Annotated in this window: 64 protein-coding genes, 2 tRNA genes and 1 pseudogene (1 of these 67 running past the window's edge); 25 read left to right on the top strand and 42 right to left on the bottom strand. The window is 58.4% G+C overall.

What is annotated here, in order from left to right; all coding sequences use genetic code 11:
• Window positions 1–92 precede the first annotated feature (92 nt).
• Together ACR0LL_RS10290 and ACR0LL_RS10285 are read left to right on the top strand one after the other, a co-directional pair.
• A pseudogene (locus ACR0LL_RS10290) lies at window positions 93–1,032 on the top strand (transposase); the annotation flags it as partial.
• A gap of 84 nt (window positions 1,033–1,116) precedes the next feature.
• The gene (locus ACR0LL_RS10285) at window positions 1,117–1,524 is read left to right on the top strand and encodes a c-type cytochrome (RefSeq protein ID WP_480586356.1); all 408 of its coding nucleotides are present in this window, start codon (window positions 1,117–1,119) and stop codon (window positions 1,522–1,524) included.
• On the opposite strand, the gene ACR0LL_RS10280 is transcribed toward ACR0LL_RS10285, so the two are convergent.
• Window positions 1,525–2,697, bottom strand: coding sequence for a cation:proton antiporter (locus tag ACR0LL_RS10280; protein ID WP_480586353.1), 1,173 nt, complete (start codon window positions 2,695–2,697; stop codon window positions 1,525–1,527).
• Window positions 2,698–2,897: 200 nt separating this feature from the next.
• Here ACR0LL_RS10280 and ACR0LL_RS10275 point away from each other — a divergent pair, with 200 nt between their 5' ends.
• The gene (locus ACR0LL_RS10275; protein ID WP_480586351.1) at window positions 2,898–3,347 is read left to right on the top strand and encodes a phasin family protein; all 450 of its coding nucleotides are present in this window, start codon (window positions 2,898–2,900) and stop codon (window positions 3,345–3,347) included.
• 57 nt (window positions 3,348–3,404) lie between these two features.
• Window positions 3,405–3,812: a universal stress protein gene (locus ACR0LL_RS10270; protein ID WP_209508050.1), complete on the top strand. Its 408-nt coding sequence runs from the start codon at window positions 3,405–3,407 to the stop codon at window positions 3,810–3,812.
• 556 nt (window positions 3,813–4,368) lie between these two features.
• Here ACR0LL_RS10270 and ACR0LL_RS10265 read toward each other — a convergent pair.
• The 8 genes from ACR0LL_RS10265 to ACR0LL_RS10230 form a co-directional block, all read right to left on the bottom strand.
• Complete coding sequence (locus tag ACR0LL_RS10265; protein ID WP_480586348.1) at window positions 4,369–4,785, bottom strand: tyrosine-type recombinase/integrase; 417 nt, start codon at window positions 4,783–4,785, stop codon at window positions 4,369–4,371.
• A gap of 9 nt (window positions 4,786–4,794) precedes the next feature.
• Window positions 4,795–5,547 carry a DUF6538 domain-containing protein gene (locus ACR0LL_RS10260; RefSeq protein ID WP_480586346.1) on the bottom strand — a complete coding sequence of 251 codons (753 nt, stop codon included), beginning with the start codon at window positions 5,545–5,547 and terminating at the stop codon, window positions 4,795–4,797.
• A 61-nt stretch (window positions 5,548–5,608) separates the two neighbouring features.
• Window positions 5,609–5,683, bottom strand: a tRNA-Phe gene (locus ACR0LL_RS10255).
• 79 nt (window positions 5,684–5,762) lie between these two features.
• Window positions 5,763–5,945, bottom strand: a complete 183-nt coding sequence (locus tag ACR0LL_RS10250; protein WP_480488370.1) for a DNA gyrase inhibitor YacG — start codon at window positions 5,943–5,945, stop codon at window positions 5,763–5,765.
• The gene (locus tag ACR0LL_RS10245; protein WP_480488372.1) at window positions 5,942–6,964 is read right to left on the bottom strand and encodes a ribonuclease E/G; all 1,023 of its coding nucleotides are present in this window, start codon (window positions 6,962–6,964) and stop codon (window positions 5,942–5,944) included. The genes ACR0LL_RS10250 and ACR0LL_RS10245 overlap by 4 nt, the downstream gene beginning before the upstream one ends.
• The gene (locus ACR0LL_RS10240) at window positions 6,961–7,539 is read right to left on the bottom strand and encodes a Maf family protein (protein WP_480586343.1); all 579 of its coding nucleotides are present in this window, start codon (window positions 7,537–7,539) and stop codon (window positions 6,961–6,963) included. Before ACR0LL_RS10240 ends, ACR0LL_RS10245 begins: the two co-directional genes overlap by 4 nt.
• An 11-nt stretch (window positions 7,540–7,550) precedes the next feature.
• Window positions 7,551–7,769 (bottom strand): translation initiation factor IF-1, encoded by a 219-nt coding sequence (gene infA / locus ACR0LL_RS10235; protein WP_005978431.1) that lies wholly within the window; start codon window positions 7,767–7,769, stop codon window positions 7,551–7,553.
• A gap of 91 nt (window positions 7,770–7,860) precedes the next feature.
• On the bottom strand, window positions 7,861–8,736 hold the full coding sequence (locus tag ACR0LL_RS10230; protein ID WP_480586340.1) for a carbon-nitrogen hydrolase family protein: 876 nt from the start codon (window positions 8,734–8,736) through the stop codon (window positions 7,861–7,863).
• A gap of 230 nt (window positions 8,737–8,966) precedes the next feature.
• On the opposite strand from ACR0LL_RS10230, the gene ACR0LL_RS10225 reads away from it, so the two are divergent.
• Window positions 8,967–9,746, top strand: coding sequence for a class I SAM-dependent methyltransferase (locus ACR0LL_RS10225; RefSeq protein ID WP_480586337.1), 780 nt, complete (start codon window positions 8,967–8,969; stop codon window positions 9,744–9,746).
• Window positions 9,747–9,900: 154 nt separating this feature from the next.
• Here the strand turns inward: ACR0LL_RS10225 and ACR0LL_RS10220 are convergent, their stop codons facing one another.
• The 9 genes from ACR0LL_RS10220 to ACR0LL_RS10180 all read right to left on the bottom strand — a co-directional run bounded on the left by ACR0LL_RS10220 (window position 9,901) and on the right by ACR0LL_RS10180 (window position 15,710).
• Window positions 9,901–10,494 carry a GNAT family N-acetyltransferase gene (locus tag ACR0LL_RS10220; protein ID WP_480586336.1) on the bottom strand — a complete coding sequence of 198 codons (594 nt, stop codon included), beginning with the start codon at window positions 10,492–10,494 and terminating at the stop codon, window positions 9,901–9,903.
• Window positions 10,487–10,885, bottom strand: coding sequence for a ketosteroid isomerase-related protein (locus tag ACR0LL_RS10215; protein WP_480488382.1), 399 nt, complete (start codon window positions 10,883–10,885; stop codon window positions 10,487–10,489). Before ACR0LL_RS10215 ends, ACR0LL_RS10220 begins: the two co-directional genes overlap by 8 nt.
• Complete coding sequence (locus tag ACR0LL_RS10210) at window positions 10,882–11,340, bottom strand: arsenate-mycothiol transferase ArsC (RefSeq protein ID WP_209505795.1); 459 nt, start codon at window positions 11,338–11,340, stop codon at window positions 10,882–10,884. The genes ACR0LL_RS10215 and ACR0LL_RS10210 overlap by 4 nt, the downstream gene beginning before the upstream one ends.
• A gap of 3 nt (window positions 11,341–11,343) precedes the next feature.
• On the bottom strand, window positions 11,344–11,823 hold the full coding sequence (locus ACR0LL_RS10205) for a UPF0262 family protein (protein ID WP_171722821.1): 480 nt from the start codon (window positions 11,821–11,823) through the stop codon (window positions 11,344–11,346).
• Between the two features lie 98 nt (window positions 11,824–11,921).
• Window positions 11,922–13,223 carry a histidinol dehydrogenase gene (hisD, locus tag ACR0LL_RS10200; protein ID WP_480586334.1) on the bottom strand — a complete coding sequence of 434 codons (1,302 nt, stop codon included), beginning with the start codon at window positions 13,221–13,223 and terminating at the stop codon, window positions 11,922–11,924.
• Window positions 13,224–13,284: 61 nt separating this feature from the next.
• Window positions 13,285–13,806: a GNAT family N-acetyltransferase gene (locus tag ACR0LL_RS10195; protein ID WP_480586331.1), complete on the bottom strand. Its 522-nt coding sequence runs from the start codon at window positions 13,804–13,806 to the stop codon at window positions 13,285–13,287.
• Complete coding sequence (locus tag ACR0LL_RS10190; RefSeq protein WP_480586328.1) at window positions 13,807–14,283, bottom strand: DUF2948 family protein; 477 nt, start codon at window positions 14,281–14,283, stop codon at window positions 13,807–13,809.
• The gene (murA, locus tag ACR0LL_RS10185; RefSeq protein WP_480586325.1) at window positions 14,280–15,548 is read right to left on the bottom strand and encodes a UDP-N-acetylglucosamine 1-carboxyvinyltransferase; all 1,269 of its coding nucleotides are present in this window, start codon (window positions 15,546–15,548) and stop codon (window positions 14,280–14,282) included. The genes ACR0LL_RS10190 and murA overlap by 4 nt, the downstream gene beginning before the upstream one ends.
• 6 nt (window positions 15,549–15,554) lie before the next feature.
• Window positions 15,555–15,710, bottom strand: coding sequence for a hypothetical protein (locus ACR0LL_RS10180; RefSeq protein WP_209505784.1), 156 nt, complete (start codon window positions 15,708–15,710; stop codon window positions 15,555–15,557).
• Between the two features lie 83 nt (window positions 15,711–15,793).
• Between ACR0LL_RS10180 and ACR0LL_RS10175 the strand changes: the two genes are divergently transcribed.
• The 3 genes from ACR0LL_RS10175 to ACR0LL_RS10165 all read left to right on the top strand — a co-directional run bounded on the left by ACR0LL_RS10175 (window position 15,794) and on the right by ACR0LL_RS10165 (window position 16,824).
• Window positions 15,794–15,868, top strand: a tRNA-Thr gene (locus ACR0LL_RS10175).
• Window positions 15,869–15,994: 126 nt separating this feature from the next.
• The gene (locus ACR0LL_RS10170) at window positions 15,995–16,183 is read left to right on the top strand and encodes a hypothetical protein (RefSeq protein WP_480586323.1); all 189 of its coding nucleotides are present in this window, start codon (window positions 15,995–15,997) and stop codon (window positions 16,181–16,183) included.
• An 80-nt stretch (window positions 16,184–16,263) separates the two neighbouring features.
• The gene (locus ACR0LL_RS10165) at window positions 16,264–16,824 is read left to right on the top strand and encodes an HNH endonuclease (RefSeq protein ID WP_480539495.1); all 561 of its coding nucleotides are present in this window, start codon (window positions 16,264–16,266) and stop codon (window positions 16,822–16,824) included.
• Window positions 16,825–16,867: 43 nt separating this feature from the next.
• Here ACR0LL_RS10165 and ACR0LL_RS10160 read toward each other — a convergent pair whose 3' ends face one another.
• From ACR0LL_RS10160 to ACR0LL_RS10150, 3 genes are all read right to left on the bottom strand, one after another.
• Window positions 16,868–18,211 (bottom strand): reverse transcriptase domain-containing protein, encoded by a 1,344-nt coding sequence (locus tag ACR0LL_RS10160; protein WP_480586320.1) that lies wholly within the window; start codon window positions 18,209–18,211, stop codon window positions 16,868–16,870.
• Between the two features lies 1 nt (window position 18,212).
• Complete coding sequence (locus tag ACR0LL_RS10155) at window positions 18,213–18,785, bottom strand: SLATT domain-containing protein (RefSeq protein ID WP_480539499.1); 573 nt, start codon at window positions 18,783–18,785, stop codon at window positions 18,213–18,215.
• Window positions 18,786–19,508: 723 nt separating this feature from the next.
• Window positions 19,509–19,772 carry a DUF2312 domain-containing protein gene (locus ACR0LL_RS10150; RefSeq protein ID WP_267366625.1) on the bottom strand — a complete coding sequence of 88 codons (264 nt, stop codon included), beginning with the start codon at window positions 19,770–19,772 and terminating at the stop codon, window positions 19,509–19,511.
• A 246-nt stretch (window positions 19,773–20,018) separates the two neighbouring features.
• On the opposite strand from ACR0LL_RS10150, the gene ACR0LL_RS10145 reads away from it, so the two are divergent.
• Window positions 20,019–20,237: a hypothetical protein gene (locus ACR0LL_RS10145; RefSeq protein WP_267366623.1), complete on the top strand. Its 219-nt coding sequence runs from the start codon at window positions 20,019–20,021 to the stop codon at window positions 20,235–20,237.
• Window positions 20,238–20,246: 9 nt separating this feature from the next.
• Here ACR0LL_RS10145 and ACR0LL_RS10140 read toward each other — a convergent pair whose 3' ends face one another.
• Window positions 20,247–20,462, bottom strand: coding sequence for a hypothetical protein (locus ACR0LL_RS10140; RefSeq protein ID WP_209505776.1), 216 nt, complete (start codon window positions 20,460–20,462; stop codon window positions 20,247–20,249).
• Window positions 20,463–20,706: 244 nt separating this feature from the next.
• Here ACR0LL_RS10140 and ACR0LL_RS10135 point away from each other — a divergent pair, with 244 nt between their 5' ends.
• The 4 genes from ACR0LL_RS10135 to ACR0LL_RS10120 are packed head-to-tail and all read left to right on the top strand — an operon-like array spanning window position 20,707 to window position 22,908.
• Window positions 20,707–21,570 carry an MBL fold metallo-hydrolase gene (locus tag ACR0LL_RS10135; RefSeq protein WP_480484504.1) on the top strand — a complete coding sequence of 288 codons (864 nt, stop codon included), beginning with the start codon at window positions 20,707–20,709 and terminating at the stop codon, window positions 21,568–21,570.
• A gap of 34 nt (window positions 21,571–21,604) precedes the next feature.
• Complete coding sequence (locus ACR0LL_RS10130) at window positions 21,605–22,033, top strand: YeeE/YedE family protein (protein ID WP_267366620.1); 429 nt, start codon at window positions 21,605–21,607, stop codon at window positions 22,031–22,033.
• Entirely contained in the window at window positions 22,033–22,467 is a 435-nt protein-coding gene (locus ACR0LL_RS10125; RefSeq protein WP_267366618.1) for a DUF6691 family protein, read from the top strand. Before ACR0LL_RS10130 ends, ACR0LL_RS10125 begins: the two co-directional genes overlap by 1 nt.
• Window positions 22,468–22,476: 9 nt before the next feature.
• The gene (locus tag ACR0LL_RS10120) at window positions 22,477–22,908 is read left to right on the top strand and encodes a protein tyrosine phosphatase family protein (protein ID WP_480586317.1); all 432 of its coding nucleotides are present in this window, start codon (window positions 22,477–22,479) and stop codon (window positions 22,906–22,908) included.
• A 12-nt stretch (window positions 22,909–22,920) separates the two neighbouring features.
• Here the strand turns inward: ACR0LL_RS10120 and ACR0LL_RS10115 are convergent, their stop codons facing one another.
• The 5 genes from ACR0LL_RS10115 to ACR0LL_RS10095 form a co-directional block, all read right to left on the bottom strand.
• Window positions 22,921–24,009 carry a FliM/FliN family flagellar motor C-terminal domain-containing protein gene (locus ACR0LL_RS10115; RefSeq protein ID WP_480586314.1) on the bottom strand — a complete coding sequence of 363 codons (1,089 nt, stop codon included), beginning with the start codon at window positions 24,007–24,009 and terminating at the stop codon, window positions 22,921–22,923.
• A 78-nt stretch (window positions 24,010–24,087) separates the two neighbouring features.
• Window positions 24,088–26,766, bottom strand: coding sequence for a sensor histidine kinase (locus ACR0LL_RS10110; protein ID WP_209505764.1), 2,679 nt, complete (start codon window positions 26,764–26,766; stop codon window positions 24,088–24,090).
• Window positions 26,766–27,074, bottom strand: coding sequence for a hypothetical protein (locus ACR0LL_RS10105; RefSeq protein WP_480495074.1), 309 nt, complete (start codon window positions 27,072–27,074; stop codon window positions 26,766–26,768). The genes ACR0LL_RS10110 and ACR0LL_RS10105 overlap by 1 nt, the downstream gene beginning before the upstream one ends.
• Window positions 27,071–27,451: a response regulator transcription factor gene (locus tag ACR0LL_RS10100; RefSeq protein ID WP_480586310.1), complete on the bottom strand. Its 381-nt coding sequence runs from the start codon at window positions 27,449–27,451 to the stop codon at window positions 27,071–27,073. The genes ACR0LL_RS10105 and ACR0LL_RS10100 overlap by 4 nt, the downstream gene beginning before the upstream one ends.
• A 77-nt stretch (window positions 27,452–27,528) precedes the next feature.
• Complete coding sequence (locus ACR0LL_RS10095) at window positions 27,529–28,821, bottom strand: helix-turn-helix domain-containing protein (protein WP_480586307.1); 1,293 nt, start codon at window positions 28,819–28,821, stop codon at window positions 27,529–27,531.
• A 209-nt stretch (window positions 28,822–29,030) separates the two neighbouring features.
• On the opposite strand from ACR0LL_RS10095, the gene ACR0LL_RS10090 reads away from it, so the two are divergent.
• The 4 genes from ACR0LL_RS10090 to aat all read left to right on the top strand — a co-directional run bounded on the left by ACR0LL_RS10090 (window position 29,031) and on the right by aat (window position 32,262).
• Window positions 29,031–29,567, top strand: coding sequence for a LuxR C-terminal-related transcriptional regulator (locus ACR0LL_RS10090; RefSeq protein ID WP_209505755.1), 537 nt, complete (start codon window positions 29,031–29,033; stop codon window positions 29,565–29,567).
• A 151-nt stretch (window positions 29,568–29,718) separates the two neighbouring features.
• On the top strand, window positions 29,719–30,213 hold the full coding sequence (accB, locus tag ACR0LL_RS10085) for an acetyl-CoA carboxylase biotin carboxyl carrier protein (protein WP_267364694.1): 495 nt from the start codon (window positions 29,719–29,721) through the stop codon (window positions 30,211–30,213).
• A 9-nt stretch (window positions 30,214–30,222) separates the two neighbouring features.
• Complete coding sequence (accC, locus tag ACR0LL_RS10080; RefSeq protein ID WP_480586303.1) at window positions 30,223–31,572, top strand: acetyl-CoA carboxylase biotin carboxylase subunit; 1,350 nt, start codon at window positions 30,223–30,225, stop codon at window positions 31,570–31,572.
• 48 nt (window positions 31,573–31,620) lie between these two features.
• The gene (gene aat / locus ACR0LL_RS10075) at window positions 31,621–32,262 is read left to right on the top strand and encodes a leucyl/phenylalanyl-tRNA--protein transferase (RefSeq protein WP_480586300.1); all 642 of its coding nucleotides are present in this window, start codon (window positions 31,621–31,623) and stop codon (window positions 32,260–32,262) included.
• Here aat and ACR0LL_RS10070 read toward each other — a convergent pair.
• The 6 genes from ACR0LL_RS10070 to ACR0LL_RS10045 form a co-directional block, all read right to left on the bottom strand.
• Window positions 32,208–32,576, bottom strand: coding sequence for a DUF2155 domain-containing protein (locus tag ACR0LL_RS10070; RefSeq protein ID WP_480488407.1), 369 nt, complete (start codon window positions 32,574–32,576; stop codon window positions 32,208–32,210). The genes aat and ACR0LL_RS10070 overlap by 55 nt on opposite strands.
• Complete coding sequence (gene mlaD, locus ACR0LL_RS10065; protein ID WP_267364689.1) at window positions 32,573–33,025, bottom strand: outer membrane lipid asymmetry maintenance protein MlaD; 453 nt, start codon at window positions 33,023–33,025, stop codon at window positions 32,573–32,575. The genes ACR0LL_RS10070 and mlaD overlap by 4 nt, the downstream gene beginning before the upstream one ends.
• A gap of 11 nt (window positions 33,026–33,036) precedes the next feature.
• On the bottom strand, window positions 33,037–33,420 hold the full coding sequence (locus tag ACR0LL_RS10060; protein ID WP_267364687.1) for an NADH:ubiquinone oxidoreductase subunit NDUFA12: 384 nt from the start codon (window positions 33,418–33,420) through the stop codon (window positions 33,037–33,039).
• An 80-nt stretch (window positions 33,421–33,500) separates the two neighbouring features.
• Entirely contained in the window at window positions 33,501–33,857 is a 357-nt protein-coding gene (locus ACR0LL_RS10055; RefSeq protein ID WP_480586297.1) for a RidA family protein, read from the bottom strand.
• Window positions 33,858–34,055: 198 nt separating this feature from the next.
• Entirely contained in the window at window positions 34,056–35,324 is a 1,269-nt protein-coding gene (gene clpX / locus ACR0LL_RS10050) for an ATP-dependent Clp protease ATP-binding subunit ClpX (protein WP_209505741.1), read from the bottom strand.
• Window positions 35,325–35,456: 132 nt separating this feature from the next.
• On the bottom strand, window positions 35,457–36,089 hold the full coding sequence (locus tag ACR0LL_RS10045) for an ATP-dependent Clp protease proteolytic subunit (RefSeq protein WP_209505739.1): 633 nt from the start codon (window positions 36,087–36,089) through the stop codon (window positions 35,457–35,459).
• Between the two features lie 359 nt (window positions 36,090–36,448).
• Between ACR0LL_RS10045 and ACR0LL_RS10040 the strand changes: the two genes are divergently transcribed.
• The 4 genes from ACR0LL_RS10040 to ACR0LL_RS10025 all read left to right on the top strand — a co-directional run bounded on the left by ACR0LL_RS10040 (window position 36,449) and on the right by ACR0LL_RS10025 (window position 39,438).
• Complete coding sequence (locus ACR0LL_RS10040; RefSeq protein ID WP_480473625.1) at window positions 36,449–36,790, top strand: ArsR/SmtB family transcription factor; 342 nt, start codon at window positions 36,449–36,451, stop codon at window positions 36,788–36,790.
• A 60-nt stretch (window positions 36,791–36,850) separates the two neighbouring features.
• Window positions 36,851–36,988 (top strand): entericidin A/B family lipoprotein, encoded by a 138-nt coding sequence (locus tag ACR0LL_RS10035; RefSeq protein ID WP_209505735.1) that lies wholly within the window; start codon window positions 36,851–36,853, stop codon window positions 36,986–36,988.
• A gap of 831 nt (window positions 36,989–37,819) precedes the next feature.
• Window positions 37,820–38,236, top strand: coding sequence for a type II toxin-antitoxin system Phd/YefM family antitoxin (locus ACR0LL_RS10030; RefSeq protein ID WP_480586294.1), 417 nt, complete (start codon window positions 37,820–37,822; stop codon window positions 38,234–38,236).
• 479 nt (window positions 38,237–38,715) lie between these two features.
• Window positions 38,716–39,438: a hypothetical protein gene (locus tag ACR0LL_RS10025; RefSeq protein ID WP_480586291.1), complete on the top strand. Its 723-nt coding sequence runs from the start codon at window positions 38,716–38,718 to the stop codon at window positions 39,436–39,438.
• 386 nt (window positions 39,439–39,824) lie between these two features.
• Here ACR0LL_RS10025 and ACR0LL_RS10020 read toward each other — a convergent pair whose 3' ends face one another.
• The 3 genes from ACR0LL_RS10020 to ACR0LL_RS10010 all read right to left on the bottom strand — a co-directional run bounded on the left by ACR0LL_RS10020 (window position 39,825) and on the right by ACR0LL_RS10010 (window position 43,601).
• Window positions 39,825–40,445 (bottom strand): hypothetical protein, encoded by a 621-nt coding sequence (locus tag ACR0LL_RS10020; protein ID WP_480586288.1) that lies wholly within the window; start codon window positions 40,443–40,445, stop codon window positions 39,825–39,827.
• A gap of 182 nt (window positions 40,446–40,627) precedes the next feature.
• Window positions 40,628–42,427: a translation elongation factor 4 gene (gene lepA / locus ACR0LL_RS10015; RefSeq protein WP_480586285.1), complete on the bottom strand. Its 1,800-nt coding sequence runs from the start codon at window positions 42,425–42,427 to the stop codon at window positions 40,628–40,630.
• Window positions 42,428–42,584: 157 nt separating this feature from the next.
• On the bottom strand, window positions 42,585–43,601 hold the full coding sequence (locus tag ACR0LL_RS10010) for a hypothetical protein (protein ID WP_480586282.1): 1,017 nt from the start codon (window positions 43,599–43,601) through the stop codon (window positions 42,585–42,587).
• 190 nt (window positions 43,602–43,791) lie between these two features.
• Here ACR0LL_RS10010 and ACR0LL_RS10005 point away from each other — a divergent pair, with 190 nt between their 5' ends.
• Together ACR0LL_RS10005 and ACR0LL_RS10000 are read left to right on the top strand one after the other, a co-directional pair.
• Window positions 43,792–44,100, top strand: coding sequence for a hypothetical protein (locus ACR0LL_RS10005; RefSeq protein ID WP_480473632.1), 309 nt, complete (start codon window positions 43,792–43,794; stop codon window positions 44,098–44,100).
• Window positions 44,101–44,165: 65 nt separating this feature from the next.
• Window positions 44,166–45,119 (top strand): LysR family transcriptional regulator, encoded by a 954-nt coding sequence (locus ACR0LL_RS10000; protein WP_480586279.1) that lies wholly within the window; start codon window positions 44,166–44,168, stop codon window positions 45,117–45,119.
• Here the strand turns inward: ACR0LL_RS10000 and ACR0LL_RS09995 are convergent.
• A complete protein-coding gene (locus ACR0LL_RS09995) occupies window positions 45,116–45,559 on the bottom strand; it encodes a low molecular weight protein-tyrosine-phosphatase (protein WP_480586276.1) in 444 nt (147 codons plus the stop codon). The genes ACR0LL_RS10000 and ACR0LL_RS09995 overlap by 4 nt on opposite strands.
• A 28-nt stretch (window positions 45,560–45,587) precedes the next feature.
• Between ACR0LL_RS09995 and ACR0LL_RS09990 the strand changes: the two genes are divergently transcribed.
• A complete protein-coding gene (locus tag ACR0LL_RS09990) occupies window positions 45,588–46,286 on the top strand; it encodes an NAD-dependent deacylase (RefSeq protein WP_480586273.1) in 699 nt (232 codons plus the stop codon).
• A gap of 60 nt (window positions 46,287–46,346) precedes the next feature.
• Window positions 46,347–46,955: an HdeD family acid-resistance protein gene (locus ACR0LL_RS09985; RefSeq protein ID WP_480586270.1), complete on the top strand. Its 609-nt coding sequence runs from the start codon at window positions 46,347–46,349 to the stop codon at window positions 46,953–46,955.
• A gap of 92 nt (window positions 46,956–47,047) precedes the next feature.
• Here ACR0LL_RS09985 and ACR0LL_RS09980 read toward each other — a convergent pair whose 3' ends face one another.
• The 5 genes from ACR0LL_RS09980 to meaB form a co-directional block, all read right to left on the bottom strand.
• Window positions 47,048–47,521: a copper chaperone PCu(A)C gene (locus ACR0LL_RS09980; RefSeq protein ID WP_480586266.1), complete on the bottom strand. Its 474-nt coding sequence runs from the start codon at window positions 47,519–47,521 to the stop codon at window positions 47,048–47,050.
• 38 nt (window positions 47,522–47,559) lie between these two features.
• Window positions 47,560–47,949: a hypothetical protein gene (locus ACR0LL_RS09975; protein ID WP_480586263.1), complete on the bottom strand. Its 390-nt coding sequence runs from the start codon at window positions 47,947–47,949 to the stop codon at window positions 47,560–47,562.
• A gap of 30 nt (window positions 47,950–47,979) precedes the next feature.
• The gene (locus ACR0LL_RS09970) at window positions 47,980–48,129 is read right to left on the bottom strand and encodes a hypothetical protein (protein WP_480484525.1); all 150 of its coding nucleotides are present in this window, start codon (window positions 48,127–48,129) and stop codon (window positions 47,980–47,982) included.
• Between the two features lie 189 nt (window positions 48,130–48,318).
• Window positions 48,319–48,606 (bottom strand): 50S ribosomal protein L28, encoded by a 288-nt coding sequence (gene rpmB / locus ACR0LL_RS09965; RefSeq protein WP_008756960.1) that lies wholly within the window; start codon window positions 48,604–48,606, stop codon window positions 48,319–48,321.
• 232 nt (window positions 48,607–48,838) lie between these two features.
• Window positions 48,839–49,588 carry the 3' portion of a methylmalonyl Co-A mutase-associated GTPase MeaB gene (meaB, locus tag ACR0LL_RS09960; RefSeq protein WP_209598140.1) on the bottom strand. Its footprint extends 222 nt past the window's final position, so the window shows 750 of its 972 coding nt (coding positions 223–972); its start codon lies beyond the right edge, outside the window; it ends in the stop codon at window positions 48,839–48,841.

Below are 49,588 nucleotides of genomic sequence, written 5' to 3'. Positions count from 1 at the left end.
ACAATCTCTTCGGGCTTCGGTCGCTTGTTTGCCATTCTTGGTCCTCCGTTTCCTAAACATAGCGGTGGACCAGTTCAGTTGGGGAGGCTCACCTCGTCGAAGGTTCGCATCTCCCGACCAAGCGCACTTTGGAAAAGCTGAGCATCCCGAAGACCACCTTTTATCTCTGGTATGACCGGTATCTGTCGGGTGGTCCTGAGGCGCTTGAGGATCGTAGTCCCAAGCCATCACGTGTCTGGAACCGCATTCCCACGCCAGTGCGCGAGAAGATCAAGGACCTGGCTCTTAAGGAAAGCGATCTGTTGCCGCGCGAACTGGCCGTGCAATTCACCGACACGGAAAAGTACTTTGTGTCAGAGGCTTCGGTCTATCGCATTCTCAAGTCTTACGACCTGATCACCAGCCCGGCCTATGTGGTTCCATCGGCGGCTGACGAGTTCCGGGACAAAACCACTCGGCCGAACCAACTCTGACAGACCGACTTCACTTACCTGAAGGTCATCGGCTGGGGCTGGTTCTATCTATCGACATCCTCGATGATTACTGCCGCTACATCATCGCCTGGAAGCTCTGCACGACGATGAAGGCCAGTGATGTCACCGATACGCTGATCCTAGCTTTGCAGGCTTCGGGCTGTGCCCAGGCGACCGTCTTCCACAAGCCACGGCTGCTCAGTGATAACGGATCCAGTTATATCTCTGGTGAACTTGCTGAATAGCTGGAAGATAAGGAAATGGATCATGTCCGAGGGGCGCCATACCATCCGCAAACTCAGGGAAAGATCGAGCGCTGCTCCAGACCTTGAAGAACCGCATCTTGCTGGAAAACTACTACCTGCCCGGTGATCTCAGGCAGCAGATCGATGCTTTCGTCGATCACTACAACCAACGGCGCTATCACGAGAGCCTGCAAAACCTCACCCCGGCTGATGTCTACTTCGAACGCGGCCACACCGTTCTGAAACAACGAGAAAGGATCAAACGGAAGACAATCGAAACCCGGCGATTGCTTCACCGCAAATCTGCCGCATAATCAAACCAAACAGATGCGCCAGATCCTCTCTTAGCTCAGGCGGCCATCTGTCCCAATATCCCTGACGACGGACAGGAGGAGAATATGCAGGTTTATCGAGGGATTTTACTGGCACTGTTAGTCACGGGGCCTGCACTAGCGCAGGAGGTCAGCGTCGGTGAGGGAAGTGATTTGTATCGGACGTATTGTTGGCAGTGTCACGGTTTCGAAGCGACCGGAGACGGACCAATGGCGGAAATGCTTGCTATTCGTACAACCGACCTTACCAAATTGGCAGGCGAAAACGACGGTGTGTTTCCGATAGTTCGCATAGCTGAACAGATTGATGGTCGTTCACAATTGCTCGCCCATGGGGGCGAAATGCCAATCTTTGGCGCGGTGTTTGAGACAGACCAACAAATCGCAGTGGCTCTACCTAATGGGCAACCTATGATGGTAGGCCTGCCGTTGGCGAATTTGCTCGCCTTTCTTGAATCGATCCAGTCTGAATAGTCACTGACCAATCTGCTCATCCGTGTCAGCCGTTCGTCTGATTGACATGAGAGTCAACGGCGGCCCCAACACCTCGAAGGCCACAGTACTGGCTAGAGTAAAGGCCATGATCAACGCGGCCCAATGTGGAAATTGCTCTCCGGCGACGAGGGCCATTCCTACCGCGACACCGGCCTGTGGTAACAAAGCTGGACCGTACCAGCCGGTCTGACGGCTAGGCAGGCCGCCAAGTCTCGCTCCGCAATAACCCCCGACGAGGCGGGCGACGGCGCGCAAGAATAGGAAAAGAGCACCAGCCCAGCCCATCAAGCCGAAGGCTTCAATTTCCAACGTGGCGCCAGCCAGTAGGAAGAACAAAATCATGAACGGCCACTGAATGTGCTCGATCTCATGAAAAGCACGGTCATGATGGCGGGCAAGATTTCCGATCACTGCGCCCGCAACCATGCCTGCGACAAGGAACGAAACTTCTAGCCACAACGAAAGGCCTGCTGTCAGAAAGACGATTCCCACCGCTTCGGCTTGCATCGGCTCTCCTGGGTTTAAGCGGCCAGTTAGGTAAGCGGATGGCACGCCTAGTGCGGAACCCAAAAAAATAGCCCCTCCGAAATCCCACATCGCTGTGGTCGTGATGGTGGCCCAACCGTCCGAATGACCGGCCAGAACCAATGCGACGCTGAAAACGATCAGACCCCAAGCGTCATCAATTGCGACTATGCCCTTTAATGTCTCGGTGAAGCTGTTGGACACCCCAGATTGTTTGATCACGTCCGTCATGGCGGCCGGAGCCGTAGCCGTAGCAATTGCCGCCAGCACCAACGCCAACCCGAAGGGTACGCCAATTGCGGTCAGTCCAGCAGACACAATAACAAGGGTTGCAACCACGATTGAAATCGAAATCGTCAGAATGGCTCGGCCATGCCGTACCAGGTTCTCGCATGTCAAAGATCCTCCAAGAAGGAACGCGACCATCGTCAAGGCCACAATGGATATCTCGTCGAACCACATTGCAACGCCGAGTGGGATCAACCCCATTCCGGCGTTCCCGGCGATCAGACCGAGGAAAAGTAAGGTTGTAACACGAGGAAGATGCGTGGCCCGGCCAAGTTGGTCGGCCGCGAATCCGGCAAGGAAGAGGACACCAAGGGTAATCAGAAAGCCGGCAATGTGCATAGAAAACCAAACGTTAAGTTCTTATCTAGACTACTCTAACTCCAACACTGTCCTCTAGGAACCGATGTCGGAGAGAATGTGAGTGTCCCGTTGCAGCCTATACCGAGGGTACTAAAAATAAGGGATATTGATCTGTATTAAGGCGAAAGCGCGCCGCAGGTAGCACAATAGCTCATTCAGTAGATGAGGAGGAGTTTTCGATGTCGACAAAGAAATCCAACACAAATAACCCGACCTCACTTTTGGATGTTTTCAAGCAAATGCAGCCGCCCATTTCTGGCAATCCGGCCTTCGGTGCCCAGATCGAACAATTTTGGGACGCGCAAGAGAAATTGCTCGAAGAAACAGAGGCCTTTGCGCAGCATTGGTTCGAACGGCGTCATGAGGCGGTCCGGACGGCTCTAAAAGCTGCACGCAATGTGTCTTCCGCGAACCCGTCCGATCCTTCTAAAGCCTTTCAGAGCATGGCGGAGTGGCAGCGCCATTCGGCGGAGCGGTTGGTTGCTGACGCTCAGGAATGGTTCGAAACCGTGTCCCGTTGTGCATCTTATGTCGCTGAAACCGAAGCTGAAGCTGTTGAGAAAACAGTTGATGATGTTGTAGCCGCTACAAAGGGCGCGGGGAAATCTTCAAAGTCTGAGCCTGTGTAGGTTTCCTGCTGCCGAGGAACCAAACTGGATTCATCGAAGCAGTAGATAGGAGGTCAAATGTACAAGAATATCCTGATCCCGGTTGCTCTGGACCAAGAATACGACACACAAGCGTCGTTTGAAGCCGCGCGCCAATTGGCTGATGCGGACGCTGTATTCACTGTGATACACGTCCAAGAGCCAATTCCGGCGTATGTAGGGTCTCAGATTCCCAGCGAAGTACTTGCCAATACGCGGCATGAAATCCTGGAAAACCTGCATCAAACTGCTTCTGAAATTCCAGGCGCGAAGGCTCGGCTCATCTCTGGGCACGCGGGTAGGGCTATTGTAGACTTCGCAAATGAGAGCGACGCGGATTGCATCGTCTTGGTTTCGCACAAGCCTGGTTTTGAGGACATATTTTTAGGTTCCACTGCGAACAGAGTCGTGCATCACGCCAGGTGCTCGGTTCACGTAATTCGCTGAACCAAACCTTGCGGTGCGAGATCTTGATCGAATGGCCTCTTTCTTCGTTAGTGTTGATTGTCACTGAGCGGCAATTCAGGAGACGAATTTCCGCTCCTGACGTAGAATTTTTCCTGTGGTGGTCCGCGCTTCGACGGCAGCATCAGCTAGACAGGTGTGTTTGTGGGCTTCACTGTACGCGCAGCCATCGGTGACGCGAAAGCTAACCTTGAACTTGCTAAGATCCGAAAACCACGTGCACCGTGGCAATGGGTCAAAGGTTCAAAAGCCAAGAGCGAGGCTAGAACAATCCTGACAAATTAGAACGTTCGCTTGCCACCTTACAGGTCGGCGCCAACTCCAATCGCATGAGCAGCCGTAGACCATTCCGTAGACCATATGGTGCCTGTTGACAGCGACACAGCCCGTCGCATACCCCTTGTTTTGCTGGAGAGACCGGCTGAAGAAGTGCCTGTAACGGGAGCAGAACTACCGCCCCCGGGCACCACTTCCTCAGGTAAACTATTGGTTTCACTCCAGCTTTTAACAGCAGGTTAGAGCCGTAGACCATGACAGCTCAGGTTACCTGTTTCATCCACTTTCTGAGAACCTCAAGCGGGTAACCTTTCCCGTAGGAATGGCCTACACCATCTGTACGCCAGCCTCCGATCTGATCGACCACGTCTGCCGGACACTCTACGGCTCTCAGACGATCCCGCATTGAGTGCCTGAAACCGTGCATGGTGTATCCCGCTGGGACAAGTTCCCTCATCCACTTGTTCAAGGCGGCACTAGCCGCATTGGCATTTGTGGTATCGGACCTGTTGTATCTTGGGAATGCGAACTGAGACGAGCCAGCTTCTTTGAGTATGCGCTGCGCTGCCCATCTAGCGTTTCCTTCAAGTGGTACATAACGCTCACTGTCTTGCGTCTTCAAACGACGCCATGGATGGTGGCGAACGCGAACTGAGAGAGAACCATCGTCCGCACACATGAAGTCCTCTTATCCCAGCCCAGCAGCCTCTGCAAGCCGCATGCCAATGTCTGAAACCAAAGCCACCAACCAACGCAAGTCGTCATCAAGTTCCCTGCATTTCGCCTGAACAGTCACTATCGCTTCTCTAGGCAATGGGTTGCGGCCAGAGACCCCAGCGGAGCGGTCGTAGTAAACTCCAGAGAAAGGGTTGTGCAGCGAAAGCCCCTGCTCACTCGCTGCGAAGTTGGTAACGGCTCTAACTGTCCCGAAAATCCTTGTGAGGCTGCTACCGGCGAGACCACGCGCGATGAGTGCGTCACGGAACTTGTTCGCGTCCGCTTTGGTATAGACTTCGAGGTGTTTGTCGCCACAGGCATCAATCACGTAGCCACACGCTCTCTCAGCGCCCCGGTGAAACGTCATGGGGCGTCCTTGGCCCTTCTGTGTAAGATAAATCTCGACTGCCTCAGACAACAGTACAGAGGCAGCAGAAGTCTCGTTCAGAACAACTGGTGTTGCGGCAGAGTTGGCTGCGCCAAGACGCAACATGTGCTTTCCAGGCAGTTCTGTATCCTGCGACCTCAGATGAAACCAATACTCATCCAGTTGATCAGCCGCTCTTCTTGCTCTCGTCGCTGCTACGTTTGCCGAGTGAGTACGCAAAGAAAATGCGATCCGAGAAGACGAGTAGTAGCGGCAAAGCTCCTTGGGGATGCGGCGACTGAAGTAAAAAACACCCTCTTTCACGAAGGTGTACTTGGGTGAAATGGTCTCTGTCATGGTCTACGGCTCCAACCTGCTGTTAAAAGCTGGAGTGAAACCAATAGTTTACCTGAGTAAATGGTGCCCGGGGGCGGAATCGAACCACCGACACGAGGATTTTCAATCCACTGCTCTACCCCTGAGCTACCCGGGCACGGGAACGACATTTGTCGTTGGGTGGAGGCGTTCTATGACTTGCTACCGGCAGTGTCCAGAGGCTTTTTTACATTTTTTCAGTGCGGTCGCATTGTATTGTGTTCGTCCGCCTCGGCCTCGGACTCAGGGTCGTCTTCGCGCTGAGACGGGACCGCGTAAGAGCCGTTCAGCCACTTGGCCAGATCAATGTCTGCGCAGCGTTTCGAACAGAACGGGCGGAACTTCTTTTGCGTTTCTTCTCCGCAGATCGGACAGCTCATTTCAGGATCTCTGCGACAGGTAACCGGCTGCGTTTGCGCTGCAACTCGAAATGCCCCAGAGGTGTCCATCCCGCCAGTATCGTCTCGTCCGGGTCCGACTTGAAGGCCGCACGCAGGGCGGATTCGAACCCTCGGCGGTCTTTCTTGGGCATCGGAGCCAGATCCAGTGTGATCTGCCCTGCCAGCCCGCGCACACGCAATGCACGTGGCAAAGCTTTGGCACAAGCGAAGTTGGCTTTTGTTCCGGCCGCCAGCGACGTATCCGCGCCTGTGTTCACGTCAACGGCCACCAATGCGCGGGTCGGTTCGATAAATAGATATCCGCCTCCGGGGAGAGGTTCGGAAATGCCACGGGCGACATCCAGCGCATCCAGCACACCATGAGTTCCAAAACTGCCGGTTTTCGTCACAACCTCGGCAGGATCGGTCCAGTCGCGCCATGCCAGGATATGCGGGCTGTCACCTTCGCTCAGCAATTCGACGTCGGAGCCCTCGTCCGTCATCACTTGTTCAGCTTGCGCAAGCATGGCCGAAATGTCGTCGGCAATGTCACCGGCATCCGCATCCATGCAGCAGGAGCGGAGAATCAACCCGTAGGGGCTGTCGCCCATTTGTTCATGCGCGATTTCAAGCAGTTGATCCCGCTTGTCTTCATCCTTGATGCTGCGCGAGATGTTCAGGCCCGGCGCGTCGGGTGTGACAATGGCAAAGCGGCTTTTGAACAGGATACGGTTGGTTACAGGAATGGCCTTGCCGGGCTCGGCATATCCGCCCACCTGCACCAAAAGCGTGGCACCCGGCGCCAACCCTTTGACTTGTCGCAGAAAAGCCGGGCCGTCGGGTGTGGTCAGGAACATACCGCCCTGCCCCTTGACCGGACGATCGGCGCGGGCGCGATAGATGGTGCCGGGTGCCGGCGCGTCGGCGGCGATCAGGAGATCATCAAGCTTTCCGTCGACCATCAATGCCGCGGCCTCGCGGCCTTGGATATGGTCCAGAACGATGGTGCGACCTTTCATGATGCCTCGCGATATAGGGGGTAGCCGATCCCTTGCAGCAAGGCGGCGGTCTCGGACAAAGGCAGCCCCACGATGCCAGTGAACGAGCCCGAAATCCATGGGATGAATGCGCCAGCAGGGCCTTGGATCGCGTAGGCCCCGGCTTTGCCCCGCCAATCACCAGTCGCCAGATAAGCGTTGATTTCAACGTCAGACAGGCGTTTGACCTTGACCTGCGAGACGACATCGCGCTGCAGGATGCGATCCCCGCGCCTAACGGCAATCGAAGTGATCACCCGGTGACGACGACCGGACAAAGCGTACAGGAACTCTGCGGCCTGACCTTCGTCCTCGGGCTTGCCCAGAATACGCCGCCCCAGTGCAACTGTCGTGTCCGCGCAAAGCGTGATGTCACCGCTATCCGATTGAACTGCCTTTACTTTTTCACGGGTAATGCGACTGCAATACGGAACCGGCAGCTCACCCTTCAGCGGTGTTTCGTCGATGTCAGGGGGGCGGATGGCGTCGGGCTGCACGCCAAGCTGCGCCAGCAGGTCCAGCCGCCTTGGGCTGCCCGATCCCAGGATAAACGCCATCTCGGCAGGCGTTATTTGAAGCGGTAGTTGATCCGACCCTTGGTCAGATCATAGGGGGTCATCTCGACCTGAACCTTGTCGCCGGCCAGAACACGGATGCGGTTCTTGCGCATCTTTCCTGCCGTATGTGCGATGATTTCATGGCCGTTTTCCAGCTCGACCCGAAACGTCGCATTAGGCAGGAGTTCCTTCACGACACCGGGAAATTCGAGCGTATCTTCCTTGGCCATGTTGTCTCCATCATTAGGTTGCGCCCGCAGAATCTGCGGGGATGTGCGCTTAAATGAGCCTATTTTTCCCTTATTTCAAGGGCGGATTCATCTAAAGGGCGGATAATGTGACCGTTTCGACTCGGGCGTCCTGCTCTGGCCAATGGGTCCGGTTCAGCACGTGGCCATCGGCGCGGACCTCGGCGATGGCGGACAGGTCGACATCCGCATAGGTCCATCCGGGCTGGTTCAGAGTGCCCTCGGCCAGCACCCCGGTGGCCGGAAACCCTTTGTCCGGCGGGCCGAAAACGCCGCCCATGCCGGTGTTCATGTCCACTGCCTCGGACCAGTCGTTGGCTCCGACCAGTGACGACATAACCGTAACGCATTGATTTTCCAAGGCTCTTGACATTGCCCCGATGCGAACACGCCAATACCCTGACAGCGCTTCGGTGCAGGACGGGACAAGGATCATATCCGCTTCGCTGAGTGCGCGGCCCAGCAGGGGAAACTCGCTGTCATAGCAGATCAGAACACCGATTTTGCCCAGCGCGGTGTCGAACAGCTTGAGTGGACCACCCGGAGCGATGTCCCAGTCCTCGCGTTCAAAGCGGGTCATGATCTGCTTGTCCTGATGGTCGCGGCCGCCGTCCGGGGCGTAGAACGCGGCGCGGTTCACCGGGCGGCCGGACCCATCCACAACCGGGGCCGATGCACCCAAAATGTACGTTTTGTACGCGCTTGCGAGGCGCGAATGCAAATTTTGTACATCCTCGAACCGGTCCGAAACCGCGCGGATCGAGCGTTCGAGATCACCCGCCACCTCGGCACCATCGAGCGTCGACACCTCCATCGCGCCGTATTCGGGGAACACCAGCAGCCCGGCCCCCTGCCCGGCAGCTTCGGCAACCCAACGGTCCAGCTTGTCCTCGTACTGCGCCCAGCTGTCGAGCCAGTCAAGATTATACGCTGCGGTTGCGACTTTCATTGATGGGATCCCCTGAGCCGATGTGTCGAGGCACTAAACCGTGAGAGCCGCCGCGTGTACAGATCAATCTGGTTCTGGGGGAGGGGTGGACGAGCTTTATTCCCCAATGCTGCAGAGAGCTCCAACGTCTGAATTGCCTTCGTATCGGTAACGCTCAGCGATGCCGCCCCACTTCCATACCGGCAGACGCAATGCTAGCGTGACTGCCAGGAATTGGGGGGGATTACTCTATGGGTATGGAATACGACGCCGCCGCAGCGGAGCGACTGGAGGCGGTTTACCTTGGACCGGACGTAGTTTCTCAAAGAGACGACACCCTTCGAAGGATTTCGGTTCAAAAGGGTGAGCGGGTCTTGGATATTGGAAGCGGCCCCGGCTTTCTCGCGGCTCAAATAGCGGATCAAACAGGACCCAATGGTGAAGTTGTAGGCATCGACATTTCGGAACAGATGGTGGAACGCGCAACGAAACGAAGTGAGCATGACTGGCTAAGCTATCGTTGCGCCGACGCGACCGAACTCCCGTTTGAAGACAGTTATTTCGATGTGGTCGTTAGCACCCAAGTAGCTGAATACGTGCCTGATGTAGCGAAGTTTTGCAGCGAGGTTTTTCGTGTTCTGAAGCCCGGAGGGCGTGGGCTGATCCTTGCGACGGACTGGGAGGGCGTCTGTTGGCATAGCGAGAATCCGGATCGAATGGAGAAGGTCCTCAAGGCTTTTGCACCGCATTGCGCCGACAGCAAACTTCCACGAACGCTTGTTGCTCGCCTTCGGAACGCGGGTTTGATCGTTAATGAGGTGAGCTATTTCTCCATCATAAATACGGACAGGTACGATGGTTGCTATGGCGAAATGGTGGTGCCCTTCATTGTGGCTTACGTGAAGGGACAAAAAACTGTTCCAGATGATGAACTGCAGGCGTGGGCAGAAGAACAATCGGCACTTAATGCAAGTGGGGAGCATTTCTTCTCGACTGGCCGATTTAGTTTCTCCGTCAGCAAACCATCCTGATCGGCAAGCAGACATTGGGGCAACGACAACAAACGGCAGCTATGTCCGCACTGCTGTCAATAAAAATGATCAACACTGCACCTGCAGCACATGGCAGCTCTTTGGCCACACTTCTTGCAACACACAGAAAAGCCCCGCTGCACCGCCCCCAACCCTACAAATCCCTGATCCAGAACTGCAACGGCTTCAGCGTTTCTCCCTCCTCCCCGATATCCTTCCACGAGAATTGGGCGATTGCGCCGGGTAAGGGCTTGTATCCGCGGGCGCGCCAGAAGGTATCCAGCGGGCGGTAGTGGTCGGGGCGCAGCGGGTGGTCGGTAGGGCGTTGCACGCTGCAAAAGGCGCATTTGGCAAAGCCCAGAGCGCGGGCGTGCCCCTCGCGCGTGTCGAAGAATTTGTGGCCGACGCCCTGCCCGCGATAGTCCGGCAGCAGGACGGATTCAGCGCAATAGAAGATCTGCGACAGGTCCAGCCCGGTGTCTGCGAAGGCCGCGGCGAAATCGTCGGCGTGGTCGGTCAGCGGCGCACCGGTCGAGGCGCCGATCAGGCGGTCGCCGTCGAAGGCGCCGACCACGATGGCCTTGTCACTGTCGCGGTAGGATTGCAGGTATTTGCGTTCGTATTCCAGATCGCCGTCATAGAGATAGGGCCAGGCGTGAAACACCCGGATCCGCAGGCGGGCGACATCATCCAAAGCGGCCCCGAGTGCCGCTCCGGTCAGGGGGCGGACGTCACTGACGTCAGCCATTCGAGACCTGTTTGGTCCAGTCTGCAAGGTTATAGAAAGTGGTGACGCGGGTGATCTTGCCGTCCCTGAGGTCAAAGAACGATCCGGCAGGCAGGCGGTAGGTCTGGCCGTGGGCGTCGGGCAGGCCCTCGTCGGTTTCCAGATAGGTGCCGTTGACGATGAACTCGGCCGCGGCGCGGGTGCCGCCCTGAGCCTCGAACACAACGATGTCGGTCAGGTTTTCGCGGTAGCAGCGGTTCATATGGGCGCAGAAGGCGGCGAACTTGTCCTTGCCGACGCGAATCTGGCCTTCGTTCACGTGATGGGCCACGTCATCGGACAGGCAGGCCAGCATGCCATCGACGTCACCGGCGTTGAAGGCATCGAAATAGGTTTTGACGGTCTGGTTCATGTCCCCTCCGTTGGTTCGCCCCAGCGGTCTTTCAGATGCTGAATGATCTGGTCGCGGGTCTGTCGGTAGTGATGTAGCTTTTGTTCGCGGGTCTCGCCCATCCCGGTAGGGTCCATTATTGGCCAATAATCGACATCGAGGTGAAAAACACGGGTCAGTTCCAGCGCCTGCCGCTGGCTGGCGGGTGAAAGCGCCACGACCAGATCGAACGAGCTGAGGTCATCGCCCCATTCCTGCATCTCGTCGAAGGAGCGCGAGCGGTGGCGGGACAGTTCTACGCCGACCTCGTGGCAGACCGCGATGCTGAAGCCGTCAATTTCCAGATCGTTATGCACACCGGCGGACTGGACATAGGTGCCGGTGCCATAGAATTTCTTCATCAGCCCCTCGGCCATCGGAGACCGAACCGCGTTGTGGTCGCAACAGAACAAGACCGACTGCGGCAGAGGCTTCACGCGTCAGCCCCCAAAATGCAGAACGCAGATCAGCGTGAACAGGCGACGGGCAGTGTCGGTGTCGACATCTGCCTTGCCTTCCAGCCGTTCCTGCAACACGCGGCTGCCTTCGTTGTGGATACCCCGGCGGGCCATGTCGATGGTTTCGATCTGGCTGGGCGGCAGCGATTTCACCGCATCGAAATAGCTTTCACAGATCTGGAAGTAATCCTTGACCACCTGCCGGAAAGGCCCGAGCGACAGGTGAAACTCGGCCGCTTTTTCGTTGGCCTCGGTTTCAATGTCGAAGACAAGCCGTTTGTCGCGGATCGAAAGCTGGAGGCGATAGGGGCCCTCGGGCACAACGCGGTCGTCGCGTTTGGGCAGCGAGAAGCTGTTTTCTTCCAGCAGATCATAGATGGCGACCTTGCGCTCCTGCTCGATCTCGGGCGTGGGCGGCGGCAGATTTCTATCATCCAGTTCGATATGCGAGATGCGGGTCATCTTTACAGTCACATTCCTTGCGTCAGCACAGACCTATAGCAATGATATTCAACGGGCAACGCACAGAAACGCCATATGCGCCCGGTCTTTGCGTCATTTCAGCCATTCAGGCGGTTCAGGCGCGCGGTGACCGAGAGGCCATGCGCCTCGAGGCTTTCCGATTGCGCCAGCTGTTCGGCAGCAGGGCCGATGGCACGCAGGGCTTCGGGGGTCATCTGGCTGAGCGTGGTGCGTTTGAGGAAATCCATCACGCTGAGGCCAGACGAAAACCGCGCCGAACGCGCGGTGGGCAACACGTGGTTGGGGCCGCCGACGTAGTCACCGATGGCTTCGGGTGTGTACTGACCCAGAAAGATGGCCCCGGCGTGGATGGTTTTTTCGCTCAGCGCGCGCGGGTCGGCCACGCACAGTTCCAGATGTTCCGGGGCAATGCGGTTGGACAGGGCTGCGGCCTCGTCCAAGTTGCGAACGGTAATCACCGCGCCGTAGTCGCGCCAGCTGGCCCCGGCGATGGCACGGCGTTGCAGGGTTTCCAGCCGTTTTTCGACCGCCTGCGCGACGGATTGGCCGAATGCCGCGTCGTCAGTGATCAGGATCGATTGCGCGCTTTCGTCATGTTCGGCCTGGCTGAGCAGGTCCAGCGCGATCCAGTCAGGCTCATTGTCCTTGTCGGCGATGACCAGAATTTCCGAGGGGCCCGCGATCATGTCGATGCCGACCTTGCCAAAGACGCGCCGCTTGGCGGCGGCGACAAAGGCGTTGCCCGGCCCGGTGATCTTGTCGACCGGCGCGATGGTGTCGGTGCCATAGGCCAGCGCTGCCACGGCCTGCGCGCCGCCGATGCGATAAACCTCGTCCACACCCGACAGCTGTGCCGCCAGCAGCACCAGCGGGTTCACTTGCCCGTCGGGCGTGGGCACCACGATGGCCAGCCGTTCCACACCGGCCACCTTGGCCGGGATGGCGTTCATCAGCACCGATGACGGGTACGAGGCCAATCCACCCGGCACGTAAAGCCCTGCGGCCGAGACGGCAGACCAGCGCCAGCCGAGTGTTGCGCCCGTCGCATCCGTCCATTCCTGATCCTCGGGCATCTGCCTTTCGTGATAGGCCCGGATGCGGGAAGCCGCCAGTTCCAACGCCGTGCGATCTTCGTTCGAGACCTGCGCCACCGCATCCGCGATGTCCTGTGCGCTGAAGGCCAGCGTTTCGGGCGTCAGCGTCAGCCGGTCGAATTTGGCCGTCAGTTCGATCACCGCCGCATCGCCCCGGTTGCGCACATCGTCGATGATCTGCGCCACGACCGCATCCACATCCGGGCTGTCCTCGCGCTTGGCCGAGAGCAGGGTCCGGAAGGCGGGTTCGAAATCGGGCGATTTGGTATCAAGGAAAACGGGCATGATCTGGCACTCCGGGCGTTGCGCATTGGGACATATCCCCCGGAGCGCGCCGCCTCAACCCTCAGTCACCGGGGTGCAGCGATTTGCGCATCGGGTATTGCGGGATGCCGTGCCAGTCACCGGGCGGGCCTGCCGGTCGCCACCCCTGTTTCAGATAGAACGCGTGCGCCGTTTTGGTGGCATCCAGATGCGCCTCGGCACAGCCGCACACAGCCAGTTGCCGTTCCAGCCGGTTGAGCAGCGCTCGCCCCACCCCCTGCCCCGTATGATCCGGATCGACATAGAGCAAAATGACCGTCCCGGTTTCAAAAAGCCCCCCGGCAGCGGCCACATGCCCCCGGTGTTCGGCCAGCCAGATCTGCGATCCGGGCCTGAACCAGCCCCGGATCGTGGCTGGGTCCTTGTTATCGGTCCATTGCGCGATGGCCTGTGGGTCACCCTTATGATCGACCCCGCAGAGCTGCGTGATTGAGCGGATCAGAACCCGGCTGAGGTCGAACACGTCGAACACAGTGGCGGGGCGCAGTGCAATGCCTTCGGGCGTCGTTGAAAACGCCTGAGAAATCCCGCGCTTGTTCTGCATCTATTCGGGGTGATGCGGGGCCTGACCGGAGGGGGCCTGATAAGGGCGCGTCACGTCCTTGAGGGCGGCATCCAGCGCCTCGACCGTCAGGCGGATTGCGCCATCACCGGCCAGCGTCAGCAAGACATGGCCCGCGCCATCCTCGCCGGGTTCGAAAACGACCGACATCAGCGACATGATCATGTCGGTGTCACCGCGATCAATGCCCTGACTGGACACCGAGAGAACCGAACCGAAGACCAGCACCGATTGCACCCGTTCAAACGGGCGGTCGCGGCGGGCGGCGGCATCCTTGTCTTCCCAGCGAAAGCGGTTCAGCAGCAGGCCAAAGCGGCGCTGCGACGGTTGCCACTTCATCTCGGTCACCGGAAACACGGCATCCTGCGCGAGGGTCGAGATCACCTGAAGGTCATCTGCATCCTCGGCCCCCAGATTAAGCGGCGCCTCGCGCCCGTCTTCAAAACTTGCGTCTGTCATTGGCCCTTGATCCGTTCAATCTTTGCGCCCACACCTTCCAGCTTGCGCACCACATGTTCATATCCGCGGTCCAGATGATAGACCCGGCTGACCGTTGTTTCCCCTTCTGCCGCCAATCCGGCAAGGATCAGCGAGACCGAAGCCCGCAGGTCGGTCGCCATCACCGGCGCGCCTTTCAGACGTTCGACCCCGGTCACCGTGGCGGTGCCGCCATGCACCTCGATCTGCGCGCCCATGCGCACCAGTTCGGGGGCGTGCATGAAGCGGTTTTCGAAAATGCGTTCTTCGAGAACCGAGGTGCCCTCGGCCGTACACATCAGCGCCATCATCTGCGCTTGCAGGTCGGTTGGGAAGCCGGGGAAAGGTTCGGTCACCACATCCACCGCGCGCACGCGCCCGTTTTTGCGGGCCACTTTCAGACCGCCTTCGGTTTCTGAAACGCTGACGCCTGCCGCATCCAGCTTGGCCGCAAAGGAATCGACCAGCGACATGCGACCGCCCAGCAATTCCACCTCGCCACCGCAAATCGCCGGGGCCAGCATATAGGTGCCCAGCTCGATCCGGTCGGTGACAACCTGATGTGTGGCCCCGTGCAGCCGGTCGACGCCCTGAATTTCGATGGTCGGGGTGCCTTCGCCAGAGATCTGCGCCCCCATCTTGCGCAGGCATTCGACCAGATCGACGATCTCGGGCTCGCGCGCGGCGTTTTTCAGAACCGTGGTGCCCTTGGCCAGCGTCGCCGCCATGACGATGTTTTCGGTGGCCCCGACCGAGGCAAAGCGCATCTGGTGCACGGCCCCTTTCAGACCGCCCTGAGCCTTGGCGTGCAGATAGCCGTCCTTCAGCTCGATCTCGGCGCCCAGCGCCTCGAGCCCTTCGACATGCAGGTCCATCGGCCGTGCGCCGATCGCGCACCCGCCGGGCAGAGAGACAACCGCCTGCCCGAACCGCGCCAGCAAGGGGCCCAGAACAAGGTTGGACGCACGCATCTTGCGCACGATGTCATAATCGGCGGTCTGGCTGGTCAGGCTGTGGCTGGACATTGCAATCACCTGACCGTCTTGCAGCGACGACACCTCGGCCCCCAGCGATTGCAGCAGCGCGGTCATGGTCTTGATGTCGCTCAGCCGCGGCGCATTGGTCAGCGTCAGCGGTTCTTCGCTCAGCAATGTTGCGGGCATCAGTGTCAGGCACGCATTCTTGGCCCCCGCAATCGGTATCTGACCGTTCAGCGGGCCATTGCCCGTTACCAGAATCGAATCCATCTGCTCTTATCCCTCGTCCTTGTCAGGCTTGTCCCCTGCTGCCGCACGCGCCTTGGCCTGCGCCTTGCGACGCGCCATGTTGGCCTTCAGCGCCGCCTTCAGCCGCGCTTCGCGCGCATCGCCGGGTTTACCTTGTTTTTTGGGTGAATTTTTATCCGTCATGATCTTTCTCTACAGGAGGCGAAAAAAACCGTCCAGACACCCTTGCGCCGCGTTTCGTTTGAGTCTAATCACCCGCCCACAGCGCTGCTGTAGCTCAGAGGTAGAGCACTCCCTTGGTAAGGGAGAGGTCGAGAGTTCAATTCTCTCCAGCAGCACCATAAATCATTGAAAAATATAAATAAAACCTCCTCGTGCGATTGAACCAAATGTCCGGGAATGTCATCTAATGTCGACTATCTCGCATGAAATCTTGAAAAATCCGTGCAAAATCCGTGCACAGTTTCTTGGCTGAATCCGGACTGTTTCAGTCTGCGAATCAATCTTTTGCCGTCTCGACCCAAGCTTCGAAACCCTCTGATACAAAACCTTACATCACCGGCAGGCAAAAAATTACACCTTACCTCGTTGATGAAAGCAGTTACCAACTGCAGCAACCAGACTTAGAGGGTTTGTTTACCACAACGCCGGGCTAACTTCTTGAATTATCCTGAACAAAACTGCTCTAGTACATGTCAACAGAAGACTTCGTCGATGTAAAATTCAGAGTGAGTGCATGAAAGCGGACAAAATAAAAAAATACCTTCGCGCTTCAAGAATAATGTCACGCAAGAGTACTTTCTCTGGCGCATTTGCCTCGGCAATTGCTTCATACGACGACTATTCAGTCGAAGCCGTCGCGTCAGCACTCAAGGATCTTGGACAAGACCCAGAAGCAGATCTGGAATGCGTTTATTGCGGGTCCGATGCCGCTACATGGGACCACGTATTTAATCTGGTCGTCGATGGTGAATACTCGGGTCATGGCCACAGAATAAGAAACTTGGTCCCGAGTTGTCGGACTTGCAACGAGCGCAAAGGCAAGAAACACTGGAGGAACTTCTTGGAGCAGCTTGCACCAGAGCAAAAGAGTGAGCGAATTGCTCGCATAGAGAAGTTTCTAAGTACCGAGGAAGCAGCTCCTTTTACGATCGACGACATGAGGTCGTTAGCTGGATCAGAGTTGGAGCGGTTTCTGGAAATTCGGAAAGAAGTTTTTCTGCTTTTGGCTGAGGCTGACGATCTAGCGTCGGACATTCGAAACAAGCAACCACAGCTTCACTCACAACGGAAATGATGTGCCCTTAACGACAGGTAGCATTGGCTACTATTAACGGCAGCTACGAAAATACTTCCATCATGTCTTTCTCAAGATCAGAGATCTCTTTACTTATGCACTTGCGGAAGAGTTTATCTAAGTCTTCTGGAGACATTCCTTCCAATCGATCCAGATCATAGTTCGGCAGCAATAGACCAATTTGAGCCTTCTTGTCGGCTTCCTGAAAATTATCAAAATTGGGGAAATACCGAGATTTCTCATAGTTGTATCTGATCTCGTGGTAGCCGCGGGTAAAAGTCTTGAGTCGAGCACAGTCTTCAGGTTCTAGGACCTTTCTTGCTTGAGCGGCTACGAAAGCGTCAAGCTGCTTAAGCTGCTGCTTGTTATTTGATTGGGAAAAGAAGAAGAGCCAACCAACACGCTTTTCCAAATATAAGCACCCAGAAATTCTAAGGTTCATCCGCCAGATCAGGGGGCCTTTGTTCTTTTTGTACTTCATTGCAGAGAATAGCTTCATCAAGTTAGTGAACATTCTCTTGAAGGATGACTTGCGAACCTGAACACTCGACTGCCTGAAATTGTAGCCCAAGTAGTCGATGCCTTCGGACAATGACACGATTGTGCTTTTGCTGCCGGCTCCTACAGTGTGGCAGTGAATCTTTCGTAAAGACTTCATAGCTACTGGGATGTCGTTTGCGAGCTTCAGAGTTGTTGGATGATCCGCAATAACAAGAATATCATCAACAAATCTGCAGTACTCAACACCGCTCAACGCAGAACACTTCTTGTCGATTTCCGACAAATAGAGTGAAGACAATATGTTTGAGATGCTTAACCCCTGCGGAACCCCCTTTGTGATCGGCTCACTGTCGGAAGGCTTCTTACCAGTAGGCGTCTTGAGAGCCTGCTCGATAACATAAAGCAAGTTTTTTTGCCGTATAGTTCTTCGCAGAACGCGCATTAAAATCTTATGGTCAATAGAAGGAAAATAGCTCTCGATATCGAGCCGTAGATAGAAATCGGAACCTGGCCGAGACTTTGAAGACCGGTGTATCTGCTTCACGAACTTATGTGGGGGCTGCGAAACATGATCTGGAAATATCGTGGCAAGCAGTTCAGACGCGAATTTCAAAACCAGTTTGTCGCGAACAGTTGGTATGGATATCTGCCGAGGTTTCTTGTCAGCTCCTTTTGAAATGAGTTTTTCGCGGTAAGGAGTGAACTTATAAGTACGAGCTTTGACCTTTCGTAATATGATATCGATTTCTGCATCTAGGTTCGCACCAAATGCTGCTGGGCGCATACCGTCACGCCCAACAGCAGAGCCATCTTCTATAAATTCCTGATATAGAGCGACAAAATGCGCTTTTGTGAAGCGCTCATGAAAGTGTTCAGCGGGTTTCAATTTACCAGATCCAGAAAATCGATCCGACGCTCATTGTCAGCAACAGAACCGGCAGCGCCCACAAAATTAGAAAATGAGTACAAAATCTAATTAGCATCACAACCGTCCATGATACTTTAGATCCGCTAGGCGAGGTCAGTTTCTCGCCATTGGGGAACGTTCGAGAAAGTACCAAAGCGTCGTAGTCTAGATCAGAATGATTTGGGTACGAAGACAGAATGTCGTGGTATCGATCCACAAGTGTCTGCAGTGGTTCATTGCTGTCGTACAGCTTTTGCAAACGCAGGTAACATTCGCGATGAAGGATCGCCGTTTCACCAAACCGGAAACCGAACACAATAATCGACGCCGCTAAGATAAATACTGAGAAAACTGCCGTGTACGCTTCCAACGGTGCATTCGGTGGCAGTTGATCGCGTAGCAAAGCTATGGCGATCACAACCACCGACAGTAGCGAAAGCACCAAATGGGATAGAATATCATACCGACGAAACCTTTTCTCAGCGCACATTCTAGTCTTTGCGGTCAACCAGATTCGGTTTCTTATGTTCTCAACAGCGTTATCTACTGCCATCAATCTTGTTCACTCAATTCTTGCACTTCCCAAATGTGTGTGCGGAGCAAAAAATTCTAAGCGTTATCCCCTCCGAAGAAGGCAGCAAAGGTTGCCCAATGCTCAAGTGTTTCCACTTGCTTACCTAAGTTCAGCCCCTAAGAGCTAACGGCGGAATTACCGTTCCCCCGCACACAATCTTAACGTGCACCGGATCCGTCACCTTGTCCATATCCCACGAAGAAAACTGCCGATAGAGCCTCTGCTCATAACCCATTTTTGGCCAGACCCCGCAAGGTGAATTTCACCTATAAATGTACTGTTTAACCATAAAAGGTTAGCAATATGTGTGCAAAATCCGTGCAAGGTAAACCGAAATTCCTATTAAAGCATTGTTTTTAAAACATAAAATGAGATCTGATCTTTCCCTTGGTAAGGGAGAGGTCGAGAGTTCAATTCTCTCCAGCAGCACCATCCTTCATTTTCCTGTGAAAAAGCACGCTTTCATCCGGAAGGGTTTGGGTGTTCCGGCGTCTTTGGCTATTGGCGTGTCAGAGACTTTTGTGGTGCGCGTTTGGTTTATGGGCGGTTCGATACAGCCCGGAGGCGTCGAGCGCTGTGCGTGGTAGTACCATGCGCTTGGCAAGGGGAGCCGCTGCGCGCCCGTTGCATCCCCCCGGCCAGTGGCTCTTTCAGGGCATTGAACCCATTCCAGAGCCATAGATCGTTTCGTGGCGGTCGGGCTTAGTTCATGCCCAGCGCTTCTTTGTACATTTCGATGACGGCCTCTTGCTCGGCAATGTCATCCTTGTCCCTTTTTCTGAGGGAAATGATGCTGCGCAGGGCCTTTACGTCATAGCCGCGCGACTTGCTTTCGGCGTAGACCTCTTTGATCTGGTCGGCGATGTCTTTCTTTTCCATCTCCAGGCGCTCGATACGTTCCACAAACTGGCGCAGCTCGCCCGCGGTGACCTTGTAATTTGCTTCTGCTTCTTCAGACATGCTCATCTTTTTTGTTCCCGGTTATGGACCTGCAACCAGAAGAGGTCAGCCTGCGGCTGGCGGTGAACGGCGGTGGCCCGATCATCGGGGGCACCTTCGAAACACGCCTGTCCCAGAGGCTGAAACCCTGGTGTGGAATGCCGGATACAGTGCTGCCGCCCGGGTCGCAAGCACCCATTGGGCCGGCGCACTTGTATGACCCCAACCGATCCGTTAAGCGCGTGATCAGGTCACGAGGATATGCGGGGAACCATGTTCGAAATCATCACCTGGGGCGGTGCGGCCCTGTCTGTGGCCGGGCTTGCCGGTCTGGTCTGGTGCATTCTTCGCGTGATGCGGGCGCGCAAGGCCGGTCTGTCGGATGACGAGCTGCGCGCGGTGGTTCAGGGGGTCCTGCCCTGGAACCTGGCCTCGCTGTTTCTGTCGGTGCTTGGATTGATGCTGGTCATCCTCGGGATTTCCCTTGGATGACCATCCGGTTCACACCGGCAAGTTATCAAACTGCGCTTCAATCGCATCTTCGCACAAGGCCGCATCCAGACGACGCAGGCGCGAAGGCACCTCCATCCCCTGCTGCCGCATCCGGTCAACAATCTTACTCACACTCGGTTGAAGCGCCAAACGCGTTTCCAGACCCGCGTTCACAAGCTTACGTTCAAGCTGCTCGGCTTCGGAATAAAGACCAGTCGGTGTCATAACCATCCTCCCAAATGGCGCCAGTATCCCCAATATACGTAACGGGATTACGACCCGCAGATAATATCGTAGCCTTGTGCGGGAAATTGCCTGCCATGGTCGAAGTTTCGGCAATCTGACGCGGATAGGTTAAAGATTAAGCCAGGATTTCAGCGGTTGCTTTGACCGGCATCAAATGCAGGTTCGATATTGCATCACATTCCAATTCACATATATGATATGCGTGACCGAAACGGAGAAGATCATGACACCGAAAGTGAAAGCGTTTTTTGACGAGCAGACCTTTACGGTTTCCTACGTGGTTCATGAACCTCAGGGGCGAGCCTGTGCCATCATCGACAGCGTGCTGGATTTCGACCATGCCTCGGGGCGGACGTCGACAATTTCGGCGGACAGGATCATCGATTTTGTGCGCGCGCAGGACCTTAAGGTCGAGTGGATTCTGGAAAGCCATGTCCATGCCGACCACCTGTCCGCGGCCCCCTATCTGCAACAGGAGCTGGGCGGCAAGATCGGGATTGGCGATCAGATCGTCACCGTGCAGGACACGTTTGGCAAGGTTTTCAACGAAGGAACCGAATTTCAGCGCGATGGCAGCCAGTTTGACGCGCTGTTCAAGGAAGGCGACAGTTTTCACATCGGCCAGATGCGGGGCGACGTGCTGCACACCCCCGGCCACACACCGGCCTGCATGACCTATGTGATTGGCGATGCGGCATTTGTTGGTGACACGCTGTTCATGCCCGATTTCGGCACGGCGCGCTGCGATTTTCCCGGAGGATCGTCGGCCACACTGTTCCAGTCGATCCAGAAGATTCTGTCGCTGCCGGACAATACCCGAATCTATGTCGGGCATGATTACAAGGCACCGGGCCGCGACGAATACGCGTGGGAGACGACGGTGGGTGAGCAGAAGGCGCTGAACGTCCATATCGGACAGGGGCGCAGCATCGAAGACTTCGTGGAAATGCGCGACGCGCGGGACGCCACGCTGGCCATGCCGCGCCTGATCCTGCCGTCTTTGCAGGTCAACATGCGGGCCGGTCAGATGCCTCCGGCGGATGAACAGGGCGATGTTTTCCTGAAACTGCCGGTCAACAAGCTGTGACGCGGGCACAACAAATCACAAAGGGAAATCCCACATGAATATAGAATGGATCTGGGGGCTGTGCGGCGGTCTGGTGATCGGTCTGGCCGGGGCGGTTTACCTGCTGGGCAATGGCCGGATCATGGGCGCAAGCGGCATTCTGGGCGGCCTTGTCGATGGCAGCGCCAAGGGGAGCATGGCCGAAAAGCTGGCCTTTATTGCGGGGCTTGTCGGAATGCCCCTTCTTCTGCGCCCGTTGATCCTGCCCGAGGCCCAGACGCATCTTACCAGCAATCTGGGCGTTGTCATTCTGGCCGGGCTGCTGGTCGGTATCGGTACACGGATCGCCAATGGCTGCACCTCGGGGCACGGGGTGTGCGGGATCTCTCGGTTCTCGCTGCGCGGCATCGTGGCCACCGTTTTCTATATCCTTGCCGGGGGCGTCACCCTTGTGCTGCTGCGTCATGTGTTGGGAGTGATCTGATGCGCCTTTTCATTTCATTGATCGCCGGATCGCTGTTCGGCGCCGGGTTGCTGATTTCAGGCATGACAGACACCACAAAAGTTCAGGGCTGGCTGGATGTGTTTGGCAACTGGGATCCGACGCTGGCCTTTGTGATGGCCGGTGCCATCCTGCCGATGCTTGTGGCGTGGCGGATGACAACCGGACGGCAAAACGCCCTGACCGGCGGAGCCTTTCCACCCCCTGCAAAGCCCGAGGTTGATCGCAGGCTGATCGTGGGTTCGGTTCTGTTCGGGATGGGCTGGGGACTGGCCGGGCTGTGCCCCGGACCGGCAATGGCCTCGCTGAGCTATGGCGGGCTGGGCGGGCTGGTCTTTCTGGTTGCAATGGCGGCTGGGATGTTCGTGGCACCACCGCTGGGCGCGCAACTGGACAGGGCGGCAAACGCGGCCTAAGGAATTGGCATGGAGATTCGTCAGATTACCCCCCGCTATGCTGTCTCGCCGCAGATCACGGTCGAGGATGTTCCGGCCATCGCCGAGGCTGGCTTTGCCAAAGTGATCTGCAACCGGCCCAATGCCGAAGTTCCCCCGGCCATGCAATCCGACGCGATCGGCGAAGCGGTGCGGGCCGCCGGTATGGAATATGAGGTGCTGGAGCTGACCCACCAGACGATGACGCCTGAGAACGTGAAGCGGCAGCGCGACATGGCGGAAAACGGCAGTGGTCCTGTTCTGGCCTATTGCGCCTCGGGCACGCGGTGTTCGGTGGTTTGGGCGTTGGGCCAATGCGACCACATGAGCACGGACGACATCCTGAATGCGACCGGCAAAGCCGGGTATCAGCTGGACAATCTGCGCCCCATGCTGGACCAGATCCGCGGCACTGGCGGCTAAGTGCCCCTCAACCTAGCTGGTGGACTCCGGGGGTGCCAACCCTGCCAGCTGCGTGATTTCAGCGACCATTCGTTCGGAATCGTTCACGATCAGATCGCTATCTGTCAGATCTGACACCCCGGCCGGGACGGTCTGGGCGTGCGCATCATGCTCAGCTGGTTCGACCAGATAATCCTGCGGTGGTGTTCCACTTTTGCTGGCGATGAAGTCCTGCGCGTCAGCGCCGGTCAGGGCCGGCAATGCAGCGGCTTCATTCAGCCGCACGGCCCGCAGGCCGCCGCATTGGCCAAGGCGACCGATACCGGCGCGTGTCCGGTCAATCGTCAGAACCTCGGTCCGGTCCAGACGCGCCCCGCGCAACGGCAGAATGTCCCCGATCCGCATTCCGGACAGGTCGGACAGCGGCAGCGACATGCGGCACAGCGCGGCGGTCAGTTCCGCCCGCATCACGCCTGAACACTGATCCATGCGCAGATCAGCCTTTTCCCCGGCATCTTCGGCCACGTCCGGGACGGCAGGATGTTCCGGCAGAAAGACCGAGATGCGGCCCTGCTGCTCTCCGTTCGCCAGATCGACGGTCAGTTCGAAAATGCGGTACGCCTCTTCCGTCATCGCCAGTGACAGGGTGCGCAAATCCTTGGCGCGCGAGGTAAATTCCAGCCCTGCAAGGCAAATCTGATCGCTTGAGGCGTCGAACAAAGCGGCGGAACCGGTCAACGCGGCTTCGATCAAGGGGGCCACGATGGCAGCGTCGGTATCCGTGAACGTGCGTGTGCCGGGATCACCGGACAGGACCTGACCAATGGTCTGGGCCTGAACAATGGCCGAGACCACATTCGGGTTGAGACAGGCTGCGGCGCGGCCTTCGGGGCCGTCAAACACCAGCAGCAGCCAATCCTGCCCCGCCGCGTCCCCCGGCACCTCCTGCGACTGGTTGGATTGCTTTGCCCCGATAACCGCCAGCGGCAGGTTCAGCCGGTCGCCCGCAGCCCGTGCGAACCCAAGGCGCAACGCCCGCAGAACCGAGCGTGGGCGATCCCCCAGATCCTTTTGCCCAACGGACAGTTTGCGCGCCAACGCGGCATTGACATCTTGTGACATGACGCCCGATCACCAATTGTTCCAGCACCTGGCAACCGGTTTACACCCTCGGGCGTTACCAAGTCCTTTATGGCCGCGTCACTGCGCCGCCTGCTGATAGGCCTGTGGCAGGCTGATCCGGAAGGCCGCGCCGCCCTGCCCCGGCAGATAGGTGATCTCACCCCCCAGCCGCTGCATGATTTCGCGGCAGATGGCCAGACCAAGCCCCGCTCCACCAGCCTTGTCGCCGCCCACGCGGGCAAACTTTTCAAACACCATCGAACGCGCACCCGGTGGGATGCCGCTGCCATTGTCGATGAAGTCGACGATGACCCGCCCGCCGACATCATGGGCGGAAATGACCAGTACCGGATCGTCCGCATCGCAATATTTCTGCGCGTTCGAGATCAGGTTGATGAACACCTGCCCCAACCGATCCAGATCCGTATGCAGGAAAATACGCTCGGCCGTGCGGGTCCGGCGGACAGTGATCTTTCGGTCCGCCCCGGCCAGAGCGCTGGGCACGGCGCGGTCCAGAACCGAGCGCAGGCTGTCATCGCTGAGATTGAGGCTGACCTGCCCGTTTTCAAGCACGCTCAGATCCAGCAGATCATCGAGCAGCCGGGTCAGGCGCAGGGCTTCGTCATGAATGATCGCGGCATAGCGGGTCTGCTCCTGGCGACTGAGGCCATCGGTGTCGCGCATGATTTCCGAAAACGCCCGGATCGAGGTCATCGGCGTGCGCAATTCATGACTGACCTGGCTCAGGAAGCTGTCCTTCTGTTCGGAAATCTGGGTGAGCTTGGCGTTAGCCTCGCGCAATTGCCGAGCGGTTCGGCTGAGTTCGGAGGACTTTTCCTCGAGCTGGCCGGAGTATTCCAGCAGTTGCGCGGATTCGTCTGCCACGGCCAGCAGATCCTCGACTGAGACCGACGATCCGCCCACGATCTGGCCGATCATCGCGTGGGCCATGGCCGCACCGACCGAGCCGCTGAGCTCGCGTTCCAGACGGTTGAGAAATCCCGGCGTCGGTTCCGGCAGGTGCGAACGGCCACCCTGTTTTTGCGCCTCGGCCTGAAAGAACTCCTGCGTGGGGCCGGTGCCCAGAATGCGCTGCGTCATGATCATCAGGTCTTCGCTTTGCGCCACCGACCCGGACCACCCGCGCGGCGCGACCGAGTGATCAAAGACGTTGACGAACTGTGCCCCCTGCAACCGTTCCAAGGGGCTGGGAAAGCTGAGCAGGGACGCGACGCAGAAGGCAAGCGTGTTCAGGGACAAAGACCACATCACCGTATGCACCATCGGATCGATCCCCTCGATCCCGAAGAGGGCATGAGGGCGCAGCCAGCCGAGGCCGAACAAGCCGTTTTGCAGCACGGATTCGGGCATCCACGCGCCGCCCATCCCCGGCAGCAGCAGTGTGTAAATCCACAGCACAAAGCCAACGGTCAGCCCGACCAGCGCCCCGGTCCGGGTCGCCCTGCGCCAGAACAGCCCCCCAACCAGCGCCGGCAGAATCTGCGAGATACCGGCAAAGGCGATCAACCCGATCGAGGCCAGCGCCGCGCCACCCCCGGACAGCCGGTAGTAGAAAAAGCCCAGCGCGATGATGGCGGCAATGGAAACTCGGCGTGCCATCAGGACAATGTTGCGCACATCGCCCGACACCGAGCCGGTGCCTTCCTGCGTGTTCAGCCAGATGGGCATGACCACATGGTTTGACACCATCGTCGACAGGGCCATCGCACTGACGATGACCATCGAGGTTGCCGAGGAAAACCCACCGATGAAAGACAGCATTGCCAGCCAGTCATTGCCCTGGGACAGCGGCACGGTCAGCACGAACAGGTCGGGGTTGGCGCCCTGGGGCAGCAGGTCGAGACCGACCACGGCGATGGGCACGACAAACAGGCTCATGAACAGCAGGTAGAGCGGGAAGGCCCAGGCAGCGGTTCTGAGATGGCCCTCGTCATCGTTTTCCACCACCATCACCTGAAACATCCGGGGCAGGCAGATAAAGGCGGCGGCGGACAGAAAGATGAACGTCGTCCAGCGCCCGGCATCGACGTTCCACTGGCCGATTTCCGAGGCGTCGATCCGGTCCATCATCGGGCCAATTCCACCCGCGATCCCCCATACCACGAAAACGCCCACGGCGATCAGAGCAAACAGTTTGACAACGGCCTCGACCGCGATGGCCGTGACCACGCCATGGTGACGTTCGTTCACGTCCAGATTGCGGGTGCCGAACAGGATGGCAAACACGGCCAGTCCAGCCGCGACCCAGAACACGCTGGACCCTTCGCGGTAGAGGCCTGACGGGTCAGCCTCGGCAAAGATCGAGAATGACAGGGTAATGGATTGCAGTTGCAGTGCGATATAGGGCGTGCCGCCCAGCACCGCCAGAATGGTCACGCAGACCGCCAACGTGTTCGACTTGCCATACCGGGACGACAACAGGTCGGCGATCGAGGTGACCCGCTGGCTGCGCCCGACGCGCACCAGCTTGCGTAAACCCCACCACCAGCCGACCATCACCAGCGTCGGACCGAGGTAGATGGTGACAAATTCCAGCCCCGACCGCGCGGCGTTGCCCACCGCGCCATAAAATGTCCAGGCGGTGCAATAGATCGACAGGGACAGCGTGTAGATCACGGGTGAACGCAACCATTTGCCGCGCCCGGCCGCAGCCATGCGATCCGCGGCGAAGGCCACTGCGAACAGGAACACGACATAGGCAAGGCAAACCAGAATCAGAACGTTTATGGTGGCCATCACTCAGCGCCCGTGTCCGATCCCTCGCGCGCGGCCATGCGGCGGGCGGCCAGCCCAAAGACAAACCCGGCCAGGATCAGCGCGCCCCAGCAGAGGAATATGTAATACATCGCCGAAGACAAGGGCACCGCCGCATCCCCGCCAGACGGGTCCGGCCACAGCAAAGGAAGCGCCAGCAGCGCCGCGCCCAGAAAGGGCAAAATCCGGGCGGCATCCGTCAACCTGTGACGGCGATAGCTTTGACGTTCCAGAAAAAGCGAGGGGCGTGCGCCCGGTGGTTTGGTCTTGTTGCCCTCGCCGGACATCATATGCGCGTCGCCTGCGCGTGAAGATCACGCACCGCTGTCAGAACTTCGGCATTGGAAAACGGTTTGGTCATGAAGCGGCTGACGCCTGCGTTTTCGGCCATTTCCCGGTCGCGCGACTGACCCCGTGCGGTCAGCATCAGAACCGGCAAGCCTGCCAGTTCCTCCATTTTTCTGAGTTCCCGCAGGATATCCATACCGTTCTTGCCCGGCAGCATGACATCCAGAATGACCAGATCGGGTCGCGCCCCCTGGATCACCTGAACCGCATCCGTTCCATCGCCATGCGTTTCGACCTGCCATCCCTCGCGCGACAGCAGGAACCGGATAGCCTCGGCGATGTTCGGTTCGTCCTCAATCAGCAGAACCTTTCGGCTCATATGTTCAGTTCCTCCCATAACCGGTCTTCCATCCCGAGACCGGTTCCCGCCAGATTAAGCGGTCTGTCATGAACGTGTCAAAAACCTTCGCTCAAAATCGACGGCTCGCGCCGGGCCTTGCAATCGCGGTTTGGGCAGACACGGCAATTTGGCCCGACCTGAGTGACCGGCACCCCGTCTGACGGGTCCCTGACCGGGCGCACCACCATGACCGAGCGATAAGCCGGGTCCTGATCGTATCCCGACACCGCATGCGGCCAGGCATAAGCGACGCAGTCGAACACGGCCGAGGACCTTCCGGTCAGGACGACCTGCTTGCGCACAGGCACCAGCGGACGGCTGAGGGCCGTAAACAGCGGCCAGAGCGGGCAGACATCTCCGTGTCGGGGCAAGGTAAACCCCTGAATCGGCTTGAGAAACAGGATGCTTCCAGACGCATCGCACAGCACCATGCCGACCGGTTGTGACAGGATGCCATCTGGCAGAAAGGCCAGGCGCCTGAGGACGGTGGCAAAATCAACCGAGAACCGCTGCGCCAGTTCGATGGGGTTCGGATCACCCTGCTGAACAACCGCTTTGACGGCCTCCAGCGGCAGCGCCTGTGCGTCTGCGCGATAGATCCTGAGAACTTCGCGCGCGACGGTGCGCGCCGCCGAGGTATTGAGCCCGCTCAGGTCAACCGCGTCCACATCACCCCCGTCTTCCAGTTCGGAAATCGTGTAGGCGCGGGCTTCAAAGAAGGCTTCGACCTCTTCCAGGGGAACGGCACGCGGATCAACCGCCGAGTCGCTTTCGTCGAGGAAGGTCACCAGCGCCTTGGAACTGCCTGCCAGCCGTTCGGCATCCTGATGCAGGTTCTTGTGGAAACGCTCGCGCCATTCGGCCTCGATATCTTGGGTATCCGCAAGGATCGCGGCGGTCGAGCGTATGGCGGCGGCGGTTGACAGAACCTCGTGCATCGACGCGGCCAGTTGCGGGTCGTGCGTAAGGCGGTCGGACAGGGTTTCGACGTTCCGCTCCAAAGACACGACACGGCGATGCATTTGCGCCAGAACACCGGCCCAGCCGGGAAAGCGCCCGGCGAACTCCTCGAGCCCGTCAACCTCGGCCTTCTGCCCGACCGCTTCCTCGGCCGCCTCGCGCAGGGCGGAAACCAGAGTTGCCTCGATCCCCTGTGTCAGGACCGAAGGTTCAACGCCCAGCGCCGCCGCGATATCGACCAGCAATTTGCCCCCGATCCTGCGGCGATTGTGTTCGATCAGGTTCAGATAAGACGCCGATACTCCGGCCTGCCGCGCCAGTTCCGCCTGCCGCAGCCCGGCAATCTGCCGTCTTTCGCGAATGCGACTGCCTGTCAACGTGTCGCGCATGCTTACTTTCCCTGAATTCAGACCCGTCGAATTTAACGCTCGCTTTCAGATTATAGCATCTGTTTCCATAGGTTAATCATTTCTTTTCAAATGAAATTTACAACTTTCACAAACTGGCGCAGACCACAGCATCGGGTTCGGGCGTCAATCTGGCGCAAGACATCGCATCCCCCCTTCATTTTCGCGCGCTTTCCCGGCACCATACACGCATGAGCGACCCCGCCTTTGAATACGCGCCGATCGGGCTTGTTGAGCTGGAAAACCGGATCATCCGGCGCTGCAACCTGCAATTTGCCCGCACCTTTGGCGGAGAAGAAAACGACTATCGCAACATGCCGCTGTTGCACCTTTACCCTTCGGTCGCGGATTGGGAGAGGATCGGCGAACGCAGCCTGCAGGTGATGCGCGGCACCGGGTATTACACGGATGAGCGCGTCATGCGCCGCCGTAGCGGGGATCTGTTCTGGTGCCGCGCCCGGGGCCGGTCGCTGACGCCCGACGACCCGTTCCGCCACGGTATCTGGAGCTTTTCCGACATATCCGAGGAACGACCGCTGGTTGAACTGACCATCCGTGAACGCGAAGTGGCCATCCTGTCCTGCCGCGGCCTGTCGGCCAAGGAAATAGGAGCAGAGCTGGGCCTGAGTTACCGCACAATCGAGGCTTACCGCGCCCGTTTGCTTGAAAAATTCGGCGCACGAAAGCTGTCTGAACTGGTCGCCAAATTATCGGGGATGCCCCTGTGACGCGTCCGACCCCTTAAATTACGAGTGAAACGCATGCCAGATGGTGCGAGTCGGCGCTTTTCATGCACCGCCGCTTAGCCTATAACCCTGCGTAATTTGATCAGAGCCCGCAAGGAACAGACGGGCCAAAGGGGAACCGTCGAGGATACTCATGACAGACACCAAACACGAAGCGGATGTGGCATTCATCAAGGCTCTGGCCGAGTTGCTGCGCGAAAACGATCTGACCGAGTTGCAGGTCAAACGCGAATACGGCGAAGAAGACAGCCTGAACGTGCGCGTCAGCCGTATGACACAGACCGTGGCCGCTCCGGTTCAGATGGCTGTTCCTGCGGCAGCGCCCGCCCCTGCTGCGGCACCGGCTGCGGCCCCCGCGGCGGCCCCTGCTGCTGCCGAGGATCCGGCCAGCCATCCGGGCGCTGTCACCTCGCCCATGGTGGGCACGGTCTATATGCAGCCGGAACCCGGCGCGCCCGCGTTCATTTCCGTCGGCGCGACAGTGTCTGAAGGCGACACGCTGCTGATCGTCGAAGCGATGAAGACCATGAACCACATCCACGCCCCCAAATCGGGCACCGTCAAGCGCGTGCTGGTGGGCGATGGCGACGCTGTTGAGTTCGGCACCCCTCTGGTCATCATCGAGTAAGGCGGGCCCATGTTCGACAAGATCCTGATTGCCAACCGAGGCGAGATCGCCCTGCGCGTCATCCGCGCCGCGCGCGAGATGGGGATAAAAACGGTTGCCGTCCATTCCACCGCCGACAGCGACGCGATGCATGTGCGCATGGCGGACGAATCGGTCTGCATCGGCCCCCCGCCCAGCCCGCAAAGCTATCTGTCGGTGCCCGCGATCATTTCGGCCTGTGAGATCACCGGCGCGCAGGCGATCCATCCCGGCTATGGCTTTTTGTCCGAAAACGCCGAGTTCGTGCAGATCGTCGAAGATCATGGCATCACGTTCATCGGCCCCACCGCGGAACATATCCGCGTCATGGGCGACAAGATCACCGCCAAGGACACGATGAAGGCGCTGGGTGTGCCTTGCGTTCCCGGTTCGGACGGTGGCGTTCCCACGCTGGCCGACGCCAAGCGCATCGGTGAGGAATTCGGCTATCCCGTCATCATCAAGGCCACGGCTGGCGGCGGTGGGCGCGGCATGAAAGTCGCGATGAACGCGAACGAGATGGAAAGCGCCTTCATGACCGCACGCGCCGAAGGCAAGGCCGCCTTTGGCAATGACGAGGTCTATATCGAGAAATATCTGACCACGCCGCGCCATATCGAGATTCAGGTCTTTGGCGACGGCAAGGGCAATGCGGTGCATCTGGGCGAGCGCGATTGTTCGTTGCAGCGCCGTCACCAGAAGGTCTTTGAAGAGGCCCCCGGCCCCTGCATTACCGCCGAAGAGCGCGCCCGGATCGGCAAGATCTGCGCCGACGCTGTGGCCAAGATCAACTATATCGGCGCTGGCACCATCGAGTTCCTGTATGAAAAGGGCGAGTTCTATTTCATCGAGATGAACACCCGCCTTCAGGTGGAACACCCGGTCACCGAAGGGATCTTTGGCGTCGATCTGGTGCGCGAACAAATCCTTGTCGCAGCGGGTGAACCGATGTCATTCGGTCAGGACGATCTGAAGATCAACGGCCACGCCATCGAGGTTCGGATCAACGCGGAGAAGCTGCCGAACTTTTCGCCCTGCCCCGGCAAGATCACGGCCTATCACGCGCCGGGCGGCCTGGGCGTGCGGATGGACTCGGCACTTTATGACGGCTATTCGATCCCGCCCTATTACGACTCGCTGATTGGCAAGCTGATCGTGCAGGGCCGCGACCGGGCCGAGGCGCTGGCGCGTCTGCAACGCGCGTTGGGCGAGTTGATCGTCGACGGCATCGACACCACCGTGCCCCTGTTCCACGCCCTGTTGCAGGAGCCCGATCTGCACAGCGGCGAGTACAACATCCACTGGCTGGAGCGCTGGCTTGCGGAGAACATGGATAAATAAGGGCCAAGTGCCAGAGGGCCCGCGCCCTCTGGTCGCCCTATCACCGGCATGAGCCTGACCCCCGAACTGCTGCTGCACGGGTATTCCATCGGTATCTTCCCGATGGCCGAACACCGCGACGATCCTGAACTGTTCTGGGTTGATCCCAAGTTTCGCGGGATATTTCCGCTGGACGGGTTCCACATCTCGCGCAGTCTGGCCCGCCGCATCCGGAACTGCGGGTTCGGGATTTCAATCAACCGGGATTTTTCTGGCGTTGTTGATGGGTGCGCTGACCGGTCCGACACCTGGATCAACGCGGAACTGCACGCCCTTTATCGCCAGCTGCACCAGTCCGGTCATGCGCATTCTCTGGAAGTCTGGGACGGAGCGGCACTGGTGGGCGGCGTTTATGGCGTGACGCTGGGGGCCGCGTTCTTTGGCGAAAGCATGTTTTCGCGCCGCACGGATGCCTCGAAAATCGCGCTCGCCTATCTTGTGGACCGGCTGCGGCAAACCTGCTTTCACCTGTTTGACACGCAGTTCCTGACCGCGCATCTGGCGTCCCTTGGGGCGATCGAAATCCCGCGTGGTGCCTACAAGCAAGAACTGGAAGAAGCCCTGAACCAGAGCGCTGACTTTGCCGCGCCGATCACTCAGTCCGCAGAAGGCGTGATACAACGGATGACCCAAACGTCATACCGCGCGTGATCCAGCGCATTCAGCGCCGGAGAGGTCGCAATCATCCAGCCGTCAAACAGCTGATCCGCTTTGCCCGTTTCCCAAATGGTCAGATAGGCGAAGGCATCGCCTGTCGGGTTATCCACCGGATACCGGCAATCCCCCAGCGCCACATCCAGCCCGAAAACAGCTTCGGTCTGACCTGTCTGCAATTCGATATCAACCGTCTGGCCACTGACTTTGTCGAGCCCCCGCAGCATGGCGCCGGGGCCAGAATTGACTTTCTGCTGCGCGGCGGCGCCGGTTCCAGCCAACAACAGGGCAATCAGGGCGGCGCGCATCATTCGCTGCCATCTCCGGCTACGAACTTGACCAGCAGCGAGATCAGGCTGACCGCACCCTGGGTATCCTGAATCTCATCGCCAGGTTCAAAAAAGAAGGGTGAACCGCCGGGCATGACTTCGACAAAGTTTCCACCCAACAGCCCTTCGGACGAGATCACGATGGCGCTGTCATCGGGCACAAGCACGCCTTCGGCAACAGAGAAAGTCGTGTCGGCACGATAGGTATCCGGGTTCAGTTTGACCCCGGTAACGGTGCCGATTTTCACCCCGGCAAGACGGACATCCGTGCCAACGCCGACCCCTTCCAGCGACCGGAACGAGGCGCCCAGCTCATAGCCCGCAGCACCTTGCGACAGGCCGGTTGATTGGCTGGCATAAACGCCAAACGCGATGGCACCGGCCAAAACGACGCCTCCGACAAGAACTTCGGTCCAGTTATGGGTCGACATCTTCGCCTCGTTTATTCCGGGCTCCAGGCCTCGTAATCCCTGCGCTCAACCGGCTTGGCCCGCCGCAGCGACCCGGCAGGCGCATAGGCCAGCGCCGTACCTGTCAGGTTCTCCTGATGCGGTTTTTCCCAGGCTTTGTGCGGCAGTGGTTTGTCGGTCGGGGGTTCGTCCCAGGTGCGGTGCAACCAGCCGTGCCATTCGGGGTCAACCCGGCTGGCTTCGGCCTCGCCATTGAAAATCACCCAGCGCCTGCTGTCGTCGGCGGTGCGATAAAACACATTGCCTTCATTGTCTTCGCCCACTTTCACACCCTTGCGCGCCGTATAAAGCTGCGTGTTCAGTGTTGACCCGTTCCACCAGGTCACGGCTCGTAAAAGACTGTTCAGGATTCCCATCGGCTGCCTCCGGCATTTCGGTCGAGAGAAGGTATGGACCAAAGGCTCGCCAAGGTCCAGTGCCCCTTGGGCTTCCAGTGTCACTGCGGCAGGATGGCGGTCACTTCGATCTCGATCCGGTACTTCGGATCAATCAAACCGCATTCGATCATCGTCGCAGCCGGTGGATTGGCGCCAAACGTCTCGGCCAGAACCGGCCAGCACGGCGCGAACTCATTGCGGTCCGGCAACATGTAGGTGACCCGAACCACATCTTCAAAACCCGCGCCCGCCTCAGCCAGTGCCTTGCCGATGACATCCAGCGCAGACCGGCATTGCGCCACCACGTCGTCGCCCTGCCCGACGGTCCCGGCGACATGAACCCAGCCGCCCGCAACCACCGCACGGCAATAGCCGACTTTCGCCTCAAACTCACCGCCCGAAGAAATGCGCTTCACTGTCGTAACCCGTCACCTTTGTTGTTCGAAAGCTTGCTTAAGCTCCCGCTGCCTGATTGCGCATGCCTTCGCGTGCGAGCGACGGATCCCCAGCTTCATCTGGCTATAAATATCCCGGGGGAGATGCCCGAAGGGCAGCGGGGGCAGAGCCCCCTGAACCTGTTCAACTAAAGTCCCGCCGCCGCGAAATGACCGGCCTCAACCCGCCGAGGCCGATTCCTTGGCCGCATCGGCATAGATGAACAGCGGCTGCGCGTCGGACATCACCGCCTCTTCGTTCACCACAACTTCGCTGACATTTTTCATGCCCGGCAGTTCGAACATGGTGTCCAGCAGGATATCCTCGAGAATTGACCGCAGGCCGCGCGCACCGGTTTTGCGCTCGATGGCTTTCTTGGCAATCGCCTTCAGCGCGTCATCGGTAAAGCCCAACTCAACATCTTCCAACTCGAACAGGCGCTGGTATTGCTTGACCAGGGCGTTCTTCGGCTTGGTCAGGATGGTGACCAGTGCTTCCTCGTCCAAATCCTCCAGCGTTGCCAGAACCGGCAGACGACCGACGAATTCGGGGATCAGGCCAAATTTCAGCAGATCTTCAGGTTCCAGATCCTTGAATATCTCGCCCACGCCGCGCTCGTCATTGTCACGCACATCGGCGCCAAAACCCATGGCCGAGCCCTTGCCGCGTTGCGCAATGATCCGGTCCAGACCCGCAAAAGCGCCGCCACAGATGAACAGGATGTTCGTGGTGTCCACCTGCAGGAATTCCTGCTGCGGGTGTTTGCGGCCGCCCTGCGGCGGAACGCTGGCCACGGTGCCTTCCATCAGTTTCAGCAGCGCTTGCTGTACACCTTCACCGGACACGTCGCGCGTGATCGACGGGTTCTCGGATTTGCGGGTGATCTTGTCGACCTCGTCGATATAGACGATGCCGCGCTGCGCGCGTTCGACATTGTATTCGCTGGCCTGCAACAGCTTGAGAATGATGTTTTCAACATCCTCGCCCACGTAACCGGCTTCCGTCAGCGTTGTGGCATCGGCCATGGTAAAGGGAACATCCAGTATCCGGGCCAGCGTTTGCGCAAGCAATGTCTTGCCACAGCCGGTGGGGCCGATCAGCAGGATATTGGATTTCGCCAGTTCTATATCATTGCCCGCTTTCTGGGCGTGGTTCAGACGTTTGTAGTGGTTGTGGACCGCGACCGACAGGACGCGTTTTGCGGTGGCTTGACCGATCACATAATCGTCCAGCACCTCGCAGATATCCTTGGGCGTCGGAACGCCGTCCGAAGACTTCAGCCCGCTGGCCTTGGTCTCTTCGCGGATGATATCCATGCAGAGTTCGACACATTCATCACAGATGAAAACGGTCGGGCCTGCGATCAGCTTGCGCACCTCATGCTGGCTTTTGCCGCAGAAGCTGCAGTAGAGCGTGTTTTTCCCGTCACCGCCTGAATTCGTCGCCATGATCTACCTTTCGGGCCTCATCCCAGCACCCCCGGCGGGGATGCGTTTTCGCCTGTTCGTGCAGCTTAGGCCAGCGCTTTGGCCGCTACAATCTCAAAATGGTTCCTGCACCGGTGGTGCAGGCTCCGAAACTCAGACCTCATCCGCGTCCATTTTTGCGCGATTTTCCACGATCTCGTCGATGTGGCCCCATTCCTTGGCCTCTTCCGGGCTCATGAAATTGTCACGGTCCAGCGCTTTTTCAACTGCCTTTTTTGTCTGACCGGTATGACGCACATAGATGTCATAAAGGCGATCCTTGAGTTTTTGCGTCTCGGCCGCGTGGATCATGATATCGCTGGCCTGACCCTGATATCCGCCGCTGGGCTGGTGCACCATGATCCGGCTGTTGGGCAGCGAAAAGCGCATCCCTTTCTCGCCACCGGCCAGCAGAACCGATCCCATCGAGGCCGCCTGACCGATCACCAACGTAGAACATTTCGGCTTGATATACTGCATTGTATCGTAAATCGACAAACCGCTGGTCACCACGCCACCGGGCGAGTTGATGTAGATCGAGATTTCCTTGTTGGGGTTTTCCGCCTCAAGGTGCAGCAGCTGCGCCACGACCAGATGGCTCATGCCATCGTGAATCGGGCCGTTGATGAAGATGATCCGCTCTTTCAGCAGGCGGGAGAAAATATCATACGCGCGCTCGCCCCGGCTGGTCTGTTCAACGACCATGGGAACAAGCGTATTCATGTAGGTATCTACGGGATCGAACATTCGCAACCTGCCTGTTTTACTGTGGATCGGGACATTATCCCAACAAGTGTTACCTGAGTCTTAGTGTTGGCTCCGGGGGGCTGCAAGGGGGTGTCGGTGAGAACGCGGAATGAATGTGGATCGCCGTCAATAAGATTGTCACACCTGCCGCCGTCCCGCAGCTGCACCCTATCCATGATTGCGCCCCGCTAAATGGGCTGCGGGGAAAACGGCCGGGGGTTCCCCTTTTTTAATCACGGTTTTTTGATTCATACATATAGCAATAATTGATCGAAACATGTACTGAAGTGGCTCGCAGGCGACGAGCTTTACGTAACGGAAACTACGCCCGGTCAACGGGTTCACAAGGAACACATTCGATGGCACTTCCACAGCTGTCCCAGGACATGTCGCAACACGACCTGGATCGTATGGTCGATAATGCGACACGCGCGTCCAACTTCCTCAAGGCAATCAGTCACGAAGGCCGACTGATGATCCTGTGCCACCTGGTGTCCGGTGAGAAGTCGGTTACCGAGCTGGAGGAGCTGCTGTCCGCCAGACAAGCCGCTGTTTCACAACAGCTTTCCCGCCTACGGCTGGAGGGGCTCGTGATACCGCGCAGAGAGGGCAAAACCATCTTCTACCGGTTGGCCGATGACCGCCCGCGCCGGATGCTTGAGGTGGTGTACGAGCTGTTCTGCGGTGAGGACAAAGGCTAGCTCTGGCTTGGTGTCGAGAAAGGTGCTACCGAATCCGTATCGAGCACTGAGGAGACACACATGATCCGCGTAATTCTGATTGGCCTGAGCCTGTTTGCACTGACCGCCTGCGAAACTGCCAAAGGCGCGGGCAAAGATATCGAAAAGGCCGGGGATGCAATCCAGAACGCAGCTTCGGACGTGCAGGAAAGCCTGTAATACGCGCTTATCTTGCGGGCGGGCCGGACATTAACGCAATATATGGTTGAAGAGTGCGCCCATACGCAGTAGTCTAGCCCTACAGGTGCATAGACGCGGCATTGCATATCTGACACTAAATCGGGGCTCTTTCGCGCACGCAGAAGAGCCCCGTTCCCGTTCGGCAGGGGTGAGTGGTAGCCTGTATGAAACCGAATTTCGGCAAAGGAAAAGGCGTCAGGTGCGCAGACGCGGTCTTTGCATGTACCCTTTCGGATACGCCCTGACGCCTTACCGGGTCGACGTACCCCGAGGAGCACTCCGATCCAGTCGCCCCAGCCCCCTGAGAGGCTGTAGCCGCCGCTTTGTCCCCTAAGGTTCATCGCGACATGCATTGGCCGTCTGAGAAGATGGTCACGCGACCTGGGTCTGAGACCCATATCTGGCTGATCACCCACCGGTAAGCCTTTGCAGTTAAACGAAAATCCTAAGATCCGCCTTCCTCTGCCCAGACCCCCTTGGCCTTTGCGTCCCGCCCCGGTTCCGAAGACCCTGTGCGGTGAGATGACTTTTGCACCACGCCCTGCATCCGACAAGAAAATAGCACTGCAGCATGAAAATTAGACGGGGATAAGATGTTGATATCCGGCGGGAGAATTTTGTGGATAACCTGAGAAATGCCCATCCCGCGAAGGGTTGAGGGCGGAAAAATCCGGACATAATCCTGATCCCCGAAATCCGGGCGATGCTGCGGGTGCAAAACGCTCCGCGCGGCCCGTTAGGCCAAAATTGTGCGATTTGTACAACGCTCGGACCGCCAATCTTACGAATCGTACAGACGGAGATTCGCCGATGCGCTGCACCATTTCCTATGCCCGCGCCCATCTGGGGCCGCTGATCACCCGTGCCCAGGACCCGCGTGAGGTGATCATCCTGACCCGGCACGGCAAGCCGCTGGCTGCGCTGGTCTCGATGACCGAGGCCAACCGGATCTGGCAGTTGCAGGATGATGAGGAGATCGGGTGGAAGCACCCGCTGTCGGGGCTGCGGGGGATGTGGTCGAAAGGGCGCAACATCCCCGGTATGGAGCCGGGACCGGACGGCCGCTATGTCACCGCGCGCGAGGCCGCGCTGAAGGTCCGCGAGATCCAGATGACCCGCGCCGAGGAACGCCGCATTCTTGCGCGGGGCGGTCTGGATCCTGTCGCAGGCGGTGAAGTGGCCGCCCGGCCTGTCTCCGCACGATGGAGACGCTGGTTCCGTTTCTGAGAAGCGTTCCGGCACGGCGGTGGTACCAACACCCCCTCCGCCGCAATCCGTGAGCAACGGCGGCTCATACCCCTTAACAACCCGACCGGGCCGGAAACGCTTCGGTTCACCTGACGGGCCGGAACGGGGTCGAAAACAGTCCCGGTGCGCAGGCTACGGAATTCTCTGATCTGATGATCGGCACCGTCCTATGGGGTGCGGGCCGTGCTGGCCTGTTATTGAGATTGGATGCGCGCGCGGCGGTTGCAACCTGCGTGAAGGAAACTTCATCAAGGGTTTATGCGCGGGAAAGGTGGACAAGAAGAAATCCCCACCCTGCCCGGTATTGCGCATTGCGTTTTTCCTTCCAACACCGCGCGCCACAACTTAAACAGGGGTTTCAGGCCACTGCCCTCATCCGGGGCGTCCGATCCAACATGAAAAGCCCTAAACACAAGATGCGATTTCCAAAGCGACAACATCGAGAGTTCAAGAGCATTGTGCGCAGGTTCCGCAACGAGTTTTCGCTGTTCGTGCTGGAACAAAGCCGCGGACAGGTGCTGTGCGGGCCGATGAAGGGGTTTCGCTTTGTCGAAAACGCGTTCTGGGGCGGGCATTCGGATACGGCCACGAAAATCTTTGGCCTGTATGAGCAGCAGAACCTGAAGGTGCTGAGCAGCTCGGACAAGCCGGTGCTGGTGGATATCGGGGCGGCGGACGGCTTCTGGGGCGTCGGGCTGGTGGCCGCCGGGCAGTTTGAAAAAAGCGTTTGCTTTGAGGTTTCGGCAAAAGGCCGGGATGTCATCCGGGAAACGGCGGAACATAACGGCGTGGGCGACCGGGTGACGGTGTTTGGGGATGCGCTGACAGACACGGTTGAAAACATCGCAAGCGTGGCCCCCGACCCGGCGGACATCTTCTTTCTGATCGATATCGAGGGCGTCGAATTCCGCCTGTTGACCGAAGATTTTCTGTCGCATTTCCGCAGATCGGAGTTTCTGATCGAACTGCACCCCCAGATGGTGGAGGATGGCGATGCGAAACTGAAAGCGATCGAAGCGTTCTGCGCCGGGTATTTTGATATCGCCTATGTGGACGGAAGCGTGCGCGACACGTCCGAGATGGATGAGATCATCCGGTTGGGGGATGATTTCAAATGGCCGATCCTGTCCGAAGGTCGCGGTTTTCCGATGCAATGGTTGCATCTGGTGCCGCGCGGGTGAGGTGCGGGTCAGGCGGTTGACCCGCAGACCCAAGGGCCGCGAACGGCCAAAGCCCCAAGGACGCAACCGCCCAACCAACCCCACCCCGTAGGGCGGGCTTCAGCCCGCCACCGGATACAGCCCGTCCACGCGCGGTGGATTGGGGTCGGGGAAATGGGGGAGTGGAGGATTGGCGGGCTGAAGCCCGCCCTACGGGTGGTCGATGGAACCGAAGAGAGGCGCAAACGCGCCGCCCGTTTTGCCGGAGGCAAACCTTTGGTTTGTTTCGCCAAAGGCGAACCTTCGGTTCGACGGGCGGGTCATGCCGGAGGCATGCTTTCAGCATGACGCGGCCCGGCGGTGCCGCCGGTCGGGAAGAGTAATTAGTTTTCGAGCGCTTGAACAAATCACTTTTGAGTTTCAGCTGAAAACTTCAAATGTGGCCACATCTCATAAATCCAAGCAGCAAACACCGCTAACATGAACACCAAATATGTCACGGACCAAAATGCGCCATTGGTCTGAGCTGCCTCAAAAAAACCTCCCTCATCTCCAACTTCTCGATACCAAAGTCTGGATGCGGAAACTAAAGACGAGAATAGAAAATAAACCGCCATCAAGATCAAAAAGCTTGAGTTTGCGACCTTCACGACGGAAGGCGTCAGCTCGTTTGCGGCTTTTAAGTCCTTCAGGTAGTGCTCCCAGCCTGCGACGTTCTTGAACCGATTTTCGATACGCAATTCAATAAAACGTCCGGCTCTTGCAATGCCGTTTACTTCAATGACAAACAAGAATGACATCGCGACAACAACTAACGGAACAATATACAGAAATGCTCCTTCCATTACGCCAGAAATTTTCAAACCTGAAACGCTTGGTATTCCTAACGCAGCACCGGCAACAATAAAAAAGCGTCTCTGTTGCCGTTCGAGGATTTCTCTGCGAAGAGATTTGTACTGTTCTTCGAATATTACAATTTCATGGTCGCGTGTTTCAGTTAGCTTAAAGTGCCGATCATAATCACTCATTGGAAACGCCTAAAATATTAGCATTTCAACAACTTCTCATAGTCTGCACTTTCACTCAAGCTCACTCTGTGAGTTTGGAACGGCAAGTCTTAGTCAGCGATATCTTTGAAGCAATGCCCCCACCGGGTGCCGCACGCGTTTGGCTTTGCCAAACGCTTTCGCGCACTCGCACTAAAAATGGACTACGAGTCCATTTTTAGTGCGGAAATAAACGCCTCCTGCGGGATATCGACCTTCCCGAACTGGCGCATTTTTTTCTTACCCGCCTTCTGCTTGTCCAGCAGTTTGCGTTTCCGGGTGGCGTCGCCTCCGTAGCATTTGGCAGTCACGTCCTTGCGCAGGGCGGACAGGGTCTCGCGGGCGATGACCTTGCCTCCGATCGCGGCCTGGATCGGGATTTTGAACATGTGGCGCGGGATCAGGTCCTTGAGCTTTTCGCACATCGCGCGGCCCCGCATCTCGGCCCGGTCGCGGTGAACCATGGTCGACAGCGCATCGACCGGTTCGTCATTCACAAGGATCGACATCTTGACCAGCGCGTCCTGACGGTAGCCGGTCATCTGGTAGTCAAAGCTGGCATAGCCCTTGGTCACCGATTTCAGGCGGTCGTAGAAGTCAAAGACGACCTCGTTCAGGGGCAGGTCATAGACGACCATGGCGCGCTGGCCCGCATAGGTCAGGTCCATCTGGATGCCGCGGCGGTCCTGGCAGAGTTTCAGCACGTCGCCGAGATATTCGTCGGGCACCAGAATGGTCGCCTTGATACGCGGTTCCTCAAGGTGGTCGACCTTGGACAGGTCGGGCATGTCGGCGGGGTTGTGCAGCTCGATCATCTCACCGTCTTTCATGTAGACGTGATAGATCACGCTGGGCGCGGTGGTGATGAGGTCGATATCGTATTCACGCTCGATCCGGTCGCGGATGACCTCGAGGTGCAGAAGGCCAAGGAAGCCGCAGCGGAAGCCAAAGCCAAGCGCGGCCGAGGTTTCCATCTCATACGAGAACGAGGCGTCGTTCAGCGCCAGCTTCTCGATCGCGTCGCGCAGGTCTTCGAATTCGGCGGAATCCACCGGGAAGAGGCCACAGAACACCACCGGCTGCGCGGGTTTGAAGCCCGGCAGCGCGACTTCGGAGCCATTGCGGTCATTGGTGATGGTGTCGCCGACGCGGGTGTCGCGGACCTGCTTGATCGAGGCGGTGAGAAAGCCGATCTCACCCGGGCCGAGGCTGTCGATCATCTGCATTTCCGGGCGGAAGACACCGACGCGGTCGACATGGTGCAGGGTGCCGTTCGACATGAACTTGACCCGCATCCCCTTTTTCAGCGTGCCGTCCATGATGCGAACCAGAACAATGACGCCCAGATAGGCGTCGTACCACGAATCCACCAGCATCGCCTTGAGCGGCGCGTCCAGAGTACCCTGCGGCGCGGGCAGTTTGTGCACGATCGCTTCCAGCGTTTCGTGGATGCCCTGCCCGGTCTTGGCGCTGACCTGAATGGCGTCGCTTGCGTCGATACCGATCACGTCCTCGATCTGTTCGGCCACGCGGTCACAGTCGGACGCGGGCAGGTCGATCTTGTTGAGGACCGGCACGATCTCATGATCGGCGTCGATGGCTTGATACACGTTCGCCAGCGTCTGCGCCTCGACCCCTTGGGTGCTGTCCACAACCAGCAGCGAGCCTTCGACCGCGCGCATCGACCGGCTGACCTCATAGGCGAAATCCACGTGGCCGGGGGTGTCGATCAGGTTCAGCACATATGTCTCGCCATTATCGGCGGTATAGTCGATGCGAACGGTGTTGGCCTTGATGGTAATGCCACGCTCGCGCTCGATATCCATGCTGTCGAGCAGCTGTTCCTTCATGTCACGATCCTGCACTGTCCCGGTCTCCTGGATGAGCCGGTCAGCAAGGGTGGATTTGCCATGGTCGATATGCGCGACGATGGAGAAATTGCGGATATGAGCGAGGTCTGTCATGGGTTGGGGATATGCGTCGGAAATGGGCTGTGGTCAATGGTTCAAGACGAGTTGCTAATCCTAAGTTGGCATCATTGTGTTTTGAGCCCAAAAGCGAAGAGCAACCCAAGTTTCTTTATCGGGCTCAACTTGGAAAGCAACGGCGCGACACTTCGCTCTAAGGCATATGTAGTTGCTGCAGTTTCTGCATGTTGGACATGAAACAGTGATTGTACGTTACACCGGTATCGGAGTTCCAATGCCTAAGGTCGACAATTGAGCGAACAACGTCGCCTTCAATGCGTTTACTCGCCCAATATTGTTCATTGGCGATCAAGCTCTGTAGTGGGCTTCTTGGAGAATAAGGTGAGGCGAGCAACGCAGCAGCAGTCACCGTACAATCTGAGACCTCATCCACACAGTAACTGCTACAAAAGTTACGAATGGGGGTCCAGGCCACTATCTCTGAGCTAAGTTTCGTTGCTGTTTCCCTGATGCCGGCGTCACTAATCAATTCTCTTGGAGTAAATAGGCCCCAAGCTAGTTCGGAAGATAAGAAGCGATCATCTCCAGTATTAAGCCAAGCGAGCGATGCCGAACCTCCCAGATTGGAACCCTCCGAATTATGTTTCTGCAGGTACAATGCCCAGAACAAGAAGACGCTGGCGTCTTGGGGCAGTTTGTGGTCGAGGCCTTGTAAAACCTCAACCAAATCAGCCCCTTCACCATCGTAGAGCATAGATTGCGCTGCAAGCATCGCGGTAATTGGTTCACCAAGTTCGACCAACACTGCAATCGCAGGCGCTTTATTCTCTAATTTGGCAACTTGCAGCAGGGCAAGGGCCAGAGGCTCGGAGTTTTGCGCTTCCGTTAGCCATGATTTGCCCGACAGACCGCCAGGTTTTCGCAGCAGAGCTATGCGATCCTTGCGACCCATTTCGGACGTCACATGCGCATGAAAACTACTTCGACTTGCAATATTCCCCAGTAATATTTGAGCCGCAGCATTTCCATTTTGGGCCTGATCAGAAAGGCTTCGCAACGCGGCCAAATCGTCACCGTTCAACCAAGCTTGAACCGCTTCTATGAATTCTGGCGCGTCTTGACCTTGCAAAGAGGGCACTTCCGAAAAAGCCACAATTGGCGACAAACAAAGCAACGCTGACACAAAAATCGATTTGATAGAGATCGTCATCTTACCTCTTGATTTGACTGCTCATATTCACTTCCAATGTATCTCGGCGTGTGGATTCTTTACTTGGCTAATCAACACCGTTTGATTTGACTGTCAAAACAATTGATCCCGACTCCACTTTGATTCATACTCCGCCGCAGACCGAGAGGGGCGCCAGACCCGTCCGGGCAGGCAAAAACGAGGCTCGAGTATGAAACAGTTCCTCATTATCGCATTTTGTGCGGCATCGCTGACGGCGGTGGCTCAGGTCGCGGATGCGGCGCAGATCAGGCAGGCGTGCATGGCGTCGGACCGCTCGGCGGCGACGCGGGACCGGTGCAGCTGCATTCAGCGCGTGGCGGATCAGGCGTTGACGCGCAGTGATCAGAAAACCGTGGCGAAATGGTTCAAGGACCCCCATCAGGCGCAGGTGTTGAAGATGTCGAAATCCGCGCGCGATGATGCGCTGTGGGATCGGTACCAGAACTTTGGCCAGATGGCGCAGGCGATCTGCAGCTAACCCGTTCAGAATGCTTGACCTGATCCACGCTGCGTCCCAGAAAGGCGCAGCGAAAGGTGTATTGCATGGTAATGAAAGGGCTGACCCTGCGGGGCCTTGAAGTGTTCGAGGCATTGGCGCGGACGGGATCGGTGGCGCAGGCTGCCGAGATCACGGGGCTCAGCCAGCCATCCGTTTCGCAGCAATTGCGCAATCTGGAAAACGCACTGGGGACCGAATTGGTCGATCACGGGCGGCGGCCGATGCGGCTGACGCAGGCGGGGCGCAGTTTCCTTGCGCGGGCCGAGGCGGTTCTGTCCGAGCTGCACATGGCCCAGAGCGAGCTGTCGGTCATGGATCTGGGGCATCTGACCACGCTGTCGATCGGGCTGATCGATGATTTCGACAATGATCTGACGCCGCGGCTGGCCACCTTGCTGGCCGACAGCCTGACCCGGTCGAAATTCAAGCTGATCACCCTGTCGAGCCTTGATCTGTTCGAGGCGCTGGCCGAGCAGCGCCTGCATATGGCGGTCACCGCCCATAGCGGCGAAGTGCTGGAGGGGGTGGTCGAATACCCGCTGGTCCACGATCCGTTCATTCTGGTGGCACCGCAGGGATCGGGGGGCGTCGAGGCCGTGCAGGAGCGGCTGCCGTTTCTGCGCTATGCCCGCGAGCAGCTGATCAGCCGCCAGATCGAGGCGCATCTGGCGCGCCGGTCGCAGGTGTTCGAGGAACGGTTCGAGATCGGCTCGCACATGGCGCTGATGGCCATGGTGGCGCGGGGTCTGGGCTGGGCCATCACGACGCCGCTGGGCTTCATGCGCGCGGCGCGGTTCCATGAGGGGCTGGAGGCGCACCCTGCCCCGTTCGGGGAGTTCTCGCGCAACATATCGCTGCTGGCGCGCACCGAGTGGTCCGATCAGGTCCCGCAGGAGGTTGCGAGTATGACCCGGCGTCTGATGCAGAACCAGATCGTGGACCCGGCGCTTGCCAAGCTGCCCTGGCTGAGTGGCCAGTTGCGGGTGACCGGCGGCTAGGTGTCCAGATGGGCGGCAAGCCCGTCAACCGCTGCTTCGATCAGGTCCAGAGCACCGTCGAAATCCCGCGTGTAATACGGATCGGGTACATGATCGACACCGGTCTGAGGGGCGAAATCCGTCAGCAGGCGAACCGGCGTGCCGTTACCCGGCGGGCGCAGATCTTCGATATCGGCGATGTTTTGGTCATCCATGCCGATGATCAGGTCGAACCGGTTGAAATCGGCAGCCGTGAAGCTTCGGGCCCGCAGATCGTCCAGGTCGATGCCACGGCGTCTCGCCGCGGTCTGCATCGGTCCATAGGGCGGTTTCCCCGCATGCCAGCCCATGGTTCCGGCACTATCGGTTACGTGATGCGGCGCGCGGGCGCGAAAAACGCCCTCTGCCGCAGGCGAGCGGCAAATATTGCCCAGGCAGACAAAGAGGATACGGTGTGACATGCACCAAGCTGTACCGCGCGGAGGAGAAATGGAAAAGATCGTGATTCTGACCGGGGCCGGTATATCCGCCGAAAGCGGGTTGAGCACCTTTCGCGATGAGGGTGGATTGTGGGCCCAGCACCGCATCGAAGATGTCGCCACACCGGAAGGATTCGCCCGCGACCCCGCACTGGTTCAAGGGTTTTACAATGCGCGGCGGGTTCAGGCCTCCAAAGTTCAACCCAATGCCGCACATGAAGCACTGGCCCGGCTGCAACGGGACTGGCCCGGAGACGTCGTGATCGTAACCCAGAACGTGGACAGCCTGCACGAGGCGGGCGGCGCAAAGGATGTCATCCACATGCACGGAACTTTGGCGGGCGCGCTGTGTTCAGCCTGTGGCCATCGCTGGACTGCCCCGCCCGAAATGGCGGTTGGAGAATCCTGCCCCGCCTGTGCGCGGCCCACGGCCCGGCCCGATGTGGTCTGGTTTGGTGAAATGCCCTATTTCATGGACGAGATTTATGACCACCTGAGCAGCGCGTGGCTTTTTGCCGCCATTGGCACCTCGGGTCAGGTTTATCCGGCAGCAGCGTTCGTGCACGAAGCACAAGCGGCGGGCGCTCGGACGATCGAGATCAATCTGGAACCGTCGCCGGGCGCATCCGGGTTTGATGAAAGAGTTGTCGGCAAAGCGACCCAGACAGTTCCGCGATGGGTCGGGCACCTGCTTGCGCCGCATAGTTAAAGTACAGACAACACTCGCTTAATTCGGTTAGAATGCCCCGAAACGACTGGAGGACAAGACATGACGGATCAGGACCCCCGGACCGGTGAAATTCTGGATGAAGGCAGCATGGCCGGGCGCGACATGCTGGGAGAGCAGCTTTCCAGCCTGTGGTGGACCTTTCTGCTGCGCGGAGTATTGGCCGGGCTTGTCGGTATTGCAGCGCTGTTCTGGCCGTCTGGCAGCATCGCGTTGCTGCTGCGGCTGGTTGGCGTGCTGCTGATCCTCGATGGTGGCCTGACACTTTTGGGCGTTGGGCGTCGCGGGGTAATGGGCGGCGCTGCAATCGGTGCGCTTCTGATCGGGCTTGTCCTGCTGATCTGGCCGGAAGGCACGGTCAAACTGGCCTTTTTCCTCATGGGCGCATGGGCGCTGATTATCGGGATCGGTTCGCTGGCGGCATCTGGGCAAATGCACGAGAGAGACCCTCAACGCGGCTCCATGCGCGCCTCGGGTTTTGTCGCGCTTGTGGTCGGGCTTGTTTTGATGATCTGGCCGGCGGTCGCGCTTGTTGCACTTGGATGGGGCATCGCCTTTTCGGCACTGGCCATTGCCGCGGTCATGTTCTGGCTGGCGTCCCGATTCCGCCAGGCCGGTGACCGTGTCGGTATGAAAACCATCAACAAATAGCACTGTCCGCAGCCGCATGGAAAACAGGCCGGGCAAAGCCCGGCCTGACGCATGGATGAGGGCCGCAGCGCGGCCGGAAGACAGGCGCTGCCCTAGTTCGAATGTGATCCGTGGCCGCCTTTGTCCTGACGCTCCAGATCCACGGGGATCTCGATCTCGACCTCGCCTGCCTTTTCAAAGATCAGCGTGACCGGCACCATGGCGTCCTGTTCGAACGGGGCCGTCAGCCCCATGAACATCACATGGTCGCCGCCACGTTTCAGCATGTGGGTTTCACCGGCCGGAATGGCAAAGCCTTCTTCGACATGCACCATCTTGGCCACGCCGTTTTCATCGACCTTGTGGGTGTGCAATTCCACGCGCGCTGCCGCGTCCGAGGTTACACCGATCAGCCGGTCATCGGCGTCGCCCTGATTGTGGATCATCATGAACGCGGCTCCGGCGATGGCGGTCTTGCCCGAGGACCGGGCATAGGCGTCGTCAACCGTGATGGGGCCTTCGGCAAAGGCGGGGATGGCCAGCGACACGGCGGCCAGAGTTGCAAGCAGAGTGGTTTTGAGGGACATCGCGCCTCTCCTGTATAAAGGTTTGAAAAGGGTGGGTTTCAAACGCTGACAGGAGGCGCGCGGGCCGGGGTTGCGGGAACCGGCAGGGCGATCTGGTTGCCCAGATGCCGCAGCGGTGACGGCTGCGCCTGTTCCGGTGCGGCTGGCAGTGCCGGTTCGGCAACTGCAACGGCCCCCAGCAGGGATATCGCGTAGTCCGGGCAATAATGCGGCGGTGCAGTCGGTTGCCCGTTTTCGTCCATATAGACGACGACCGGGCCGGTGCCCGTACACAGCACCATCTGGCCCACGGCATTGTCCATGCCGCGCGACATGGCCAGCCCCTGCCCGGTCAGAACCAGTAGCAGGGACAGCGCATAAGGCAGAAATCTGGTAACAACAGGTCTCATCCTGACCCAGCTATAGGTCAGCAGCGGGAAAAGCTTCAAGCGCCAAAGGGTCGCGCTTGAAGCTGTTTTTCAATAATCCAGTCCGGGTCTTTTCACCCTGTCTGTGGTGAAGCTGGTATGGGACCGGTTCACCCAGCGCTGCATCCGTGTGCAGGTCGCAATCGCCTTGCGGAATACCGCGGCCAGAAACAGGAAAAGATAAAAACTTTTTAACGTCATAATGTGGCCCCCGCCTGATGAATGACAGTGACGTTAGGTCAGATTCGCAATCCTGTATGTGAAGAAGTTCACCAATGGCGAAAAATTAGTTCCAGATTGAGAACAATGAGGGCCGAAAGGGGCTGGCCCAACAGAAAAGGCCCCGCACCGAGAGGGTGCAGGGCCTGAAATTCTGTTGGTTGAAAGACCTTAGGCCGAAGCTTGCGCCTTGGCGATTTCTTTCTTCACTTTCAGAGCGTTTGCCGACAGCTCATCATCCTTGGCTTTAGCCAGGAACGCGTCCAGACCACCGCGGTGGTCAACCGAACGCAGCGCAGCCGCCGAGATGCGCAGCTTGACGCCACGGCCCAGAGTTTCGGACTGCAGGGTAACGTCGTTCAGGTTCGGCAGAAAACGACGACGAGTTCTGTTTTTGGCGTGGCTGACATTGTTGCCAGTCATCGGGCCTTTTCCGGTCAGTTCGCAACGGCGCGACATGGTTTCTTCCTTTGTTTCTGGAGGCCGGGCTGGATACCCGCGGCCAAATCACAAGGGGCGCAACCCGAAGTCGCGCCCGAAAACTGGTTGGATGCGTGTAGTGGGAATCGCACGGAGGGTCAAGACGGGCCGCGCGAAATCTTTCATTTTGCCTGCCACGCAGGAATGGCCCGGACGGGCCATGCCGTTGGCGAGAGTATTTGGCAAAAGGTGAAACGTCTATGACGGCCCTTTAGCCGAGCGTGTCCAGAAGCTGACCGGCAGCGACCGCCGGGCTGAGTCGCCCTTGCGAGACTTCGTCGTTCAGGCGCTCCATCTCGGCGCGGGCCTGCGGTGTGTCGAGGCGGGCGAGAAGGGCGTGGCGGACCTCCTGATCGAACCAGTAGCGGGCCTGGGCAGCGCGGTTGGCCTCCCAGATACCTGTGTCGCGGCGCCATTGGGTCAGGGTTTGCATTTCGTCCCAGGCCTGTTCCAGCCCGTGTTCTTCGACGGCGGAAACGGTCATCGCCTTGGGGAAGCCTTCGGGGTCCTGTGGGCGTTTGCGCAGCAGCCGCAGTGCGCCGGCATAATCCGCGCAGGTGCGGGTGGCGGTCGCTTTCAGGTCGCCATCGGCCTTGTTGACCAGAATGATATCGGCCATTTCCATGATGCCGCGTTTGACGCCCTGCAACTCGTCCCCGCCCGCCGGGGCCAGCAGCAGCAGAAACAGGTCAGACAGTTCGGACACCACCGTTTCCGACTGCCCCACGCCCACGGTTTCGATCAGCACCACGTCATAGCCTGCGGCCTCGCACAGGGCGATGGCCTCGCGGGTGCGGCGGGCGACCCCGCCAAGGTGGCTCTGGCTGGGAGAGGGACGGATGAAGGCGTTCTGCTCGCGGCTCAGGCGTTCCATCCGGGTCTTGTCGCCCAGGATCGAGCCACCCGAGCGGGCCGAGCTGGGGTCGACCGCTAGAACCGCGACGCGCAGCCCCTGCCCGGT

Source organism: Ruegeria sp. AI2, assembly GCF_056541275.1.
The sequence above is the reverse complement of the archived record's forward strand: the minus strand, read 5'-3'. Positions and strand labels throughout refer to the sequence as shown.

What these genes read in the sequence shown, in the direction of transcription:
- ACR0LL_RS10190 (WP_480586328.1), bottom strand. Translation starts at nt 14,283, where the DNA reads ATGACAGACGCAAGTTTTGAAGACGGGCGCGAGGCGCCGCTTAATCTG.
- ACR0LL_RS10165 (WP_480539495.1), top strand. Translation starts at nt 16,264, where the DNA reads ATGAAAGCGGACAAAATAAAAAAATACCTTCGCGCTTCAAGAATAATG.
- ACR0LL_RS09990 (WP_480586273.1), top strand. Translation starts at nt 45,588, where the DNA reads ATGGAAAAGATCGTGATTCTGACCGGGGCCGGTATATCCGCCGAAAGC.
- ACR0LL_RS10215 (WP_480488382.1), bottom strand. Translation starts at nt 10,885, where the DNA reads ATGAACCAGACCGTCAAAACCTATTTCGATGCCTTCAACGCCGGTGAC.
- ACR0LL_RS10240 (WP_480586343.1), bottom strand. Translation starts at nt 7,539, where the DNA reads ATGGCGTTTATCCTGGGATCGGGCAGCCCAAGGCGGCTGGACCTGCTG.
- ACR0LL_RS10265 (WP_480586348.1), bottom strand. Translation starts at nt 4,785, where the DNA reads ATGTGTGCGGACGATGGTTCTCTCTCAGTTCGCGTTCGCCACCATCCA.
- ACR0LL_RS09985 (WP_480586270.1), top strand. Translation starts at nt 46,347, where the DNA reads ATGACGGATCAGGACCCCCGGACCGGTGAAATTCTGGATGAAGGCAGC.
- ACR0LL_RS10035 (WP_209505735.1), top strand. Translation starts at nt 36,851, where the DNA reads ATGATCCGCGTAATTCTGATTGGCCTGAGCCTGTTTGCACTGACCGCC.
- ACR0LL_RS10275 (WP_480586351.1), top strand. Translation starts at nt 2,898, where the DNA reads ATGTCGACAAAGAAATCCAACACAAATAACCCGACCTCACTTTTGGAT.
- ACR0LL_RS09980 (WP_480586266.1), bottom strand. Translation starts at nt 47,521, where the DNA reads ATGTCCCTCAAAACCACTCTGCTTGCAACTCTGGCCGCCGTGTCGCTG.
- ACR0LL_RS10115 (WP_480586314.1), bottom strand. Translation starts at nt 24,009, where the DNA reads ATGTCACAAGATGTCAATGCCGCGTTGGCGCGCAAACTGTCCGTTGGG.
- ACR0LL_RS10155 (WP_480539499.1), bottom strand. Translation starts at nt 18,785, where the DNA reads ATGGCAGTAGATAACGCTGTTGAGAACATAAGAAACCGAATCTGGTTG.
- ACR0LL_RS10245 (WP_480488372.1), bottom strand. Translation starts at nt 6,964, where the DNA reads ATGAAAGGTCGCACCATCGTTCTGGACCATATCCAAGGCCGCGAGGCC.
- ACR0LL_RS10280 (WP_480586353.1), bottom strand. Translation starts at nt 2,697, where the DNA reads ATGCACATTGCCGGCTTTCTGATTACCCTTGGTGTCCTCTTCCTTGCC.
- ACR0LL_RS10230 (WP_480586340.1), bottom strand. Translation starts at nt 8,736, where the DNA reads ATGAAAGTCGCAACCGCAGCGTATAATCTTGACTGGCTCGACAGCTGG.
- ACR0LL_RS10045 (WP_209505739.1), bottom strand. Translation starts at nt 36,089, where the DNA reads ATGTTCGATCCCGTAGATACCTACATGAATACGCTTGTTCCCATGGTC.
- ACR0LL_RS10145 (WP_267366623.1), top strand. Translation starts at nt 20,019, where the DNA reads ATGTTCGAAATCATCACCTGGGGCGGTGCGGCCCTGTCTGTGGCCGGG.
- ACR0LL_RS10140 (WP_209505776.1), bottom strand. Translation starts at nt 20,462, where the DNA reads ATGACACCGACTGGTCTTTATTCCGAAGCCGAGCAGCTTGAACGTAAG.
- ACR0LL_RS10110 (WP_209505764.1), bottom strand. Translation starts at nt 26,766, where the DNA reads ATGGCCACCATAAACGTTCTGATTCTGGTTTGCCTTGCCTATGTCGTG.
- accB (WP_267364694.1), top strand. Translation starts at nt 29,719, where the DNA reads ATGACAGACACCAAACACGAAGCGGATGTGGCATTCATCAAGGCTCTG.
- ACR0LL_RS10125 (WP_267366618.1), top strand. Translation starts at nt 22,033, where the DNA reads ATGCGCCTTTTCATTTCATTGATCGCCGGATCGCTGTTCGGCGCCGGG.
- ACR0LL_RS10225 (WP_480586337.1), top strand. Translation starts at nt 8,967, where the DNA reads ATGGGTATGGAATACGACGCCGCCGCAGCGGAGCGACTGGAGGCGGTT.
- ACR0LL_RS10005 (WP_480473632.1), top strand. Translation starts at nt 43,792, where the DNA reads ATGAAACAGTTCCTCATTATCGCATTTTGTGCGGCATCGCTGACGGCG.
- ACR0LL_RS10105 (WP_480495074.1), bottom strand. Translation starts at nt 27,074, where the DNA reads ATGATGTCCGGCGAGGGCAACAAGACCAAACCACCGGGCGCACGCCCC.
- ACR0LL_RS10040 (WP_480473625.1), top strand. Translation starts at nt 36,449, where the DNA reads ATGGCACTTCCACAGCTGTCCCAGGACATGTCGCAACACGACCTGGAT.
- ACR0LL_RS10270 (WP_209508050.1), top strand. Translation starts at nt 3,405, where the DNA reads ATGTACAAGAATATCCTGATCCCGGTTGCTCTGGACCAAGAATACGAC.
- ACR0LL_RS10060 (WP_267364687.1), bottom strand. Translation starts at nt 33,420, where the DNA reads ATGGGAATCCTGAACAGTCTTTTACGAGCCGTGACCTGGTGGAACGGG.
- mlaD (WP_267364689.1), bottom strand. Translation starts at nt 33,025, where the DNA reads ATGTCGACCCATAACTGGACCGAAGTTCTTGTCGGAGGCGTCGTTTTG.
- rpmB (WP_008756960.1), bottom strand. Translation starts at nt 48,606, where the DNA reads ATGTCGCGCCGTTGCGAACTGACCGGAAAAGGCCCGATGACTGGCAAC.
- ACR0LL_RS10195 (WP_480586331.1), bottom strand. Translation starts at nt 13,806, where the DNA reads ATGCAGAACAAGCGCGGGATTTCTCAGGCGTTTTCAACGACGCCCGAA.
- ACR0LL_RS10220 (WP_480586336.1), bottom strand. Translation starts at nt 10,494, where the DNA reads ATGGCTGACGTCAGTGACGTCCGCCCCCTGACCGGAGCGGCACTCGGG.
- clpX (WP_209505741.1), bottom strand. Translation starts at nt 35,324, where the DNA reads ATGGCGACGAATTCAGGCGGTGACGGGAAAAACACGCTCTACTGCAGC.
- ACR0LL_RS10150 (WP_267366625.1), bottom strand. Translation starts at nt 19,772, where the DNA reads ATGAGCATGTCTGAAGAAGCAGAAGCAAATTACAAGGTCACCGCGGGC.
- ACR0LL_RS10130 (WP_267366620.1), top strand. Translation starts at nt 21,605, where the DNA reads ATGAATATAGAATGGATCTGGGGGCTGTGCGGCGGTCTGGTGATCGGT.
- aat (WP_480586300.1), top strand. Translation starts at nt 31,621, where the DNA reads ATGAGCCTGACCCCCGAACTGCTGCTGCACGGGTATTCCATCGGTATC.
- ACR0LL_RS10100 (WP_480586310.1), bottom strand. Translation starts at nt 27,451, where the DNA reads ATGAGCCGAAAGGTTCTGCTGATTGAGGACGAACCGAACATCGCCGAG.
- murA (WP_480586325.1), bottom strand. Translation starts at nt 15,548, where the DNA reads ATGGATTCGATTCTGGTAACGGGCAATGGCCCGCTGAACGGTCAGATA.
- ACR0LL_RS10000 (WP_480586279.1), top strand. Translation starts at nt 44,166, where the DNA reads ATGGTAATGAAAGGGCTGACCCTGCGGGGCCTTGAAGTGTTCGAGGCA.
- ACR0LL_RS10020 (WP_480586288.1), bottom strand. Translation starts at nt 40,445, where the DNA reads ATGAGTGATTATGATCGGCACTTTAAGCTAACTGAAACACGCGACCAT.
- ACR0LL_RS10090 (WP_209505755.1), top strand. Translation starts at nt 29,031, where the DNA reads ATGAGCGACCCCGCCTTTGAATACGCGCCGATCGGGCTTGTTGAGCTG.
- ACR0LL_RS10260 (WP_480586346.1), bottom strand. Translation starts at nt 5,547, where the DNA reads ATGACAGAGACCATTTCACCCAAGTACACCTTCGTGAAAGAGGGTGTT.
- ACR0LL_RS10070 (WP_480488407.1), bottom strand. Translation starts at nt 32,576, where the DNA reads ATGATGCGCGCCGCCCTGATTGCCCTGTTGTTGGCTGGAACCGGCGCC.
- ACR0LL_RS10030 (WP_480586294.1), top strand. Translation starts at nt 37,820, where the DNA reads ATGCGCTGCACCATTTCCTATGCCCGCGCCCATCTGGGGCCGCTGATC.
- ACR0LL_RS10205 (WP_171722821.1), bottom strand. Translation starts at nt 11,823, where the DNA reads ATGACCCGCATCTCGCATATCGAACTGGATGATAGAAATCTGCCGCCG.
- ACR0LL_RS10180 (WP_209505784.1), bottom strand. Translation starts at nt 15,710, where the DNA reads ATGACGGATAAAAATTCACCCAAAAAACAAGGTAAACCCGGCGATGCG.
- ACR0LL_RS10095 (WP_480586307.1), bottom strand. Translation starts at nt 28,821, where the DNA reads ATGCGCGACACGTTGACAGGCAGTCGCATTCGCGAAAGACGGCAGATT.
- lepA (WP_480586285.1), bottom strand. Translation starts at nt 42,427, where the DNA reads ATGACAGACCTCGCTCATATCCGCAATTTCTCCATCGTCGCGCATATC.
- ACR0LL_RS10135 (WP_480484504.1), top strand. Translation starts at nt 20,707, where the DNA reads ATGACACCGAAAGTGAAAGCGTTTTTTGACGAGCAGACCTTTACGGTT.
- ACR0LL_RS10010 (WP_480586282.1), bottom strand. Translation starts at nt 43,601, where the DNA reads ATGACGATCTCTATCAAATCGATTTTTGTGTCAGCGTTGCTTTGTTTG.
- ACR0LL_RS10120 (WP_480586317.1), top strand. Translation starts at nt 22,477, where the DNA reads ATGGAGATTCGTCAGATTACCCCCCGCTATGCTGTCTCGCCGCAGATC.
- ACR0LL_RS09970 (WP_480484525.1), bottom strand. Translation starts at nt 48,129, where the DNA reads ATGACGTTAAAAAGTTTTTATCTTTTCCTGTTTCTGGCCGCGGTATTC.
- hisD (WP_480586334.1), bottom strand. Translation starts at nt 13,223, where the DNA reads ATGCCCGTTTTCCTTGATACCAAATCGCCCGATTTCGAACCCGCCTTC.
- accC (WP_480586303.1), top strand. Translation starts at nt 30,223, where the DNA reads ATGTTCGACAAGATCCTGATTGCCAACCGAGGCGAGATCGCCCTGCGC.
- ACR0LL_RS10250 (WP_480488370.1), bottom strand. Translation starts at nt 5,945, where the DNA reads ATGAGCTGTCCGATCTGCGGAGAAGAAACGCAAAAGAAGTTCCGCCCG.
- infA (WP_005978431.1), bottom strand. Translation starts at nt 7,769, where the DNA reads ATGGCCAAGGAAGATACGCTCGAATTTCCCGGTGTCGTGAAGGAACTC.
- ACR0LL_RS09995 (WP_480586276.1), bottom strand. Translation starts at nt 45,559, where the DNA reads ATGTCACACCGTATCCTCTTTGTCTGCCTGGGCAATATTTGCCGCTCG.
- ACR0LL_RS10285 (WP_480586356.1), top strand. Translation starts at nt 1,117, where the DNA reads ATGCAGGTTTATCGAGGGATTTTACTGGCACTGTTAGTCACGGGGCCT.